Annotated in this window: 63 protein-coding genes and 2 tRNA genes; 50 read left to right on the forward strand and 15 right to left on the reverse strand. The window is 34.7% G+C overall.

From position 1 onward, the window contains the following. Nucleotides 1-12 precede the first annotated feature (12 nt). The 9 genes from ACVWNY_RS18955 to ACVWNY_RS18995 are packed head-to-tail and all read left to right on the forward strand — an operon-like array spanning nt 13 to nt 7467. Nucleotides 13-2655, forward strand: a complete 2643-nt coding sequence (locus ACVWNY_RS18955) for a phage tail tip lysozyme (RefSeq protein WP_461211772.1) — start codon at nt 13-15, stop codon at nt 2653-2655. After that, on the forward strand, nt 2648-3211 hold the full coding sequence (locus ACVWNY_RS18960) for a hypothetical protein (protein ID WP_454072576.1): 564 nt from the start codon (nt 2648-2650) through the stop codon (nt 3209-3211). The genes ACVWNY_RS18955 and ACVWNY_RS18960 overlap by 8 nt, the downstream gene beginning before the upstream one ends. Continuing rightward, nucleotides 3211-3405, forward strand: coding sequence for a hypothetical protein (locus tag ACVWNY_RS18965; protein WP_454072577.1), 195 nt, complete (start codon nt 3211-3213; stop codon nt 3403-3405). The genes ACVWNY_RS18960 and ACVWNY_RS18965 overlap by 1 nt, the downstream gene beginning before the upstream one ends. Continuing rightward, nucleotides 3398-3907: a hypothetical protein gene (locus tag ACVWNY_RS18970; protein ID WP_454072578.1), complete on the forward strand. Its 510-nt coding sequence runs from the start codon at nt 3398-3400 to the stop codon at nt 3905-3907. The genes ACVWNY_RS18965 and ACVWNY_RS18970 overlap by 8 nt, the downstream gene beginning before the upstream one ends. After that, on the forward strand, nt 3897-5177 hold the full coding sequence (locus ACVWNY_RS18975; protein ID WP_454072579.1) for a hypothetical protein: 1281 nt from the start codon (nt 3897-3899) through the stop codon (nt 5175-5177). The genes ACVWNY_RS18970 and ACVWNY_RS18975 overlap by 11 nt, the downstream gene beginning before the upstream one ends. A 44-nt stretch (nt 5178-5221) precedes the next feature. Beyond that, a complete protein-coding gene (locus ACVWNY_RS18980; protein WP_454072580.1) occupies nt 5222-5728 on the forward strand; it encodes a phage holin family protein in 507 nt (168 codons plus the stop codon). Beyond that, the gene (locus tag ACVWNY_RS18985) at nt 5729-5878 is read left to right on the forward strand and encodes a hypothetical protein (protein WP_454072581.1); all 150 of its coding nucleotides are present in this window, start codon (nt 5729-5731) and stop codon (nt 5876-5878) included. Further along, nucleotides 5847-6560: a peptidoglycan amidohydrolase family protein gene (locus ACVWNY_RS18990; RefSeq protein WP_454072582.1), complete on the forward strand. Its 714-nt coding sequence runs from the start codon at nt 5847-5849 to the stop codon at nt 6558-6560. Before ACVWNY_RS18985 ends, ACVWNY_RS18990 begins: the two co-directional genes overlap by 32 nt. Nucleotides 6561-6573: 13 nt before the next feature. Next, entirely contained in the window at nt 6574-7467 is an 894-nt protein-coding gene (locus tag ACVWNY_RS18995) for a hypothetical protein (protein ID WP_454072583.1), read from the forward strand. Between the two features lie 15 nt (nt 7468-7482). Here ACVWNY_RS18995 and ACVWNY_RS19000 read toward each other — a convergent pair whose 3' ends face one another. The 14 genes from ACVWNY_RS19000 to ACVWNY_RS19065 all read right to left on the reverse strand — a co-directional run bounded on the left by ACVWNY_RS19000 (nt 7483) and on the right by ACVWNY_RS19065 (nt 14199). Next, entirely contained in the window at nt 7483-7686 is a 204-nt protein-coding gene (locus ACVWNY_RS19000) for a hypothetical protein (protein ID WP_454072584.1), read from the reverse strand. Nucleotides 7687-8085: 399 nt separating this feature from the next. Continuing rightward, entirely contained in the window at nt 8086-8301 is a 216-nt protein-coding gene (locus tag ACVWNY_RS19005; protein WP_454072585.1) for a hypothetical protein, read from the reverse strand. 159 nt (nt 8302-8460) lie between these two features. Continuing rightward, entirely contained in the window at nt 8461-8592 is a 132-nt protein-coding gene (locus ACVWNY_RS19010; RefSeq protein ID WP_454072131.1) for a hypothetical protein, read from the reverse strand. A gap of 94 nt (nt 8593-8686) precedes the next feature. Next, nucleotides 8687-8944: a hypothetical protein gene (locus ACVWNY_RS19015; protein ID WP_454072586.1), complete on the reverse strand. Its 258-nt coding sequence runs from the start codon at nt 8942-8944 to the stop codon at nt 8687-8689. Continuing rightward, on the reverse strand, nt 8874-9131 hold the full coding sequence (locus tag ACVWNY_RS19020) for a hypothetical protein (RefSeq protein WP_461211775.1): 258 nt from the start codon (nt 9129-9131) through the stop codon (nt 8874-8876). Before ACVWNY_RS19020 ends, ACVWNY_RS19015 begins: the two co-directional genes overlap by 71 nt. Further along, the gene (locus ACVWNY_RS19025; RefSeq protein ID WP_454072587.1) at nt 9118-9450 is read right to left on the reverse strand and encodes a DUF5960 family protein; all 333 of its coding nucleotides are present in this window, start codon (nt 9448-9450) and stop codon (nt 9118-9120) included. Before ACVWNY_RS19025 ends, ACVWNY_RS19020 begins: the two co-directional genes overlap by 14 nt. 240 nt (nt 9451-9690) lie before the next feature. Beyond that, the gene (locus ACVWNY_RS19030) at nt 9691-10869 is read right to left on the reverse strand and encodes a tyrosine-type recombinase/integrase (RefSeq protein WP_454072588.1); all 1179 of its coding nucleotides are present in this window, start codon (nt 10867-10869) and stop codon (nt 9691-9693) included. A gap of 378 nt (nt 10870-11247) precedes the next feature. Continuing rightward, nucleotides 11248-11670, reverse strand: a complete 423-nt coding sequence (locus ACVWNY_RS19035; protein ID WP_454072589.1) for a hypothetical protein — start codon at nt 11668-11670, stop codon at nt 11248-11250. Nucleotides 11671-11672: 2 nt separating this feature from the next. Continuing rightward, nucleotides 11673-12137, reverse strand: coding sequence for a hypothetical protein (locus ACVWNY_RS19040; protein ID WP_454072590.1), 465 nt, complete (start codon nt 12135-12137; stop codon nt 11673-11675). A gap of 23 nt (nt 12138-12160) precedes the next feature. After that, nucleotides 12161-12298, reverse strand: coding sequence for a hypothetical protein (locus tag ACVWNY_RS19045; RefSeq protein WP_454072591.1), 138 nt, complete (start codon nt 12296-12298; stop codon nt 12161-12163). A gap of 92 nt (nt 12299-12390) precedes the next feature. Then, nucleotides 12391-12801 (reverse strand): hypothetical protein, encoded by a 411-nt coding sequence (locus ACVWNY_RS19050; protein ID WP_454072592.1) that lies wholly within the window; start codon nt 12799-12801, stop codon nt 12391-12393. Nucleotides 12802-12898: 97 nt separating this feature from the next. Further along, nucleotides 12899-13372, reverse strand: coding sequence for a lipoprotein (locus tag ACVWNY_RS19055; protein ID WP_461211773.1), 474 nt, complete (start codon nt 13370-13372; stop codon nt 12899-12901). 14 nt (nt 13373-13386) lie between these two features. Continuing rightward, on the reverse strand, nt 13387-13857 hold the full coding sequence (locus tag ACVWNY_RS19060) for an ImmA/IrrE family metallo-endopeptidase (protein ID WP_454072594.1): 471 nt from the start codon (nt 13855-13857) through the stop codon (nt 13387-13389). Nucleotides 13858-13866: 9 nt separating this feature from the next. Continuing rightward, on the reverse strand, nt 13867-14199 hold the full coding sequence (locus ACVWNY_RS19065; protein WP_454072595.1) for a helix-turn-helix domain-containing protein: 333 nt from the start codon (nt 14197-14199) through the stop codon (nt 13867-13869). 162 nt (nt 14200-14361) lie between these two features. Between ACVWNY_RS19065 and ACVWNY_RS19070 the strand changes: the two genes are divergently transcribed. From ACVWNY_RS19070 to ACVWNY_RS19155, 18 genes are all read left to right on the forward strand, one after another. Then, entirely contained in the window at nt 14362-14592 is a 231-nt protein-coding gene (locus ACVWNY_RS19070; RefSeq protein WP_454072596.1) for a helix-turn-helix transcriptional regulator, read from the forward strand. Then, a complete protein-coding gene (locus ACVWNY_RS19075) occupies nt 14592-14846 on the forward strand; it encodes a hypothetical protein (RefSeq protein ID WP_454072597.1) in 255 nt (84 codons plus the stop codon). The genes ACVWNY_RS19070 and ACVWNY_RS19075 overlap by 1 nt, the downstream gene beginning before the upstream one ends. 237 nt (nt 14847-15083) lie before the next feature. Then, entirely contained in the window at nt 15084-15236 is a 153-nt protein-coding gene (locus tag ACVWNY_RS19080) for a hypothetical protein (RefSeq protein ID WP_454072598.1), read from the forward strand. A 71-nt stretch (nt 15237-15307) separates the two neighbouring features. Then, entirely contained in the window at nt 15308-15868 is a 561-nt protein-coding gene (locus ACVWNY_RS19085) for a hypothetical protein (protein ID WP_454072599.1), read from the forward strand. Continuing rightward, a complete protein-coding gene (locus ACVWNY_RS19090) occupies nt 15861-16133 on the forward strand; it encodes a helix-turn-helix domain-containing protein (RefSeq protein ID WP_454072600.1) in 273 nt (90 codons plus the stop codon). Before ACVWNY_RS19085 ends, ACVWNY_RS19090 begins: the two co-directional genes overlap by 8 nt. Next, entirely contained in the window at nt 16133-16321 is a 189-nt protein-coding gene (locus ACVWNY_RS19095) for a hypothetical protein (RefSeq protein WP_454072601.1), read from the forward strand. The genes ACVWNY_RS19090 and ACVWNY_RS19095 overlap by 1 nt, the downstream gene beginning before the upstream one ends. A gap of 158 nt (nt 16322-16479) precedes the next feature. After that, nucleotides 16480-17421 carry a YqaJ viral recombinase family nuclease gene (locus tag ACVWNY_RS19100; protein ID WP_454072602.1) on the forward strand — a complete coding sequence of 314 codons (942 nt, stop codon included), beginning with the start codon at nt 16480-16482 and terminating at the stop codon, nt 17419-17421. 1 nt (nt 17422) lies between these two features. Beyond that, complete coding sequence (locus ACVWNY_RS19105) at nt 17423-18265, forward strand: recombinase RecT (protein WP_454072603.1); 843 nt, start codon at nt 17423-17425, stop codon at nt 18263-18265. Between the two features lie 40 nt (nt 18266-18305). Continuing rightward, a complete protein-coding gene (locus ACVWNY_RS19110; protein ID WP_454072604.1) occupies nt 18306-19241 on the forward strand; it encodes a Lin1244/Lin1753 domain-containing protein in 936 nt (311 codons plus the stop codon). Further along, a complete protein-coding gene (locus ACVWNY_RS19115) occupies nt 19228-19521 on the forward strand; it encodes a hypothetical protein (RefSeq protein WP_454072605.1) in 294 nt (97 codons plus the stop codon). The genes ACVWNY_RS19110 and ACVWNY_RS19115 overlap by 14 nt, the downstream gene beginning before the upstream one ends. Continuing rightward, complete coding sequence (locus ACVWNY_RS19120; protein WP_454072606.1) at nt 19518-19805, forward strand: hypothetical protein; 288 nt, start codon at nt 19518-19520, stop codon at nt 19803-19805. The genes ACVWNY_RS19115 and ACVWNY_RS19120 overlap by 4 nt, the downstream gene beginning before the upstream one ends. Before the next feature lie 23 nt (nt 19806-19828). Further along, entirely contained in the window at nt 19829-20824 is a 996-nt protein-coding gene (locus ACVWNY_RS19125) for a tyrosine-type recombinase/integrase (protein WP_454072607.1), read from the forward strand. Nucleotides 20825-20868: 44 nt separating this feature from the next. Further along, nucleotides 20869-21507 carry a Gabija anti-defense Gad2 family protein gene (locus tag ACVWNY_RS19130; RefSeq protein WP_454072608.1) on the forward strand — a complete coding sequence of 213 codons (639 nt, stop codon included), beginning with the start codon at nt 20869-20871 and terminating at the stop codon, nt 21505-21507. Between the two features lie 37 nt (nt 21508-21544). Next, nucleotides 21545-21892 (forward strand): hypothetical protein, encoded by a 348-nt coding sequence (locus ACVWNY_RS19135; protein WP_454071706.1) that lies wholly within the window; start codon nt 21545-21547, stop codon nt 21890-21892. Nucleotides 21893-21968: 76 nt separating this feature from the next. Further along, the gene (locus ACVWNY_RS19140) at nt 21969-22175 is read left to right on the forward strand and encodes a hypothetical protein (protein WP_454071707.1); all 207 of its coding nucleotides are present in this window, start codon (nt 21969-21971) and stop codon (nt 22173-22175) included. Between the two features lie 42 nt (nt 22176-22217). Then, nucleotides 22218-22547 carry a hypothetical protein gene (locus tag ACVWNY_RS19145; RefSeq protein ID WP_438720190.1) on the forward strand — a complete coding sequence of 110 codons (330 nt, stop codon included), beginning with the start codon at nt 22218-22220 and terminating at the stop codon, nt 22545-22547. A 22-nt stretch (nt 22548-22569) separates the two neighbouring features. After that, nucleotides 22570-22794, forward strand: coding sequence for a hypothetical protein (locus ACVWNY_RS19150; protein WP_438720188.1), 225 nt, complete (start codon nt 22570-22572; stop codon nt 22792-22794). Nucleotides 22795-22974: 180 nt separating this feature from the next. After that, complete coding sequence (locus ACVWNY_RS19155) at nt 22975-23142, forward strand: hypothetical protein (protein ID WP_454072552.1); 168 nt, start codon at nt 22975-22977, stop codon at nt 23140-23142. On the opposite strand, the gene ACVWNY_RS19160 is transcribed toward ACVWNY_RS19155, so the two are convergent. Then, nucleotides 23139-23759 carry a hypothetical protein gene (locus tag ACVWNY_RS19160; protein ID WP_454072553.1) on the reverse strand — a complete coding sequence of 207 codons (621 nt, stop codon included), beginning with the start codon at nt 23757-23759 and terminating at the stop codon, nt 23139-23141. The genes ACVWNY_RS19155 and ACVWNY_RS19160 overlap by 4 nt on opposite strands. 566 nt (nt 23760-24325) lie before the next feature. On the opposite strand from ACVWNY_RS19160, the gene ACVWNY_RS19165 reads away from it, so the two are divergent. The 23 genes from ACVWNY_RS19165 to ACVWNY_RS19275 form a co-directional block, all read left to right on the forward strand. After that, nucleotides 24326-24712, forward strand: coding sequence for a YopX family protein (locus ACVWNY_RS19165; RefSeq protein ID WP_454072554.1), 387 nt, complete (start codon nt 24326-24328; stop codon nt 24710-24712). Beyond that, nucleotides 24709-24990 (forward strand): hypothetical protein, encoded by a 282-nt coding sequence (locus tag ACVWNY_RS19170; protein WP_454072555.1) that lies wholly within the window; start codon nt 24709-24711, stop codon nt 24988-24990. The genes ACVWNY_RS19165 and ACVWNY_RS19170 overlap by 4 nt, the downstream gene beginning before the upstream one ends. A 710-nt stretch (nt 24991-25700) precedes the next feature. Next, nucleotides 25701-26885, forward strand: a complete 1185-nt coding sequence (locus tag ACVWNY_RS19175) for an RtcB family protein (protein WP_454072556.1) — start codon at nt 25701-25703, stop codon at nt 26883-26885. 147 nt (nt 26886-27032) lie between these two features. After that, nucleotides 27033-27449 (forward strand): ArpU family phage packaging/lysis transcriptional regulator, encoded by a 417-nt coding sequence (locus ACVWNY_RS19180; RefSeq protein ID WP_461211774.1) that lies wholly within the window; start codon nt 27033-27035, stop codon nt 27447-27449. A gap of 353 nt (nt 27450-27802) precedes the next feature. Next, nucleotides 27803-27882: transfer RNA gene (locus ACVWNY_RS19185), tRNA-OTHER, on the forward strand. 98 nt (nt 27883-27980) lie between these two features. Further along, a tRNA-Cys gene (locus ACVWNY_RS19190) sits at nt 27981-28051 on the forward strand. A gap of 22 nt (nt 28052-28073) precedes the next feature. Then, nucleotides 28074-28502, forward strand: a complete 429-nt coding sequence (locus ACVWNY_RS19195; RefSeq protein ID WP_454072558.1) for a helix-turn-helix domain-containing protein — start codon at nt 28074-28076, stop codon at nt 28500-28502. Further along, nucleotides 28499-29851, forward strand: coding sequence for a PBSX family phage terminase large subunit (locus ACVWNY_RS19200; RefSeq protein ID WP_454072559.1), 1353 nt, complete (start codon nt 28499-28501; stop codon nt 29849-29851). The genes ACVWNY_RS19195 and ACVWNY_RS19200 overlap by 4 nt, the downstream gene beginning before the upstream one ends. 16 nt (nt 29852-29867) lie before the next feature. Further along, nucleotides 29868-30995 (forward strand): hypothetical protein, encoded by a 1128-nt coding sequence (locus tag ACVWNY_RS19205; protein ID WP_454072560.1) that lies wholly within the window; start codon nt 29868-29870, stop codon nt 30993-30995. Nucleotides 30996-31027: 32 nt separating this feature from the next. Further along, nucleotides 31028-31456 carry a hypothetical protein gene (locus ACVWNY_RS19210; RefSeq protein ID WP_454072561.1) on the forward strand — a complete coding sequence of 143 codons (429 nt, stop codon included), beginning with the start codon at nt 31028-31030 and terminating at the stop codon, nt 31454-31456. Beyond that, nucleotides 31449-31709 carry a hypothetical protein gene (locus ACVWNY_RS19215; RefSeq protein ID WP_454072562.1) on the forward strand — a complete coding sequence of 87 codons (261 nt, stop codon included), beginning with the start codon at nt 31449-31451 and terminating at the stop codon, nt 31707-31709. Before ACVWNY_RS19210 ends, ACVWNY_RS19215 begins: the two co-directional genes overlap by 8 nt. A 2-nt stretch (nt 31710-31711) precedes the next feature. Continuing rightward, nucleotides 31712-32257, forward strand: a complete 546-nt coding sequence (locus ACVWNY_RS19220) for a hypothetical protein (protein WP_454072563.1) — start codon at nt 31712-31714, stop codon at nt 32255-32257. Then, complete coding sequence (locus ACVWNY_RS19225; RefSeq protein ID WP_454072564.1) at nt 32250-33149, forward strand: head maturation protease, ClpP-related; 900 nt, start codon at nt 32250-32252, stop codon at nt 33147-33149. Before ACVWNY_RS19220 ends, ACVWNY_RS19225 begins: the two co-directional genes overlap by 8 nt. 12 nt (nt 33150-33161) lie before the next feature. Further along, entirely contained in the window at nt 33162-34442 is a 1281-nt protein-coding gene (locus ACVWNY_RS19230; RefSeq protein WP_454072565.1) for a hypothetical protein, read from the forward strand. 17 nt (nt 34443-34459) lie between these two features. Then, a complete protein-coding gene (locus tag ACVWNY_RS19235; protein ID WP_454072566.1) occupies nt 34460-35113 on the forward strand; it encodes a hypothetical protein in 654 nt (217 codons plus the stop codon). Then, the gene (locus tag ACVWNY_RS19240) at nt 35110-35301 is read left to right on the forward strand and encodes a hypothetical protein (protein WP_454072567.1); all 192 of its coding nucleotides are present in this window, start codon (nt 35110-35112) and stop codon (nt 35299-35301) included. Before ACVWNY_RS19235 ends, ACVWNY_RS19240 begins: the two co-directional genes overlap by 4 nt. A 12-nt stretch (nt 35302-35313) precedes the next feature. Then, entirely contained in the window at nt 35314-35496 is a 183-nt protein-coding gene (locus tag ACVWNY_RS19245) for a hypothetical protein (RefSeq protein ID WP_454072568.1), read from the forward strand. After that, complete coding sequence (locus ACVWNY_RS19250) at nt 35496-36800, forward strand: hypothetical protein (RefSeq protein ID WP_454072569.1); 1305 nt, start codon at nt 35496-35498, stop codon at nt 36798-36800. Before ACVWNY_RS19245 ends, ACVWNY_RS19250 begins: the two co-directional genes overlap by 1 nt. A gap of 52 nt (nt 36801-36852) precedes the next feature. Beyond that, nucleotides 36853-37656, forward strand: a complete 804-nt coding sequence (locus ACVWNY_RS19255) for a hypothetical protein (protein WP_454072570.1) — start codon at nt 36853-36855, stop codon at nt 37654-37656. Further along, a complete protein-coding gene (locus ACVWNY_RS19260; protein ID WP_454072571.1) occupies nt 37643-38047 on the forward strand; it encodes a hypothetical protein in 405 nt (134 codons plus the stop codon). Before ACVWNY_RS19255 ends, ACVWNY_RS19260 begins: the two co-directional genes overlap by 14 nt. Nucleotides 38048-38059: 12 nt before the next feature. Beyond that, nucleotides 38060-38539 carry a hypothetical protein gene (locus ACVWNY_RS19265; protein ID WP_454072572.1) on the forward strand — a complete coding sequence of 160 codons (480 nt, stop codon included), beginning with the start codon at nt 38060-38062 and terminating at the stop codon, nt 38537-38539. Between the two features lie 39 nt (nt 38540-38578). Then, nucleotides 38579-43420 (forward strand): tape measure protein, encoded by a 4842-nt coding sequence (locus tag ACVWNY_RS19270; protein ID WP_454072573.1) that lies wholly within the window; start codon nt 38579-38581, stop codon nt 43418-43420. Further along, a partial coding sequence (locus tag ACVWNY_RS19275; protein WP_454072574.1) for a hypothetical protein occupies nt 43420-44486 on the forward strand: 1067 nt, incomplete at its 3' end. The genes ACVWNY_RS19270 and ACVWNY_RS19275, both read left to right, overlap by 1 nt.

Genomic DNA, 44486 nt, shown 5'->3' on the forward strand with positions numbered 1-44486 from the left:
ATGAGCGTTAACATGTCTACAGCCGTTGCTTATATGCGAAGTCTCATGTCCAAGGGAGTCACTTATTCAATGGGAGGAAGTCGAAGCGGTGCTGATGGCACAGCAGATTGTAGTGGAGCTGTTATGGCGTCTCTTAATGCTGCGGGAGCTAATGCACCTTTAACTAACACTGATGGAATGTTTAGTATTCTTCCAACTTTGGGATTTGAAGAAGTTGGTGAACCACATCAATTTGGCGACATTTTTATTCATGGCCAAAGAGGTGCATCGGGTGGAGCTGCTGGTCATACTGGAATATTTTTAGATGGGGATGCTGTAATCCATTGTAATTACGGATCGAACGGTGTTTCTATTGATAGTTATGGAGCTGTTTATGCTGGCTCAGGCTATCCTCCTAGAGCTTATTTCAGAAGTCCTAATCAAGCTGGCGGTGAGCAAGGAGTTCCTGGTGATGCGGCATCTGAAACAAATACTGCTGCTAACATGGATAATGGTGGAGAAATTGAGTCATATAGTTATATTGGAAATCGACTTTGTGTTTCTGGTTGGCATTTCACAAGCTTAAACAATCCCGTTAATGGCTCTGATGTCGTAACCGGAGGAGGAGGAAATTCCGGCGAGAGTTATCAAACTAACTGGAATGATGTACAATCACGAGCACAATTATTCATTTATGTGTGTTTAGATTTAGGAATACCAAAAGATACGGCGCTTGCTTTAGCTGCTAATGCCTTTGCTGAAAGTTCTTTAAGACCATCCGCAGCTGAACCAAACGGCATGGGAAAAGGTTATTTGCAATGGTCTTATGCTTCTAATTGGGGCGACGTGCCTAACCATATGACGGATACCTATGAAGATGCCAAGTATCAGATTAACTTTGCAATGTCTGTACCAGGTCAGTGGATGAATAAGTCTGGTTATATTACTTGGGATCAATTTTGGAAGAGCGAAGCAACCGCCGAACATATGACAGAAGCATTTCTTGTCTGTTGGGAAAGACCTAAATACATTGTCAATCGATGGACTCCTTTTATACAAGCTGTTGATATTAATGCTTTAGATTACTCAACATCGACAACAAAAATACAAACTTTATCCGAAAACATTCAAACATATTCAAGTAATGATGGATCAAGAGAAGTTATGCAAATATTTGATGCAATTACAGATGAATTATTAAAGACTGTCGATGTTGAACTGATGGAAAGACCAGATATAAAAGAAAAAAATCAATCTGTTGCTGGCGTGGAATGGAGCGGTATTGACCTATGTGTTGAGTTTGAACACACGAATCCATTTTACGTTAATTTTATGCGCATTTTGCCAAGTGGGATGACTAAGACATTGAACTTGAGCGCTATTTTCTTTCCTCATAGTTCCTCAAGAAAAAATGTTGGTAGAGACTATAGTCATAATAAATCTTTTAAAATCATTTTAACTGATAGAAATGGAAAGCAGTCTTTCATTAATGATATTATCGGAGGTTTTTCATGGACAAACAAACCTATGGAAATACCAAGTTGCTCAATTACTATTCCAACATATGAACTGTGCAAAGTTGATGGTAATATGGACATCAAAATTATCGTATTTGATAAGATGTTTGATGGAATTATTAAAAAAATTGATACTGAGACAGGACAGATTGATATTGATCATAAGATATCCGAGTGGAAATTTAGACAGATTCCTGAAAACTATGGTATTAAAAATTATTCGTTTCCAGAAGTTTTTTCTCAGTCTCCATTTTTATACTCAACTTTTTGGTATATAAACTGCGATGAGGTAGCACAAAAGGCTGAGATAAATTATGTATTTAGCAAACAAGATCACTTAGAAGCATTAGATAAAGCTTGCGAACTTTCCCCGGATATTTATTGGCGTGTAGGTTTTAAATATGATAGATATCTAGAAATTGGCGCTTTTGGAGAAGAAAAAAACTACATTTTATCTAAATCAGGCCAAACCAAGCGACACATTAATATTATTGGGGATGTAAATATATCAAAAGAGTTTGATGATGTTTTCAATGCTTTGACTGTTTACGGCGAGAAATCAGATAGTTCACAAGCTAGTCTAACATTAAGAGAAGCTTATTTAGATCAAGAGAATGGTGAAAAAATCGCTATTGATGGATTTCCTATTGTTATCCTTCCCTACACTGTAAATAATGAGCAAAAAGATTATTATACAGATATTACTAAAATCGCCTCTAATAATTCAGTAGAGTACACGATTATTGATGAGTTTGGTGTGAATTTAGAACAAGGTAAGATTATTGAGCAAACTAAGAGTTTTAATGATCTAGCACCTTTTGAGCTAGATGGGGAATCTGTAAGCGATGAGGATCGGGCTAAACAATCAAAAATTTGTTTAGATGCTGGAGTGAAATTATTGAAAACAGAAGGTCGCAGAAAAGAAATCATTGAGGTTCCTGTCGGATGGTTGCCACCAGATATTAATGTAATGGACAAAATTTATTTCGATTACGATAATTCAGTTGTCTTATTTGAAAATTGCAGTCGCTATTGCAGAAAGGTTTATGAATCGTCTGAGTTGTTCTATATCAACGAGATAGAAACAACTTTTGATGAAGAAAACCTTGCTGAAACAAATGTTTTAAAGCTTTCAAAAGAGGTGTATAGAAATGTCTGATGTAAACAAGGCACTGGATAAAATTGTGGCCAGACAGGATACCATGATAAAAAACGAGCTGCAAAGACAGCAGCAAAGAAGAAATACTGTATCAGACGCGAAAGCAGACTTTTTAACAATGTTGAGAAGTCCCACGCGTTTGTATACAGGTTTTTTTATATCCAAAGATATTAATTATTTAATGCGTTATGCCTTTAGCTTGCATGTTCGACCGTTTGTATCTACTTATGTCGATAATCAAGGAAATGTTTCTATTATTGAACATTCTATGGATCCTTCCTCAATAAAAATTGCTATTAATCAAATTGATATTACCGATGCGATTAAGTTGGAATACGGATCATTTGTAGATGGTTTCGGCTATTTTCCGTTAGAAGATGGTAAGTATTTCGACATATTTAATATTGTTGATTATTTGTATCCATGGCAACAAGCAGTAATCCTATCAAAAGGGAGAAAGGAAATAGAAATCTCTCAAAACAATAATACGTTGTGTGAATGTGATATCAGCTATCAAGTGAAATTCAATCATATTAATCGAGGTGGTCCAATGTAATGAAATCAAATGAGAAACTTGAAAAACATTTGGAAAGAAATCCAACGGATGCCCAAAGTGTTATCGCCTTGATGAAAAGAAATAGCAAGGCTATCCACAAAGAGCGGAAATTAAATGCCGTTCGTAAAAAAGAAAGACTAGATGCAATTAATCGAAAAAAACTAATTGAAAAAGGAAGGGCTGAAAATGAATAAACCAATTAATTATTTAGCACAAACAGGAGCTTTAGAAGATTTAATTTGGTCAATTATGAATGATGCCGAATCTGAGGCTCATATTGACAGATATATTCAGTCTTTATTCCGAGACAAAGAGAACTCCGAAGATGATCAAGAACAAGATGAGATTGCTTTAAAAATTATGGACATGAACCAATATAAAAATGATATAAGAGCTGTCCGATATGACAAATCGTATGTAGCTTTGTCAATTGCTTCAGAAGTAGCCAAGTCAAAACAAGACGATAAATTCTCTTGTTTATTTAAACATCAATTATTGAGCATGGCGGAAATGAGAGATGCCAAAGATGCAATCTCAAATGAAGCTTTACAAGAAAAAATAAATGAAATTTATAATCGAACCGCTAATAACGCTGCTTATGCAATATCTAATTATCTTGGATTGGAAGTTGAGAGTTGTATTGCATGCTTATTTGAAAAAAATAAAATTATCGGAGGAAATAAAAATGTTATTTGATGTGAGAGCAATATGTAATCCAGATGATTCACCGTATAGTAATTGGTTGGTACCAACAAGTGATATTGAGAAAATAGAACATCCAACTCCTAATAATGCCTATATTGATCCAAAGGGTATTGTTTATGTTTTAGACCATGAACTAGAAAAATTAATCCCTATTAACGAAGCTAGTTCTTATACTTTGCCAGTTGCAACAACAAAAACTTTAGGCGGAATACTAGTAGGTAACAATCTGGTGATTGATAAAAAAGGCAAGCTTGATGTTGTTTTACCAATAGCGACAGATACAGATTTAGGAGCGGTTAAGGTCGGTCAAAACTTGGTCGTTTCTGAAGATGGTGTTTTAAGCGCTCGCCCCGCGATTAGCTCTTTTGTTAATGAGAATGATGTATTGGTCATTTTATTTTCGACATCTCCGACTTCCGGATTGTATAAATTGGATTTAACCAATAAAGCGACCGATGTAACAACTTCATACGATTTAGATAACAAGGAATTTTATTATGAACTGCAAGACAAAACTGCACTATACGGTATTCGTGTTTGGAGAGATAAAGTATCATTTTATGAAAACGTGGTTAAATCGAATAAATCAAATGTATCCTTACCTATTGCAACAGCAGATGTTATAGGTGGGGTCAAAGTTGGTGGCGGTCTTATCGCTGATGTTAATGGTGTTTTATCAGCAAAAAACAGCTTTAATGTATATGTTGACCAAAACGGAATTATTCAGATGGTACTTGATCGTATCCCAAATGGTGGAGAATTTCAAACACGTATTACGGAAATGGAAACTAATAAAATAACTACTCGTGCAATGCCAAATAGAACGGCTAATTATGCTATGGGTAAAAACACTAGCCTTTATAAAGTGGAACTTTTGCAAAACAACGTTAATGTTTATACCACAATGGTTTCAACTTGGTTGTATAGTCCTTTAGACACAGACGTAACGAAACAAGAATCAAGTTTTGTCACATCTTCAAATGGTAATATGGCTTATTTTGAAACATCAAAACAACTAAATTTGGTTGTCTTTAATTTAGATTTAACAATTAAAGGTAATTTTAATGGAAATGATGATGTATTCCCAGCTGGAACAATTAATGAAGAATATAGACCAGCTGAAGACAAGCTTGTAACTTTACACAATGACACAATGAACGCACAAGCCTACATTAAATCTAATGGCGGAATTACTATTTCATGTCAAAATCCAACGCCGCAAGCACTTTCTGTACAAACAAATTACACTTATTTTGTATAAGTCACTTTAAAGGTGAGCTATTTTTTTGGAAAAGAGGAGGATTCATGGAAGAAATTTTAGATTTGTTAAGAAATCAACTATCAAAAATGACAGCAGATGGTAGTTGGTTAGCAGGGATTGTAGGTGGTGGTTTGTCCTTAACTATTCCGAAGTGGGTAACTAGTAAAGAAATTACAGTTGAGCATGGTGTGCTTGTTGGCATTCTACTATTAGTATTTGTGATGGAATGGGTAGTAGGGAGACGGTTAGCAAAAATTTCTACTGCCAAATTAAAGCAAAGTTCGATAATGAATGATTCGTTAATCAGAGACTTTATTATTATCACTATTTGTGTAGCTGCATATGGATTTGATTATCTTTTAGGAACTGGCGCAGTGATCTTTTGCCTATTTACAATTGCTTTTATTTATCACAATTTTTATAGTCTGATGGCTAATATTGCAGTTTTAGGATGGGAAAAGTATTTTCCGGTTTGGCTATTAAGATGGTTGCAAGATGAAATTGAAGCAAAGAAAGAAAAGTATTTCCCAAACAATAAGGAGGATAAATAAATGAATATGGAAATTCTCAAAGAATTATATAAACCATCAACTGAAAAAAATGTTGGTTTACAGGATCAGCCTATCATTGATAAAGAGGAAGATTTTTTAGAAGAGGAGGCAAAAAATAATGGATATGCAGAAGGGAATAAACGTAGTTAAGCAGTTCGTAAATAACTGCACCTATTCGATGTACGGTTCAAGATATTATACAGATGGCACTTGCGATTGTAGTGGCTCTGTATATCGCATTTTACGTGAAGCTGGCGGCTCAAATTTTGGTTACATTCCATCAACAGAGACTTTACATGCTTACTTATTACAAAATGGTTTTGAATTAATCGCTGAGAATACTGATTTTAATATGCAAGCCTATGACGTAATCATTTGGGGAAAGCGTGGCTATTCAGCTGGAGCAAATGGGCACACGGGTGTTGCGTTAGATAATCAAAATTGGATTGAGTGTACAGGCTGGAAGATGACGACAATTATTTCAAATCATGATCAACGGTGGGCCATGGCGGGTTCGCCGTATTTTTATGCCTACAGATTAAAAAAAGGAAATACTGTTTCAAAAGATGAACAAGAAAAAAATGAAATTAAGGAGTTGGAAATTATGAGCAATATGAATTTTTTATTTACAGCAGAGGGAGAAGGGGCAACTTTCTTCTTTGATGGACAAGACACTATCATGTTTAGTGATTCAGCACAATTAGATATGGTTGTGGGGAACTACGAAGCTGCTACTGGTAAGAAGCTTGTTTCAGTTAAGAAATTTAATAAAACACAATTTAAAATCTGGACTTCAATGTATCCAGTTCGTGAAGTTAAAAAAACTTGGTAAAGGATGATGAAATATGAGTTGTAATTGTGGAAACTCTAGTGGATTTTCAAGTAGTTGCAACAGTTGTAATACTGTTGCGGATATTGATATTAAAACACCTTTAGAAACCATTCAAAATGGTGACGATAACTTTTGTATGAATGGAATTAGTGACGAATTATGTGGAAATTTACAAAAAGACAAAGGTATACATCCTAGAACCGTAAAGAATGAAGATGACGAAGATGTTGAACAAGCAAATAATGATTGTACTGACTTGCATGCTTTAAATCAATATTATAACGGAGATCTATGGAACAAACTAAAAGACCTAGACTTTTGTAATTTGAAAGAATTTAGATGTTGGCTTTTTGAATTAATAAATCATTATTTCAATTTAACTAAAGGGCTAGTATGTGCGATTTGTGGTCTATGGTCGAAAGTTCATGAGCTAGAAGCAAATCAGTTTCAACTAGTGTCATGTCAGGAAACAGGAAGTGGTATTTTTGAAGGAACATCTTTCTCAGGGTCATACATGATAGATGGAAAAGCAAAGACAAGAGCATTAACAACTTATCAATTGCGTATACAAATCAAATCCCCGACTAAGCTTGTTATTCCTGCAGGAACCCAAATTCCCATACAATTTGTTGGAAAAACTGTTAATGATACAAAGTTACCGTGTTTAGATAACATCGTTGAAAATTTCACACAAATCGTTTGGCATAATTATGATATAAAATCTGAAAACGAAGTTCCTTATACATGGACAGCACCTTGTTATATTGGTACTCCTGGTCGCGGTGGTGGTAGGAACTTTAATGGTAATGTATACATTATCGCTAAAGAACAGGATGTTGTTTTTGAAGCAAATGTACCGTATCAGACAGCAATGACATGGGCATTTGAACCTATTGTTGTTAACTAAATGTTTTAAGAGCCACTAATCAAGTGGCTCTGATTCATTTAAAAGGCATTGCTTACGCTCAAAAATGAGGTTTTCAAGTTCTTCTAAGTCTTCTATAGTTGCTTTATTTCTAATGAAAGAACGTGCTGAAGAGCGTGAGGATAAATATGATCGTCGTTTTTTGTTCTTTTCGTAATACTTTTTTTGTGCGTTTTGTTGAGCGGTGCTTAATTTAGTCATGTTTATTTCTTCCTTCCGTAAAAATAAGAAACATCATACCCAGAATTGTAATGGTATTTAACCAACGTGGTTGCATATCCAGAATCGTTAGAATTAGAGAAATCAGCATAAGAATAAGCATTGGGATATAAAAATATTTTCTTTTCATAATGTTCATGCTAAAATAATGATATAGAGAGGGGAACTTAATCCCCTCAGTGTTAGTCGTCTGATTTTTTGTTTTCTATGATTTTCTTTAGTAGCCACACACTACTAAAGAATTTGAAAACAATATCGACGGCTTTTTCTATATCGTTTAGCATCTGTTCACCTCCTCCTTAACTATACTTATATTATAGTACACGCACTATAATATGTCAAGCCTTTTCAGCAAAAAAAGCCCATAAAATCGGGCTTTTTCTAATCTTTTTTTTCCTTTAAGTTTGATTCACAATCTTTGATTAAGTTTTTTAATTCTTCTAATTCTTCCAGCGTAGCATGGTTTCTTATGTAGCTTTTAGCAGTCCTAAATGCACTCATTTTACTTCTTCTTTTTCGCAAATCTTCATCAGCGCTGACTTTTTCTCTATATTTCTTGTCAGCTCTTTCTTGACTAGAACCTTTATAATTTGTCATATAAAACACCTCAGATAAATAAATTGATTAAACTTAATAGAATAGAGACAATCATTAGAACAATAGTAATCTTTAATAACCGGTTAGTTTTATTATCCATTTTAAATTCCTCCTATTTTTGATATAATAAAAGGGAAGGGAGGGCTTGCGCCCTTTTCCCTATTTGCTTAGTAGCTTGATAACTAGGTCAATCAGCTTTTCTACTACTTGTAGTACCGCAATTACTAAAAGTAGTTTAGCCGTTTGATACTCTAGTTTATCAGGCTTCTTTTTTTGCTTTTTCTTCTTCACATTTTACCACCTCCTCCTTAACTATCTTTATTATAGCGCATTGCGCTATAAATGTCAATAGATTATACACAAAAAAAGCCCGAAAAATCGGACTTTATCTTACACTATTTAGCATTTCTATCTCCATCATAATTTTAGTTTTTCCCATGACAGCATATTTGCTGATTACGAATTGTTTTCTTCTATTATAATGTCCTACAACTGCAACCTCCATTTCGTTATCAACATCCGCTAAAAAATTAAGGGCATGTTTTGCGATCAAACAATTAGTATCATCGATTTTACAAAACACCAGAAAAGGGGTCGTCTTCAGTATTTTGATTTTTGACACTTTTCCTCTCAATGTTTCCATTAATATCGCCTCCATATTTCTGAATATAAAAATCTCCATCGATTTTTCCATATGCCAAACGTACATAGAATTCTAAAGCATCATACCCAAGTTCATCTTCAAGAGATTCATTAACTACACCATCAATCCGTTTCTTTAATTCTTCTAAATCGATGTATTTCAACTCATATTTTTTAATTAAATTCATCAGCATCATAGCTCCATTTTGTGTAGTAATATTTAAAATTTGTTGTGCCGGTTGGGGAATTGTAATCTCTCGGATTCTCAATTACTAAATCAAAATGGAAATACAAATCGATTCCCCTGTTATTACTTCTAGCAGGTACTAAAAAATAGTTTTCTTTTTGATGAAACATCCATAGCAGCAATTCATCTCCCAATAAATAAAAAGGAATTCTTTTTTTTAAGAATTTTTTCAAATCAGCTTTCAAATTGTTTGTAGAATCATCAGCATACGGAAAAAAAGCTTTAACGTGGATGTTGTCATTTTCAAATGGATAAACCATAAAACCACCTCAAGCACATTATACGAACATACGTTCTATTAGTCTATTGTTTTACTCTGATTTTGAAAAGTTTGTGGCAATTTCGTGGTAAAAGAAAACAAAAACAGCTATAAACCCATATGTAAAAAGGTTTATAGCTGTTTGATTAGAGCCACCTGACGGCTCTAAAGAATTTTTTATAGTTAAAAAACATATCATTCATGACGTGTTAGGTTCACTTAATACATAAAAAAATAGTAGCTATAGAATATCTTTCGTGGTATTTTTGTGGGATTCAGGTATTAAATCTTTCAGGTATTCATTTGTTTTCTTTCGGTTTTTAATTCTATTTTCTAGTGTTGCCGATGCGTATTCGATAGACTGGGTAATTTCTTTATGACCGATTTGAGAGAGTATGTATACCAAATCTGTTTCTGCTAAAATTAACGAATCAATCCGACCATGACGGAAAGAATGGGTTGATAGTTGTGGAATACCAACAGATAAACATAAGTCTTTCAAATATTTATTGACAGCGGAATTTGAAATTGGCCAAGTATCTTTATCATTACAGAATATGAGATGTCTTGGGTTAATTAATCTTCCTGAAAGCATTGCCTCATTTTGTTTAATTTTGTATTTTTTTAGTTCGTCTAATAAGAATGTGGGAACATCTACGTTACGATTACCAGCTTCTGACTTTGTCGATCCAAATCGTTTAATACTAGCATCATATTTAAAAGCTTTATTTATCATTATTGTTTCATCTTCATAGTTAATATCTTTCCACTTTAGTGCAGCTATTTCTTGATATCTACAGCCTGTATAAATTTGAGTTAATACAAAATATTTACTTGCTGAATCTTCTTTCTGCAACAAGTGGGATAATAATTTTTTTGTTTCATCAGTACTGACTGTTTTTTTAGATTTATGAAGTGGCTTTTGCCCATCAAGACGGATGTTCTTTGTGGGATTAGAATGAACATATCGCATATCTAATGCTTCAATAAACATCGACTTAACAATATTGTGTCTATTAGTTACAGTTTCTAAAGCTAAACCTCGTTCATTTACATTGCCTGGGGTTGCTAACCAATTTATCCATTGTTGATATTTCAACTTTGAAACACCTCGTAAAGTTTGATTATCTCCAAAAAAGTCAGCAAGGTTTTTCCTAGTTACTCTAATTTTCTGCATTCTTCCTTCAGTTACTTTTCCTTTTTTAAAAGTTTCACTCCAAGTATCATAAAAATCTAGCAACTTTATTTCTTTAACAACTTCGCCTTCACTAACTTTAGCTAAAAAGTCATATTCTTTTTCTTTTACGGCTTTTTTAGTCGGAGCAGTAAAAGTTTTTTCTCTCCAATTATTTGTTATAGGGTCTTTATAGCGAGTTCTAGTTCGCCATTTTCCATTAGGAAGTTTAATAGGGTCTGCCATAAAAATATTCCTTTCTGATTATTTTCTTAAAAATCAGATAATTTGTGTAATTAACTTTACTTATGCACAATTTACTGTTGATAAGTCTGATTTACTGTGTATAAATCAAACGTATGTTCTTTTTTGTTGATAAAAGAAAAGCCCGAAGGCTATATTTGTGATATAATTGGATGGGGTCAAAATAATCCAATTAGAGGTGGTTTTATGGATAAAAAAACAGAATTTTTTGTCAATACTCTTTCGCATGATGAGCTTATGGCACTTGATGCATGTTTATCACTTTTTTTTAACAGCGAACTTTCAAAAAGGGAAGCTTATGTGGATTCGCTACAAAACTTCCCAAATACTAAAGAGGAACTGTTGCAAAAATTAGATATTCTATTTACTCTTCGAAGGAGTGACTTTCTTAACAATATCACCAACTTTAACGGGATCAGGTGTTAATCCTCCTGTGATATCTTCACTTGTTACATCAAGTTTTTCATGAACTGAAATAATTTTTGATCCAGAGCCACTTATTGTAGCCATTAGTCCTGTTTCTCTTTTTTCATCATAGGTTTTTGTACGACATATTGAAAAGTGATCGTAAATTGTATGAGCGTAAATAAATCCTTTTTTAAGTGTATAACTTCCTATTGGAGCTTGTGTGTCAGGATCAAGCACTTCAAATTCTCCATCTTGAAGAATTTCGAACTTCTCGTTGACTTGTACGCCTTCTTCTTTACCACCGGTTATAATAAAAGTATAGTCATTTACTATTTTAGCTATTTTGAAAACATTCTCTGTATTATTCAATGTCATTTTTAGTGTTCCTCCTTGGTATCATTAGTGATTTTGCCTTCAAACTCATATACTCTTTCAGCCTTTTTAATTGTCTGGTCAATTGTCAGGTCATCTGAATACATCCAAATTGTCTTTAAAACAAAATTTAACTTGTCCAAATTTTGACTAATTCTTTCATTTTCTTCAAGCAAACTTCTATTTTCTTTTCTGTATTCATTTAATGATTCATTAAGACCATTAATATTGGCTTTAGCCAGTTTATTTTTTTCGGATAGTTCTCTAATTTTTGAGTTTTTGACTTTAAATGAAAAATATACCCATAAACAGAAAAAGATAAAAATAAGAATTAAACCAAGAGAAAAGGTGATCAAAGTTATGATGAGATATTTAAGTTCATAATTCTCTATATATAATATGAAACATGTATATAGAGAAAAAACAAAAAGAGAAAATGCTGCAGTTCTCAACCAATGAATGTGTTTCACATAGAAAAACTCCTTTCAATTATTTATATTCCCCAAGCCGGAATCGAACCGGCGACGCCAGGTGGGGTAGGAAAAGCTAAATTTCTATTTGTTGTGTTTTGTTTCGCAATTTTTACCGCCACCACAGCCGCAATCAGAATTTCTTCTGTTACGAATTGCAAATATGACAGCTACTGCTATGACCGCAGCAATGATCCAGGTAGCCATAATTTTCACCTTCTTCCATTTGACATAAAAATGTCGATATTAAACTTTATTTATTTTCATTCATATAAGCTCTATAGTCGGATTCGTTTAGAAGCTTCACTTCCCATGATTTTGGCGAAGAACTATCATAGAATGATACAGTGTCACCATCTTTTAAGATAAAATGACGATTACTGCCAATCTCTTTCAAGGTTTTAGCTGTCTTATCAGATTCACCATCAATATCTGTAATTACAAGCACAGTAACATCGCCTTCTTCATCACTATCGCTCGGTCCATATTTTAAATCAGTTAGAACGGCATAATAAGAGCCTGGTTGAATATCTGTACCAACTAAATAATCACCTTTAGCAGTTATATCGACAGACTTTGCACTATCGTTTTTAATTTCACTTGTATTAACTGTATTACCATTGCTACTATTATCTTGGTTGTTCTCAGAATTACATCCAGACAATAATAAAACGCAAGTTATAGTAAAAAACAAACCCAGGATCTTTTTCATAAGCTATGAAACACCTCCATATAAATCTTCTATATCAAATGAAAACCACTTATTGCTTTTTCATATAAGTTCTAAAGTCGGATTCGTTTAACAGCTTTACCTTCCAAGAAGCGGGAGAATAGTTATCCTCAAAGCTTACTTGATCACCATCTTTTAAAATGAAACGATATCTATCTCCAACTTCATATAACATTTCTGCAGTATAGTCAGCTTTTCCATCAATTTCAGTATTAGCTTGAACATACACGTATCCTTCTTCTTCTGCATCGTCAGGTCCGTACTCAATATCTGCAAGAACTGCATAGTATGAGCCCGGCTTAATATCTTTACCAACTAAGTAGTTTCCATTAGAAATAATATCTATGGAAACCGCTGAGTCAGTTGTATTTTGATCGCTTTTTTTTGATACCTGTTTATCTGAATTACTATTAGATGAGGTATCATTCGCAGTATCTTTCTGACTACATCCTGAAAAAGTTATAATACCTAAAACAACCATTGACAAGCGTATAATCTTTTTCATTTCTATTCCTTCTTTCATTTATTAAAATAGTCAAAAACTCCTATAACTCCGTTTGGTTGAAAGAAAATCAAATAATTTTTATATCCCATTCCCGTTGGGAAATTAACTGCGTAAGTGTTAATTGCTCTATCCAAGGTTTCTCTTGTAACCCCTATAAATTCCGCAGCCTCAGCTTTTGTATAGATTCTTTCTTTATATGCATTAATAAAATCTTGAGGAGTAACACTCAGAACGCTACCAATGTTTCTAGCTGTTTCTTCCTGCTTACGTTCTTCTGGAGTCTCTTGCTTAGTAATATCTCCAACAGTAGTTAAATGATGACCTATTTCTTCACCAACAGTGGATTTTAATTCGAAATGAGTTTGATTTGGATTTAGATAGATGACATTATTTATATAAAGTCCCTTTTGTCCTTTTGGCATTATTTTTTCAAACTTATAGTCTATTTCTGGATATTCGCACATTAGTTTTTCTACATCATCCATTACAAGCACCTACTTATCACTGTGATCTCTTTGCTTTATATATTCAATGAAGTTCATTATTTCCTTCATGCCTTCTTCAGATACATTTTCGTCAATATGAGTAGCAATTGTTTTTTGCTGTGGAGACAAGTTTGGTTGTTTTTTTTGTTCTCTTCCATGTAGATAGTCTAAAGTTACATCGAAATAGTCTGCGATTTTATTTTGAATTTCTACATCTGGAGTGCGTTTTCCCTGTTCATATGAAGCATATGTTGTTTTTGCAACTCCCAAATATTTTGCCATATCTAATTGAGTTAGATGTGACTTTTCTTTTCTTAATTCTTTGAGCCTTTTACCAAACATACATAATGACCTCCTTTGTGCTGATTATACTATTACAAATTGCGTACTTAAAGAATAAAGGGAAAAGTACAAAAAAAAGAGTATTTATGGTTTACAAAGTACGCAATATGTATTATTATAAAAGTACGCAATACGTAGTATAAATTAGGTGGTGATTTAGAAATGAAAGAATTGTTAAAGAAGATAAGAGAAGAGAAAGGCTTTACTCAAGAATCTTTAGCTAAACGTTTAGGTATTGCTAAAACAACATATTCCTCATATGAACAAGGACATAGGCAACCGTCTGTCAATAATGCAAAAAAAATTGCTTCTGTATTAGATGTTCCATGGTCAATTTTTTTTGATCAAGATGTACTCGAATCGTATGTTAAAAATCACAAGGAGGTGGTCTGATGAAATTTTTAGAAATAAATGGTTCCGTAAAAGGAATTGTTGTATCTGAGAATGATAAAACACTACTTATCAGAAAAGGATACTTAGCATGGTCTGGGGAGACACAAGTGTTCCTTGCAACTGAAAAAGCAGTGTACGTTGAAAAACAAATGTTTGATCAATATTGGATCAAATTATTTGAAGGGTCTTATGTTGTCGAAACCATCAATATCGACTTGAGCACAGTTCTTATTAGGGAATTTTTTAACATGTAAAGTTATCCCTTCTGCATCTTCATAAAATTCAACACGTAATACTAAATATCTTGGAAATTTTAAATCAGTAGTTGAAATAATATCGCCTCTCCTAGGGACAACAGGTAATTCAATACTCTTTAAATTTCCACCCTTTTCACGTAAATAGAACAGCATTTTTAACACCACCTTTCAAACTGATTATATCAGAATAAAAAGGTGTAAATGAGATAAGGAGGTGATCACCTGAATCACGAAATGACACGAGAAACTAAAATCAACATCATCATCGACGCTCGACCAAACATGAAACACATCATTCAATGCGCGACTGATGAACAACTTGACCGTATGGTTGAAGAAGTTCAAAAAGAATTAAGTCGTGAATTGGAAGAAGCAGTTTTCAATTAATATCTTGAATACATTTTAGGCTTTGAACAGGTTGATTGAAATACCCAAAAATAAGAAAAGGAGATGTTGCTATGGTTACGAAATCAACATCTAGGAAGATTCCTCTAGAAATAAATCAATTTCTTGAGAGAACAGGAATTACCAAACGTGAATTAGCAAAAGAACTTCATGTTACATCACAAAGCATTACTGATTGGACTAAGCCAGATGGAAAAGCTAAAAACGTAACTGTTGATAATGCAGTGAGACTGTCCGAAATAGCCAATGATTCAAACTTAACTCAAACAATTGGTTATTACTATCTGGGTCTTCCAAAATCTATGGAAGGCGGAGACTACAGTTTAGATCTATCGAAATTGGATGATCTAAGGGAACTGGAAGAAGATGAGCGAGATGATCTTCAAGACGACAAAGAGCTTCGAAGAATTTTATGCAAAAGAACACCGGTAAATGAATCAAATTACAATTTAGTTTTGGAACTTGCTAGAGAACAAGCCGAAGCTTGTATTGTCAATAATCAATATTTATTTGCACTATGCGAACTTTTAAATATGAGTGTGATGGATTTAACAGAAATGTATATGCCTAGATGGCAAAAAGAAGGTTATTTCGGAGGTGATTGTAATGCGTAATGTAGACAACGAAATGAAAAGTTTAGCTAAAACTATCAGATGGAATTTGTATCTTCTTTTAGGAAGTAAAAATATGACGATTGTTGAGTTATCGAAAAAAAGCGGAGTTTCAGAAACAACTATTAGTCGAATTAAGAACGATCGTAATGGTTCTCAAACACCAAAATCTGAAACAGTTGTTAGATTAGCAGCAGCTTTAGATGTCGACCCTCAAGTGCTTTTTAGTCAACAATCAAACGAGTTACTAATGCAGGAGGCCAAATAATGAAAAAAATATATTTGTTACGATGGTCCGGACTTTTGTTAGCTGCATTCATGGGCGGCGCTTGGTTAAGTGGAAATATGCCTGTATGGTTAAAAATCACTGGTTCAATCATTGCGGTTGGAATATGGCTTATTTACACAGAGGTATCATACGACACAAAAAAAAGACTCACTAGCCGGGAAGCATAAATGAGTCTCAGAGGTTATACGTCTAACCTCATTATAACAAAAGAAAAGAGGTTTTAAAATGTTTAATTATGATCTTGCATTAGCTGATGAAGAAAGTAATGTGTTTTTGAATACTCACCAGTGGGATAGTGACTATGAGACTGATGAGGAGGATGAAGATGAGTAAGTCAACTTTAACCATGACCCATGAAGAATGGCTGGAGGATCGTCAAAGAGGTATTGGAGGATCGGATGTAGCTACAATTCTTGGGTTGAATAAGTGGAAATCACCGTATCAGTTATGGATGGAAAAAACCGGACAAACTGAACTGAATCATGAAGAAAGTGAGGCAGCCTATTTTGGTACGCAACTTGAAGAGTTTGTAGCAAAAGAATTTGAGCGGCGTACTGGAAAAAAGGTCCGACGTAGAAATCAGGTCTTTGAACACCCAATGCATCCATTTCTTCGAGCGAATATTGATCGGGATGTTGTCGGAGAAAAAGCGATTTTAGAATGCAAAACAGCTAGTGCTTATCTAAATAAGGATTGGGAAGGCGACGATATTCCTATGAGTTATCTGTGCCAAGTTCAACATTATATGAATGTTTTGAATCGAGACTCTGCCTATATTGCTGTGTTAATTGGTGGTCAGAAGTTTATCTGGAAAAAAGTAACTCGTGATCAGGAATTGATTGATATTATCACCGAGCGTCTGGTTGAGTTCTGGGAAGAAAATATTATTAATGGTGTTGAGCCAGAAGTGGATGGTTCCAAAGCAACAACCGATTTTATAAAGGAACGTTATGCAGATGTTGGTGAAGAGCAAATCACTTTGCCATCTGAATTTGATGATTTGGTTAAGGAAAGAATTCAACTAAAACAAACTAAAAAGTTGATTGATGAACAAATCAGTAAAGTTGAAAATACTATCAAACAAAAGCTTGGTTCTAACCACGCTTCAGTTGGCGTAAGTCCTAATTTTGTAATTACACTCAAAGGCTATGAATCACGACGACTTGATAAGAAAAAACTTGCTGCCAAGTATCCAACAGTAGCGATCGATGAAGAAATATACAACGTCAGTAAGTCTCAGCGCTTAATAGAAAAGGAGATTGGATAGAATGGCAACGAATGACACTCTAAAGAACCAACTAACTGAAAACAATCAAGTGAAACCTAGTCAACTAGGGTTAAAGGCTTTAATGAATACACCTACCATGAAGAAAAAATTTGAGGAAGTATTAAAAGATAAGTCAGATGGCTTTATGGCTAGTGTCTTAAATTTAGTAAGTAATGACTCTTATCTATCCAATGCTGAACCTATGACCATAGTAACCAGTGCAATGGTAGCTGCATCCCTTGACTTACCCGTGGATAAAAATTTAGGCTACGCATGGATTATTCCATATAAAGGCAAAGCACAATTTCAACTAGGATATAAGGGTTATATTCAGTTAGCACAAAGATCAGGGCAATATAAAGCTTTGAACGTTATTGAAGTTTATGAAGGTGAATTAGCTGAATGGAATCGTTTGACTGAAACGTTTGAGTTTGATCCTAATGGTAAGCAATCAGATAAAATCATTGGTTATGTCGGCTACTTTGAATTATTAAATGGTTTTAAAAAGACTGTTTATTGGACTAAGCAAGAAATCGAAGCCCATAAGCGTAAATTTAGTAAGTCTGATTTTGGTTGGAAAAAAGATTATGATGCGATGGCCAAAAAAACTGTTTTAAGAAATATGCTTTCAAAATGGGGAATTTTGTCTATTGATATGCAAACAGCAACGATTAAGGATGAAAGAGTTATGGATGATTTTTCTGATGAGGGAACTATATTGGAAGAGACTGAAGTTATAGAGGATGCTCCCGAACGAAAAGAAGCAGAAAAAATTGATGAAGAACAAACTGAATTGTTCGATGATAAGAAGCCACCATTAAAGGATGAAGATTATCCATTTTAGTTTAAGGGAGGAAACTCCCTTTTTATGAGGAGGTGCAATATTGGCAAGGCCTACAAAAAGCGGTCTTGATTATTTCCCTCTGGACGTCCATATATTTGAGGATGAAAAAATAGAAGCAATTGCTGGAGAATTTGGTATCAAAGGTGAGCTAGCGGTCATCAAACTGTTATGCGCGGTGTACGAAAAAGGATACTTCGTTGTATGGAATGATCTGACTAAAGCTAAACTTTTGAAAAGACTACCAGGAACCAGCAAGGATTTGTTAGAGCAAGTTGTCAACCGCTTGGTTACATGGGGATTTTTTAATGAATCGCTGTTTAACTCGGCTAAGGTCCTGACCAGTGAGACAATCCAAGCAACCTATTTTGAGGCGACAAAAAGAAGGAAATCTCAAAAACCTACACAGTACGTCATTAATGACAACATTAATACACAAACAACAGGAGTTAATGATGACATTAATGCACAAAGTAAAGTAAATAAAAGTAAAGTAAATAAAAGTAAATACGTTTCTGATAATAGTGTAGATCATATATCAAGAAATAAAGCAGCCGAATATTGGTTAAATCAAGTCAACCCAGATGAAGCACCAGTTATTCTTAAGTCGATAGATTATTGGGAAAAAGACTTTAACAACGCCGAAATTGTCATTATGGCCATAGATGAAATGTTGAAGAATGAGGCTCGTAGTTACAATTATCTCAATAAAGTTTTGAAAAGCTGGGAGTCTAAGAAGCTAGATACAACTGAAAAAGTTAGAAAGCATCTTGATGGTCATTTCTCTAAAGGAAACTTCAACAAAACTAACAACAGCCAATGGACCAATAAAAATTTGTGGGATTATTGGTGGGCAGAACGCATGGCAGGAAATCCGTCAGTAAAGAGTTTAGCCCGTAAGAAAAGTTTCACTGATGAAGAGCAGATGCGGTTAATAAAAATAATTAATGATAAGGGGTATGGTGATGAAATATCTTGAACAAATAACTTTTTTGGGTAATATCGCAGAATCTGAAGATCAAAAAGAAATTTTACGAAAATATTTTTCACGTTTGAAAAAATTGTTGCAAGTACAATCAAATAACGATGATAAAAATAATGCTGAAAAAGTTAATAAACTTTATTGCTCAATGATTCGTGTTTATATCATTGGTTTTATAGACAAGACAATTGATTATTTTAGTAATAGTCCAGAATATTATAGCCAGATTATTGATAGATATATTCAAGAGTATCAGCATATGGCGGTGGCAGAATGATAACTGAAGTTGAAACTAATAAATACCGACATGGCGCTTTGCATACTGTTGAACCAAAAAAGCGTGTAAAGAAAAAAGGAAAAATTGAAGTCGGTAAAAAGTACATTTGCAAACCGAGAAAAGACTGTAAGTGGACTCATCCGTTTTTCGGCATTGTTGAGCAGATTTACAAAAATAGTGCGCTAGTAATTATTACAGCAACTGATGAAGTTGACGATTATCTTACAGTCGAACATAAAGGAAAAACAGTTGTCCCATTGAAAAACATGGTTGAACTTGATTAGCCTTTTTAAGAGGAGGAACCATCATGGAAGCGACAGAGAGATTTATCGATGCCGTCGTTCGAAACATGGATTCTGAGTTGGATGTTAGTCAGCTAAAAAAATTAAAAGTTGTTTTGACTATGAATTTAAACAAGTATCGGATTGAAGAGTCGAAAAATGAAGTCATTATATACGATGAAACCTCAGATTTAGCAGCTTATAAACAATATTTTGTTAGCAAAAAGCTGCAGGGATTATCTACAGGGACCCTCAATTTATATAAGACTACGATTGACCGGTTTATGAGGGTTGTGAGAAAACCTTTTGCTGAAATTAAAACTCAAGACATTAGGATGTATATTGCCAGACGCAGTATGCAGGATAATCTTTCTTCAGCGACACTGGATCGTGAACGTGGTGCAATATGCCGATTCTTTAAGTGGCTTTTTGAAGAAGAATATATCACTAAAAATCCTGATTTGAGAGTTGAAAGTATCAAGGTTGAAAAAAGACTCAAAAAAGCTTTTACTAATGTGGAAATTGAGTTAATGAGAAATGCTGCAGAGACGCTTAAAGAAAAACTGGTAATAGAATTATTGCTATCCACTGGTTGTAGAGTGTCAGAATTAGTTTCTTTACGAATTAGTAACTATGACCGATTGGCAGGCAGTATTACTGTTATCGGAAAAGGAAATAAAGAGCGGCGAGTTTATGTCAATGCTAAAGCTAAAGTGGCAATTGATAACTATCTTGCTAAGGCTAATCATCAAATTGGTCCTATTTTAATGGGTTCTAAGCAAAAGCAAATGACCTCTAGCGGTATTCAACGCTTAATTAAAAGGATTGCTGTTAAAGCCGGTGTGAATCATGCTCACCCTCATAAGTTTAGAAGAACTGCTGCAACTTTAGCGTTAAGGCGAGGAATGGAAATAGATAGCGTAAAAACCTTCCTCGGCCACAATGATATCAATACGACATTGGAATATATAGATACGTCATTAACCGATTTTAAGATGACGCATGAAAAATATTTAGGATAATCCGCAAAAGGAAGATTTTGCGGAATTGGAAAGGAAATAAGAAGATGAATGTATTTAAAAAATCAGACATTTATAATTTCAGACAACTTTTCTTTTTAGATAAGTTTTTGATAGGACATAAAGGATTTATTTCTGGAGGTTGCTTTAAAAATATTTTTAATTCAGAGAGAGTAAATGATATTGATATATTTTTTAGAAATCAAAGTGATTTTGAATCTTCTAAAATCTATTTTCAAGATTTAATAAAAAAAGACCCTAACAATTGGCGAAAATCATACCAAAATGAAAAAGTATGGGCTGTCTATTCAATCAAAGATAAAATACGGATTGAATTGATTAAGAGCGTTTTTGGAAAACCAGAAGAAATATTGAAAGGGTTCGATTTCACAATTACTAAAATCGCATACTATTCTGATTATGAAAAGATCGATGAAAATGATTATTTAGCACAATTTGAAATTATGTACCATGAAGATTATTTTGAGCACTTACACACTAAACGTTTAGTTTTAGATGATGAAATACAATTTCCAATATCAACATTTAATCGCAGCTATAAATATCAAAAATATGGTTATGGAATGTGTCGGGAGAGCAAAATAAGGTTACTTCAAGCAATTTATAATCTGCCAGAGTTAGATGCAGAACAACTCGGATTATCTTTATATGATGGGAAAGATTAGTCCGCTAACGAAACAAATAGCGGAATGAGGTGAGGTCATGACAGTGACGAAAAAATATGTTTTGTATGCCTGGACTGAAGGTTTATGTGGATTTTATTGTGGGTATTGGTCACAATATTGGGGAATGGAACAGTACCCAATATTGATTGATTCGCTAGAAGATAACTCGACTTATATATCAAAAAAGCTTAAAACATATTCTTCCTATGGACGTGCTTTGAACGGTGCTAAAGCTTGCATTGGAAATATAGGAATGGATTGGTTTGTAAAAATAGTAAGCGTGGAAGATATCAACACAGAATTTATGATTAAACGGTTAAATAAAAGACGTGTACCTGTTTATGATCCACATGGTAATCCAATACCTGAAAGTTTAAATTGGTAAGTCAGCAAACGAAAGATTTAGCGGAATTATTTAACCAAAATGGCTGTTTTGGTCAAATAGAACGGAGGAGCAATGAATGAAAATTGAAATCAAACATGTAGAAGAATTATTGAGCAGAAGTAAAGGTGACATTTTTCCAGAAGATTTTATTGCTGAAAATGAAATTGAAGAAGGCTCAGAAGAAGAAGAATTTATCTATGAGAATTTTAATACTATCAAGCATTATGTGATTTTCCGACTTGAAACAAGACTGGCTTTTATGAAAAATGCACTTAAAGAATAGTCAATAAACGACGGAGATTGCTGAATTCATAGGAGATAAGCGATGAGAAAAATAAAAAAAACACCTCATTCTTTATATGCAAGTGTTAGTTATAACGGTATAGATTATTCGATAAAACTTCATGGACGAAGTAGAAAGCGAGTAATAGTGTTCTATTGGTATGTTGATGCTACAGGGGGCTATTTGCCAAACCTGGAAACATCAAAAATTTATGATGAAACTTTTCAAGAATCAAAAAAAGCGAGAGAGATAGCTAATAATTTTTTTATTGACCCTAAATTATTAGAAAATATTCTAACTAAACGTTATGACTCAGATTACATTTTAGAGAATGCTAGTGCAGTTGAAGAATACAAAAAATCAATTCAGTAATTCGAAGAAACGAGGGATAAAAATGAGTTATCCAAATTTTGATAAAGAAAATTCAATTTGCGCCAACTGTAGGAAAAACTTATTTGATGAAGAAGGATTTACAAGCCAATCCTTTGTAACAATTCGAGACAATTTTTTAATTATGAATTTTTTTCAATTTGAAGATGGTAGCGACAATATGTTTTGTGACAATGACTGTCTAGCGAATTATCTTTCTAGCGAAGAAATAGACATAGAAAGAAATTGAAAACAATTCGATTCATATTAAAACAATTGGTTCAAATCATTAAAATTATTAAAGAGGGTTTTACGAATCCTAATAAAGAAAAATATGTATTTTTTGATGAAAAAGCTAAGGACAATCTTGATCGGAAGTTAGATGAATTCCGCTAACCACCAAGATTACGGAGTTTGAAAGGAGATAAAAATGACAGATGAAAATTTAAGTGAAAAAGAAAAGCCCAGGGTCATGAATACAGACCCAGAGCATAAATGCGCTATTTGTAACAGAAAAGCATCATTAGAACTCGAGGACGGAAATTTTATTTGCGATAATTGTGCTCAAATTCAACATGAGTTGAGCCAAGAAATTTAAAGTCTATTCCAAATATCAACAAAGCTTTGAGCATCTATCTCAAGTTCTAGGATATCGTCACTCTGTAAGGGCGGAGCTTCAATCAGTTGGCCATTTTGAAAATTAAAAATAGCAAAATTTGATTCAAGCTCCATTTCAAAGTCACGATCGGAAATTTGCATCAAGGTTAGAATTGAAGCAATATTCCTTTTAGTGATTTTACTGTCAGCACTTTTTTTCTTGTAGTAGTTTTTAACATAATATTTTCTACCATTTATTTCTAAACCTAGTTCTGGAGAGCTACCTACAAACAAATCATCAGTTAATTTCCAGAAAGACTTTCCAACGGGGAAATAAGAAACATTGTTTTTCTTAATAAATTTAATGTAGGTATTGATTGCGTTGGTGTAGTTCTTAATTTTCTTATCATTTACTGTCAATAATAAGTTTTTAAGATTATCGATGGGTAGCTGGTTCTCATGAATTCGTTTGATTTCATCTCTAAGTGGTTTCCAGTAGTCCAGAGCAGGATGATAATCGGGAGAATTTTTGATTTCTCTTACTGCATTAATTTTGGCACTGGTGCTGACCTTTGAAGAATAATTTAAAAATTGAGTTAGTGAGACATTGATAGACATAAAGCGCACCTCCTTATCATTTATTTCAGTGGACTACTCACTGATAAGTAGATTATATCATCAGAATAAGTAAAATTTATTCGTCAGAAAAATAAAAATTGTACAACTTACGTAGAAAATTCACAGTTAATTTATAGTTATTGTTGCTGGGTATAACAGTTTCCATACCACAAAATGGACATATAGCAGTTTGGTCATAAGTATCATTTTTCCACTTAGTAATATCTTGATAACTAAAAAGACTAAGACAATAAAAGCATCCGCACAAATCAGACTGCCCTAGCAAATGCCTATTATTAAATGCTAACTCAGAAAGTTTAAAACTATAAGGCGAATCCATAAATATCACATCCATTTTTTTGATGATTATAGCAGAAATAAAAAAGTGTAGTCCACAAACTCAGCCTTTTGCGGAAAGGAAATAAAAATGGAAACATTTATGAATTTTATATTATTCGGAATGGCGTTAATCGTTTTTATATTCGCTATTCTAGCTACAATTTGGTTTGGATTTCAATTATACGATGAAATTCGAGACAGATTCTTTTAAGTAAAGGAGCGATTCAATGCGAGAAATTAAATTTAGAGCGTGGCAAAAATCTACTCAGTCAATTAGGCAGGTTTTAGTAATAGACTATCTTAACAACATGATCGATCTGGTAGGTGGAGAGATTGAACAGTATTTTGAAGATGTCGAGTTAATGCAGTATACAGGACTCAAAGACAAGAACGATACTGAGATTTATGAAGGGGATACTGTTAGATATGTGGATGGCGAGTGTAGTTATACAGGAGTTGTCGAGGTTGATTGTTACACATTCTACATTAATGGAGTAGGACCATTAGATTCGTTTGACTTTTTGGATGTTTCAAATACTTTTGATGGCACAACTTCATTAACAATCATCGGAAACATCTACGAAAATTCAGTGTTGTTGGAGGTTGAGAAATGAAATATAGAAAGAAACCAGTAGTTGTAGAGGTTATAAAATTTAATGCTGAGAAATGGATTTACGAAAGACATTCTGCTTATCCAATGGTGGATACTAGAGACACCAGTTTAGGCGAAAGCTCGTTAGGTAGACTATTTACTTATCAGCCAGTGATTCATACCTTGGAAGGCGATATGGCAGTGAGTGACGGTGATTATATAGTTGAAGGTGTACAAGGAGAATATTATGCGATTAAACCTGATATTTTCGAAGAAACCTACACCAAAGCGGTTGAATAATTCCGCTAACGTCGGCTTTTACAGAAAAAGACCGATGACGAGAGTTAAGTCATCGGTCAACGAGCCTAGCAACAAGAAAAGTTTGAATTTGTAAGCAAATGAAAAGGATTGGTAGGCTCGTGTATATGATAACACAAAAAAAGACCGTTGGTGCAAGTGGAGACCAACGGTCAGCCATAGTACATCTGATGAAAGACGTATGGCTACTTGTATTTTAACATAAAAAAGACCGCCAAGATAGGTAGCGGTCAGTGAGTCTAATTATATAAAAGTAAAAAGCTTTGGGAGAATCTTACATTAGAAATTAATTAGGCTCGAATTAGATTATACAATAAAAAAAGATAGCCGACCACTGGCTACCTAGGAATAATTACACTGGTCTGTTTTCCGCCAGACTTAAATATTTTAGCAAATAAAAATACCAGCCACAAGTTGTGACTGGCGTGGAACAAAATGAAATTGGTTAATTAGTAAATTTAATTTACCATAAAACGCTTACAAAGTAAAGTTGTAATTATTCCGCTAACGTATTCTTTTAAGGAAAGGAGATAATTAATTGATACTAAAAATTATTGTCGGAGTTGTGTTTTGGTTCATGACCTATATGCTGGGTTATTTCGTAGGGAAAGAAGAAGTAAGAAAAGAAAACAAATAATTATCAAATTGTAATAAGAAATAGCGAAAGTCGGCTTTGCAGAAAGGAGAATTTAATGATAATAAGAGGTAAATATAACACAGCTAAAGTTTTTACCGAAAATGTGGAAGATACTGCAAAATTACAAATTAATGAAATGATGAATCATGACTTTGTTAGCGGAGAACAAATTAGAATCATGCCAGATGTGCATGCTGGTAAAGGATCAACAATTGGAACCACGATGACAATCAACAATGGGAAAGTTGTACCCAATCTTGTGGGTGTAGATATTGGTTGTGGTATCTCGGTTTACGAGGTCGAAAGTACAGAGAATTTTAATTGGGAGAAATTAGATAAGGTAATAAATAATTATGTACCTTCAGGAAAAAATGTAAGGAATAGTGTTTTAAACGCTAATAAAATAAATTTTAATGAACTTTCTTTTCCCCTTCATAATGAGAATAGAGTACAACTATCTCGAGGCACTTTGGGAGGAGGAAATCACTTTATTGAGATTTCTAAATCTAGTGACAAATATTTTTTATTGATACATTCTGGTTCGAGAAATTTAGGAGTACAAGTCGCGAAGTATCATCAAGATAAAGCTATTGCATATCATAAGTCTAATACATTTGATCGTAAAGAATTGATAGAAAAGTTAAAGGCTCAAGGACGAGAAAGAGAGATTGAATCTGAATTAGCCAAAATTAAACCAGTAGCTTTCAATAAAGAATTAGCTTATTTAGAAGGTGATCTGCTTTCTGATTATTTTAATGATATGAGGATAGCTCAAAATTTTGCAATAAATAATCGATCTTCAATGGCACAAGTAATTATTGAAGAGATGGGCTGGAAATGTATTGATTCTTTCGACTCGATTCATAATTATATCGATATTGAAAATAAAGTTTTACGAAAAGGGGCCACCGATGCTAGAAAAGGTGTCCGTTTAGTAATACCTTTGAATATGCGTGATGGTGCAATTATAGCAAAAGGTAAAGGTAATCCCGACTGGAATTATTCAGCTCCGCATGGTGCAGGTAGAGTGATGTCTAGGAAGAGAGCAAAAGAACTGGTTAATCTAAAGGAATTTAAAGATTCTATGAAAGGAATATATTCAACTTCCGTAGTTGAGTCCACTCTGGATGAATCACCTTTTGCATATAAAGAAGCTCAAGAGATTGTTGATAACATCCATGATACAGTTGAAATTTTGGATGTGATAAAACCAGTATACAATTTTAAAGCGAAAGAATAACAAGGTGCCATTTAACCTATTACGGTGTATCGGTTGTGAGAAATAACTGTTTTTTGTATAAAAGTTGTGAAAAATAAAAAAAGCCAGGATTTCTCCCAGCTACAATATATTCAACAAATTTATTATAGCATAGGAGTGGCGTATTTGATGGCTTTAATACCAGAAATTGATAAAAGAAAAACCAAAATGAACGCTAGAAAAGTCTTAGCACAGTATCGTAAGTGGGAACGGATTGCTGGAAAGTCATCTATAGATATCAAATCACCACTTATTAGTGATATGCCCAGAACTCTTGGTGTATCAGTTAATAAATCGCAAGATGGAATTGTTGAACGTGTGGACGCTGAGATTAATAGAGACGCAATATTAAGAGCCTTAGCAGCTTTATCTTGGAGAAGTAGACAAATACTCTCTATGACTTACTGCGAACCTGAGAAAGCTTCTGTGTATGAACTAAGTGTGGTCATGGGATACAGTGAGATTGCTATAAAAAAATATAGAGCCGTGGCATTGATGGAATTTGCGGAAGCATACAAACATGGACAGCTATTGATAAGAAAATAAATTATACTTTTTGTATACTTTTTATTCGAAAAAGGGTGTTATCATAGTATTATGGAAATTTCCAATAAGGCAGCTAAACCAAATTTAAAAACAGAAAGCGAGGAAATTCTGTTTCTAAATAATTCAAATTCTACACATTGCTGTCTTAGGTGTCACTGTGGCGGAAAGGGTAGACGCAATAAAGAATACTAAGGGCCCACGAAAGTGGCTTATATTCATGCAAGGTTCGAATCCTTGCCAGTGGCTTAGAGATTGAGACTGTGCTCCGAGCCGAAAGGTACTGAACTTCTTCAGTTTGCGCAGTCAGAAGAGGTCAATCTCGATTAGCATGCTAGAAGGTAGCTCCTTCAAGTTGACGTGTAACTTAAAGGTAAAGTGCAGGCTCGTTAACTCGTTAACCTGTAATATGCCGGTTCGAGTCCGGTCACGTTAATTAGCAACTGAGACTAAGATTTCATGACTTGGAGCGGCAATTGCCGGTAGGTTGCTTAATACATAAGCAAGATCGCTTAGGCGGTCTTTTTTTGTTTTGCGAGAATAGCCAAGAGGAAAGGCAGAGGTCTGCAAAACCTTTATCATGGGTTCGAATCCCATTTCTTGCTTACTTATTTTGGAGGTGAGGTCATGGCAAAGTATACTGAATGGATAACCAAAGAAGGATTGATTAGAATTGAAGGCTGGGCTCGTGATGGCCTTTCAGACGAACAAGTGGCAAATAATATCGGTATTAGTCGATCAACTTTAAACGACTGGAAGAAAAGATTTCCGGACATTTCGGACACCTTAAAAAAGGGTAAGGATGTAGCCGATAGAGAGGTCGAGAATGCCCTGTTCAAAAGAGCTGTTGGTTTTTCCTATACAGAGGTTACTCAAGAATTAATGGATTCGGGAGAACTAAAGGTAACCAAGAAGGTAATTAAACAAGTATCACCTGACACTGGAGCGGCTGCTTTTTGGTTGAAAAACCGTAAACCTGATGTTTGGCGGGATAAGCAGGAGGTTGAGCATACAGGGAAAGATGGTGAACCTATGACGTTCAAGATCGAGTTATGAGTCTGGGTTTCAATAGTTCGAAAGATGTGATTAGTAAGCATAAGCCGTTGTTTGATCGGATAGCAGGCAAGAATGACATTGATACTTTTATTCTTTCCGGCGGTCGTGCAAGTTTCAAGTCCTACGATATTTGCCTAGCGATCATTATGGATATTTTGATTCATGCCGAAAAAGGGCAACAAGCAAATGCTGTTGTTTTCATGCAGAAAAAAGAAGAAATACGCGATGGTGTGCACAAACAGTTTGAAACGGTAACGGAAGATTTAGGTATTGAAAACTTATTTAAAGTTAGGTATCAGCCACTGGAAATTAGGTTCTTACAGAATAACTCTGTTATTAAGTTTTATGGATTAAACAAGCAAGAAGGTAAAAAAGCAAACGCAATTGATAATATCGCTTGGCTTTGGTTTGAAGAGTTTGATCAGTTTGACAGCCAAGAAAGTGTTGACCCTACACTTGATACTTTCATGCGGCATGCAATCAAGGATGAACGGATTAAGACAGTTTATAGTTTCAACCCACCGAGAAGTCGCCATCACTGGGTATTTGAGTACTTAAAGAGATTAAAGGCTGAGAGAATTCATACGACTTATCTTGATGACGATACAGGAAAAGACTTACTACCAACACAAATGCTCGAAAAGATAGAGGCAACAAAGGAAACAGATCCATCCTGGTATAGCTGGAACTATCTTGGCATTGTACCAAAAGATGTTGAGTCGGACTTCCCAAGTCTTATTGATGCCGTTCATGAGCTAGATCTTAATGAGAACGATTATATATTTATAGGAATTGATGCTGCTACAAGAGGGCAAGATGGGACTAGGGCGTGTGCTGTAGCCTACAACAAGATTTCCTTCGAAATCAAACTGTTAGGATTTGAATCTTTCGATGACGTTTGGATAGATGGATATACATCTCAAAAGGTTGGGTCTGATATAGCTAACTTTGCTCGTTCAATCAATGCCAATGCTGTATATGTCGATCCGATGCAAGGACAACATATTATTGATTATTTGATTGTGAATGTACCTGAAATCATCACTGAGCCTGTTAACTTTGGTTCTAAGGTTTCTGATTACGCAAAAGGAAAAGCGGTTCTAGCGATTAATAGGCGTGCAGAAATGTACATTAACGCTAGTGACCAACTGAAATCAAAGCGGGTAATAGCTTATTGTGATAAGTCAGAACTTGAACGACAGCTTAATGCAACGGAATTCGAAATGGACGCAAAGAAAATTAAAGTCATTCCGAAAGAAATCATTAAGCAACGAATAGGAAAATCTCCAGATGAAGCAGACAGTTTTGTTTTAGCTGTCCAAGCTGTATATGAAACTATGGATCTTTAATAAAGGAGGTGATAATTTGATAAGTACTCGTGAATGTTCGCAGTGCCATAGACGAGGCTGTCATGGTGAATGTGAAAATTATATCCTTGATATGATAGAACATGAAGCTGACCGAGATGAATTCGATCGATTGTTTAAAGAAATACCAAAGTTTAGATATGTTCTTAACGAAAAAGTTAATTCTATTTTTGGAACTGATTTAGAAGTTGCTACAGAATCGAATGTAGCAGAAGACGAGACAGAGAAATTCAGTACATTTCTTTATAGAACAAACCTAAACGGAAACACCAACTTATATGAAATAAAGAAGGCGCTCAAAGAAAAGGAAATTTTCGGAGAGGGCTATTTATTTTTCGATGAAATCGACGTTTATTCTCTGGCAAAGTCTGAAATTACTGCTTATCAGAAGGATGATAAAGATCCAGTCATTGATGAAATTAAGTATTACACAGTAGGAGAAGTCCTTATTCCTGATGAACTTAAATTTAGCGATGTGGGCTTTATTAAGGAAGATGAAGGATACATTATTTCCCCTGATAACATAATCAAATTTAAATCAGATAGTTATGCGCTAAATTCTGACTTGAAGCAGCTACAGATTTTATTAGAAATCAATCGAAAAATTTACGATAGTACGACGAAACGAGATTATGGTGACATCTTTTTACTTACGAATGCAAAAAAAGTAAATCCTGTTTCAGTGGTAGCTAAAAGAGTGAAGGACTCCGTAAACGAAGCAATCGAAAAGATGAGAGAGCATGTAGCTAATCTCATAAAGAAAAATAAAGTGGAGGATTCAAATGTTGTTATCCTTGACGAATCCTATAAAGAAGTAAAGCAGATATCGCCAGTTACTACTGTTAAGGACTACCAATTTATCTGGGAAAATCAGGATGACATTATCACCTCTGTTTTCAATTTTCCGATGTTGCTTGTGGGTTTAGGTGATGAAGCAGGAAATGTCAGTAAAGAGGCGTTACTTAAAGAAGCGAGAGCGAACACTCTTACACCTATTAAGGCTGATACGGCCAATGCTTTGAGTAAAATTGCTAGAAAACTGTTCGGAGAAGGCTTTTATCTTAGATTCCAAGATTACAGTGAGGTAAATGCCGGATATGAAGAAGATGACAATAAAGAAGTATAAAAATGACAAAATACTTAAAGGAGAATGAATAGATGTTAGCACTAAAAACAAAAGAAGGATTCGCCGTGCCTATTCAAGAATTTGATAAGGTTCAAAAAAAGAATTTACATGCTGTGAAGTATGAAAAGAAACAAATCAAGGATATTGATAAAATTTCAACTTTTTATCCAGAGATTCGCTTTAAAAATGTTTCTCGTACAAACTCTGATGAATCATTGGACATTATCATTGATGCCGGTGTGGTTAATGAGATTCACACAGGCTTTTTACCTAAACGTTATTATAAGGCACTAAGAGTTAAAAAGGAAAAAGGACTTCTAAGTTCCAAATGGAGCTATGTGGATAACATTCAAGTTTCAGAGGCTGATATTATTTCACAATTTAATCAAACCGTACCGATTGATGAGATTGAAGCCATCTTAGAAGTAATTACAAAGAAAGGGGTAAAATATTTTGGCTAAATACACTAAAGGAGAACTCCATGCTAATGGAGAGACGTTAACATTTACAACACCAGAAGAGGCGAGAAGCTTCCGATTAGCAAGCGGGATGAAATTCTTTAAATCTACTGATGGCACAAAAGAATTCGGTTTCAGCGATGAATCTTCAATGTTTGCGGTTTTAACAATTGACACCACGGCTGTACAGCTTGCAGACAAACCAAATTGTGATAACTATGGTAAGTGTCCTGAAGTTCCAGAAAGCGAGGGATAAAGATGGAATTTTCAAAAATGACAAATGAACAACTCAAAACTTTTTTGGATGAACATAATATTGATTATAGGGACGCAAAAATTAAAGCAGATTATTTACAACTTGCAGAACAAGTGGAAATCGAACAATTGGATGAACCAGAAGAAAATCGGAACAAGCTTGTAGACAAGGTCAAATCGGCTATTAAGATCGAACAAACTGAAACAAAAACTGTGGATACAGTCTCTTACTTGAAAGACAGGGATTACAGCCAGCTTACCGTTGGGGAACGCGCGATGATTCGTGAACAGTCTCCAGAGTATGAGAGTCAAAATGATGGCGTTGAAGTAACAATCTCCAATCGTTTAGCAACTGAGGGCCGTATTGTTAAACTTGCCGACCGAAGCTATTCTAAGTTATTAAAAGGTGTTCAGTATAAACTCTCCAAAGCAGACTTTGATGTATTAAAAGATGTACAAGTCAGAGTGAAAACTGAAGCAACAAAAAACAAATGCTGCGGTCAAGCACAATATGAATCTGTTAGTTTGTTGGAGTTAGCCAATGGTTAATTTACGGCTATCAGGAGTGGTCGGCTATGAAATAACAGCAAATGGAATAGCAGATTTTCTTAATAAGAATGACGACAAAGACATCACAATATTTTTGAACTCTCCTGGCGGAATAGTAACTGAAGGTCTTGAAGTCTACAATTTACTTCGAGCTTCTGGTCGAAATATTACTACTGTTCTGACTGGAATGGCTGCAAGTATGGGATCAATAATTTTTTTAGCTGGTGATAAGCGAATCGCAATGACCGGTTCCCTATACATGGTACACAAGCCAAGTGGCTTAGTATGGGGGGATGCAGATGAAATGCGGAAAGAAATCGAAGTCTTGGATAAAATGCAAGATAGTGCTGAAGCAATTTATAGAGAGCGTACAGGCATCGAAAATTTCCATGAGTATATGGATAAAGAAAGCTGGTTCGATACTAGTGAAATGAAAGAGTTAGGTATTTCCAATTCTGAAGATAGCATAACATTCAAATTAGACACTAATACACAAGGAAACAAGGATTCATTGAATCTGGAAAGCGAGGAAGAAATGGCAAAAATTGATGATTTAAAAGCCGAAAAGGCACAACTTGAAACTGAAAAGGCGCAACTAGAGGAACAACTACAGGAAGCTCAGCTAGAGGCAGAAATCGCAATGATGAAAACTGATGTTGCAAAATTAAAGGCGGAAGCAACGGTGACTCCTGAACCTGAACCTTATCTAGAAGAAGTCACGGAAGAATTATCTCCTGAAGAGGACGAAGAAGACGAAAAAACTGTTGATCCTGAACCGGAAGAAACTCAAGTAGTTGAGGAAGAAACTGCAGCAATTGATACCACTAAAACAGTAGCAATGAAACAAAAAAATAAAATTCCTGCTTTTATGCAAGCAGAGTCTAAATATTAGAAGGAGAATAAAATGAAACCAATTCAAATGTTTAATGACGTACAACAAGATAACGTTATGGTTGTTCCATCAGGAACAGAAAACTTATCGATTGATAAGTTAATTGTAGGTGGAAAGCTAGGTAACAATCTAGCCCAAGCTCTTTTTACATCTATTATCGAATCTGATGCGGGTTTTGCTGCATTGTTAAATACCCCTTTATCTCGACAATTAAAAGCAATGCGCGATGCTTCTGTTGGGGGTGAAAATGTTCCAATTTATGGGCAAGATACAGATGGCAATCTTACTTTGAAAAATATTCCTCGTATGTCTTTTTCTGCAATGACTTCGAATCCCGACGATTGCTGTGTCATCGCTGGTGATTTACAAGTTTGTCAAGATGAAACAGTCTTGAAAGCAATTTGTATTGAGAAGTGCGAAAAAGAATTGAATAGAATGGTTGCCGCAGTTAGTGGAGCAAGTACAACATCGGCTGTTTATGCAGCTTATAAACAGATGCTTGTTGGGGCAGGAGTTCCTAAAAGTGCATTGCCAACATTGGCGGAATTTGAACAATTAAGCCTTATTGGTCAATTTATTACGCTAAACATGTTGACCTTCTTGAATGGTTTGTTGCAAGTAGAACAAAACGGTAACATTATCAAACGTTTTAGTGGATTATCCCAAGTTTACGCTCGACCAGATGTATTACCAATTAGCGGAACTGCCGGTGTCATTGAAGCATTCGACCAAGTGCTATGTCGTATGAATATCATTGGTGCAGATTTCTTTGCTGGGGGTTTCTTCCTAGCATCACGAACAGCTTATACAGCTATCCAACGGGAAGTCGTTCCTAAACGAGATGGGAACTATCCCGCTGGATGGACAGTAACTGATACAACTGAAACTGTAAATGGTTACTCAATGCCTAAAAAGAATTATTACTTTAATGGTCTACCAATCATCGAATCTAAGTTGGTTTATATTGATGCTGATACTCTCGATGGAGATATTTACTTAGTACCTCCAACTGTAGGAGTATTTTCTGGTGTACCTTTAGATATGCCTGCTACATTCATTCTAAAAGAGTGGGAAGATCCTAAATCGCCATTTGTACATTTTGAACGGACATCTACTAACTATCCAGATTGCTGGACTTCATGCGATCGGTTAACAAACTTTGGCGCGGTAGTTTCAACGGAAGCAAATGCACTACTTAAAATTACTGGCGTTTCTGCTGGTTGCGATCCTGAAATGTACCAGGGAATTGAAGGACTGATTAACATTAATTCTTACGCTCCTTTTATCGCTTAAAAAAGGGGGAGAGATTTATGCTGGATCTTTACTTACAACAAGTAAATGATTGCTGTTCCTGTTTTGAATGTATCGAGGAAGAGGAAAAGAAGTCGGCTATTCTAACTGCTTTAGAAACGTGGGGAACTCTTACGTGTGGCAACTGGATTAATGAACACCAGTTGTCTATACGGGTTCCACTACATAAAAAGTGTGGCGGCTGTTGTCCTGAGGTCTATTCTATAAATTTAATTGAGGAATGGGTTCAAGTTGATACGATCAAAGTTACTTTAAGAACATGGGAAGGAATAAAAGTAGATAAAACTAATTTAAACTTCTATTTTGATGAACATACTCATGAATTATTGATTGATTTAACAGACATGCTGGATTGTTGTAATCGATGTACCAAATACGATTTAATCATTGATTACACTGTAGGCACTGATGAAATCCCTCCAGAATTGTGTGAGTGGTTTTGTGCTATTGCACGAGTTTATATCACTCTGAAAGATATCAATTGCGCAAGTTGTGGTTCTCAATCAACCGATGATATTGCTTATGTAGAAGTTGATGGTAACGACTTGGGTGCAGTATTTAAAAGAATGGCAGTTAAATATTTCGAATTAGTAATAAATAAATATAGCCTTTGCGAATATAGGGCTTTATGCGATTGGACAGTGGTTAGATGATTAAGATTGAATACTTAGGTGAGAAATCCAATGGTGCAGTCTGTGGAACGTGTGGTGGCTCTGCTAGTGTGCCTGATTTAAAAGTTAAAAAAATTTTTAATCGGGTGTGGAAAGTAGGGATTCCTCAAGAGATACCCATTTCTGATTTTCCAAAATACATGGCCACTGGATTATTTAAAAAAGTATAGGAGTGTGAATCTATGTCAAAAGAATCAAAATTGACTTATAGCGAAACTTTAGAAGCCAGAGCACAACGAGGGGAAATGACCCATCAGAAAGAAGCTGCTCTTAAAATTTTAAAGGATAAAGAGCAAAAAGAAAAAATTGCCTTAACTGAAAAGAAAGCTTCACAAAACAAGGCGAATAAAGGAGGAAATAAATAGTGAGTTATTCTGATAAATGTAGACCTACTTTTAATTCTGTGTCATATGGAAAAATTGAAACAGACTCAACTGCATGGTTCACACGGTTACGTGATCCTCAGCAGTGTAATATCTTCGGTTTTAGATACTCTGAAACTACTGAAGGAACATCAAGCTTCTCTCGTCAGTTCAGTGATCGACCAGATGAGATTATCTGTGGATTAGAAAAATGTGATATGACTGGAACACTTTTTGTCATTCCAAATGTTGTGAATGAGGGTGGAACGGTAACGACAAAAGTTCGAACTGAAATTCAAAAAGATGGAGAGCCTTTCCAGTACGGATACGCACGCTATCTAATTTTTGGAAACAAAGGAGATAAATTTGATCTATCTGTTATGGTGAAAGGAAGCCAGAATGGTAATAAATATTCAATTACTTTAAACAATAATGGCTGGAATGCTGTTGTTATCGAATTATTTAACCCAGATGAATTTATTGGTACTGGGTGGATTGGTGAAAATGTTGGCTTTTATGTAGATATTGAGCCTAAGCAATCTACCGAATTTAGACTTTCTACATTTGAATTATTTGAAAATGCATATGACTTAATCAAAGATATGACTATCGGCTTTACTTGTGTCACAGATTTTTCAGGTGATCCTACATTAACTATTACTAGTGATATCTGTACGATTCCGTCATACGATGATACGGCTACAACTATTGAACGAAGTATTACTGCAAATAATATGATTGGTGAATTAGGAGATTTTGGACCTTTATTTAAAAGAATCAATACATCTCAATTCGCTGTCAAACGGAACGGTAAGTTCACAGCGGTTGAAAAGGAACTGAATGGTGTTACTTACGCTGCTGTTGAGATTCCTGATTTAGCAGCTATTCAGTGTCCACACTTAGTAGTGCAACCGCAAAATTGCGAGTATGATTTGTTGTATCATCTACAAGTTGATGGTGCAGTTAATAAAGTAACTATTCCTGAAGACATGTATTTCATTGAAAATACAACAATTTATATGAAGAAAACTTATGTGGGCAAAAAGTTTGTCATTGCATATCCTCGTATGGAAAATGGTACCGCATGGGAAATCACCACTAAAGAATTAAATCAGAGTAAGTATTACATGGAAATGATTACTCCAATTGGAAATGAAGAGTACATGTTGAAAGCTGATAATGTTCTTGTCACTGGTCTACCTATGACTTGGACTCGTGAAGCAGGAACAATGACAATTCCTTATTCGATGGTCAAAGGTATTGATGGTACTTTCGGTACCTTCGTCAAGTTGGATAATAGTAAATAAATGGAGATAAAAAGGAGTGGGATTATTTCTCACTCCTTTTTTTGTATGAGTCATGGAAGAATACAACAGAATCGAAAAGCAGAATCTTACAATTGATGATTTAATACAATGCTTGTTTACAAATTTTCCCTATGCTCCACCTTTTATCAGAATTAATAAAGATGGAGTGTACTCTTTGGTTGGTCAATCAGATTTGTCAACGGACAGGATACAAGTTTATAGCAATGGATTTAAAGGGAAACTAACCGCGTTAAATCATTTTGTCACTATTAATGAACTAATTAGGACCATGAAAATATTAGATAGTATTGATGATAGTCCCGAAATAGATGTTCATGATCCAGAAATTATTGAATTTATAGAAAATATGTTTAAGTCAACACTTGCTGTATTTTTTGACACCGACTTTTTGATAATAAATGAGGTATACAATCATGAATTCTTTTACGAGTTTATCATGAATAATAAAGAATTAATCAATGAAGCTATATACAACATTACTCGTGATGAGGTTCCTAGCAATAGTTTAAGTCCAAAAGAACTTGATGAGAGCTTTGAAGGTGAACAATTTATTGACCCTTATATTAGTTTGGCTTATGACATAGCAAAAAACTACAAGATAAGACCGTCAGAAGTTGTGAACAACTGGACCACAAGCGAGTTGATAGTAACGTTTACTAAAATGGCTAATGAAAATGCAATGAATGCGTATGTATCTTATAAGGCGAGTAGACCAAATGCTCCAAAGGACAATAGTCAGCCGAAGAAACAAATTTATTTCTTTGAAACGCTTGAAGAAGCCAGTAAAGAAAATGAAGAGGCCCTTCAACATGAGGAGAGTGATGAAGATGACTGATCCGTTTGGTGGTAGCGTCTTCGGTCAAATGTGGGAAGCGGTTAATGATCACGTAGAAGAACGAGCCGACGAGGCTCTAAAAATCATGAAGGGTGTTATTCATAGAGATTCCGGAGCACTATCTGACGCAGCAGAAAAGGAGAAAGTCGCTGATGCTAATTTTCTTGTGGGCATTAATGAAAACAAGCTTGTTAATGATCCTAGAAATATAGAAGGTGCGAATTACGTTACTTATTACTATTACGGAACTAAGGCACACACTATTCGAGCAAAAAAAGGAAAGATGCTGAAGTTCACCAAAAACGGTCAAACGTTTTACAGGAAAAGCGTTAAACATCCTGGAACGAAACCGCATAACTTTATTCAAGACACACTAGATAAAATGAGATAGGAGAAATAAAAAATGGCTAAAAAAACAGCGAAACAACTAAGACAAGAATTGGCTTTGTTAGAAAAAGCAGAACAAAACGATTCGAAGCAAGAAGAATTACATACTCTAACTATCTTGAAGGATGATGATCTTGTTGATATTGAAGCTTTGCCAAAAACTAAATTAACTGCTTTTGATAAGGCTAAAATTATGTCTAGTTTGAGTCAATTAAGTGAAATCAAAGATGAAGTTGAAAAAATCACCAATGATAAAGAAATGAACCAGGAAGACTGGTTTATGTTAATTATTGTGTTTGATGAAATTACAACCGACACACTTGGTATTGTTTACAACCAAAAAAATATTTCTATTCCGTCATTGCCTAACTTGGATTTATTAAGAATTTTTATTTTAGACAATGAAAATTGGATTGGTGAAAAAGTAAATCTGTTCATTAAACAGTTAGACCTAATGTCTGAAAAAGTTAAAGACGAAGAAGAATCAGAGAAGTAGTATTTTTATCTAATTCTATCGGGAAGGAGGTAAAATATTATGGCTGCATCCGGTGTAGGTCAGTTTTCAATCAACGTAAAATCCAACCTTAAGGATTTTTATGGTGAATTAAATAAGTCGTATAAAACCATGAAAGAACTGACTGATAGGAAACATAAGCTTGAGGTGGATAGCAGACAGTTAGATTCTTTAAGGGATAAATCTCAAAGAATCGCTGCTGAGATGAAAGAATTACGTCAACAAAAGACTGAAATCAAATTAGGCACAAGAGAAGTTGATAATGCTGAACAAGAAATTGAAAATATAAACAAAAAGATTTCCAGCCTGAATCGACAAAAATTAACTGTTGAAGCTGACATTCAACCAATAAGAACTGCTAACACAGAGTTGTATAAGGTGAATGGAGAAATTGATCGGATCAATTCAAAAAAAATTGATATTAATGTCAGTGAATCCATTAAGCAAGTGGGATCAACCGTTTCTAGTATGGGCGATGGCATTTTAAAAGCGTTCAATCCTTTAACCTCTAAACTAAATCAGATGTTTGGATTTGGATTGATCAATAGTTTAGCTGATAAAGCTGTGAACTTGATATCTGGATCGGTTGATGGAGCGATTAGCCGAATGGATACATTGAATAACTTTGAAAAAGTTATGTCTAACATGAATATCGGCAGTGAAGATGCGAATAAATCTAAAAATACTCTGATTGAAGGTTTAGATGGACTTCCGACGGCTCTAGATGCTGGGGTAAGTGCAGTACAGAGATTCACTTCCAAGAATAAAGATATTCAAAAATCTACCGATTTGTTCCTAGCAGTTAATAATGCCTTATTGGCTGGTGGTACAAGTGCAGATACCCAATCACAGGCACTGGAACAACTTTCTCAAGCATATTCTAAAGGTAAGTTTGAGATGGATGAGTGGAAAACATTAACCAATGCCATGCCGGCTCAGATTGATCAGGTTGCTCAATCATTTGGGAAAAGCTCATCCGAATTGTATGAATCGTTAAAAGATGGTTCCACTTCAATGGATAAGTTTATGGATCGAATCATTCAGCTAAATACAGAAGGCGCAAATGGATTCAAGAGCTTTTCTGAGCAGGCAAGAAATGCTGTTGGTGGTGTAGAAACAGGAATTTCACGAATGAAAAGCGCTGTGACTCGTGGTATTACATCAATTCTTACGTCTATTGATGAAATGGCTAAAGCAAGAGGATTAGGTGGCATTTCAGACATTCTTTACAACATTGGTAAAGCCTTTGAAAATGGCATGAACAACGTTGCTAAATTTATCGCCGAAAATCAAGATACTATTTTTTCTTTCTTTGAGAAGATCGGCAATTTTCTAACCAACATAGATTACGCTGGCTTTTTTAATGGGCTCGGTTCTGGATTATCTGGATTGTGGAAGGATGCTAAGGCAGTATTCAATATTTTCAAACCGCTATTTAATTTACTTGGTAGTGATGGTACTGCCGAGGGAATAGGTAAGTTGATTCCTAGAATTTTTGAGCTTGGTATTGCTTTAAAAGCGGCAGGTACAGCGACAAAATTATTCGGTGGATTTACTTCTATTGTTGGGAAAATCAGCGAATTTAAGTTACCAAGTTTTAATATTTTTGGTGGCAGTGGAGAAACACCAATGAAAAATGTTGGTGTTGAGGATTTGAAGGGCTTAGGTTTGAAGATGCTTACTGTAGCTGGTATCGCCGGAAATATATATTTAGCTGCTAAAGCCTTACAACAAGTGAATGAAGTCGGTGATTTAAACAAAATTGGTAGCAAAATGGCTTCAATTGCAGTAGCTGTTAGTGGTATGAGCGCTATTGTTATTGCTTTAGATAAAATATCTACTAAGCTAGGTGCAAATATGTTAGCAGGTATCGGCTCAGTCATTGGTATTGCTGCAGGAGTTGCCGCAATGGCAGTTGCATTGCAACAAGTGGATAAGATTAATAATAATTTCGGCCAGATTCAAGTGAAGATTGCTCAAATTGCGTTGGTAATTGGAGAAATGAGTATTGTTATTGGTATCTTAGGAGCTTTGACTGCTAGCGGAATCGGAACTGCAATAGTTGCTGCTGGTTTTTCAGCGGTAGTTGCAATAAGCGCTGGTTTAGTAATTGCTGCCAATGCAATTCGAGAAGTTGATAAAAAAGTTCCCAAAAACATCAAGTCCGTTCTTAAAAAGATCCAAAGTATTGGTGAAGTTTTAAAAGAGATGAGTGGACTAGCAATCGGTAGCTGGTGGACAGCGTTGATGAATGCTGGCAAGGCGTTAAATGTTAAAGCGCTAAGCTCAGTAGCAAAAAATATTATAAAAGTGACAGAATCACTTCAAAAATTAAGTGATATGGAAATTGATTTAGACGAAAGTAAAATTGCTGAGTTAATAGTTAGTCTTGAAGCCTTTATGTTTATACTAACTAGAAATCAGGATTTTGTTTCGTTAATAGATAAAGCAGCAAATATTTGGGTAAAAGGAAAACAGTATGACAGCTTAAATGATGTAGTTACTAACTTAAAAAATATTTCAGAAAAGCTTCAAGAAATATCTCGTGAAAATTATGATATCGATGGTGAGACGGTAGCTAACTTAATTGTTCAAATTGAAGCATTCTTACTCATTTTAAACAGGGGTGAAAACTTTGTCAGTTTAGTAGACAAATTAGCTAATGTTTGGGTAAAAGGAAACATTTATACAGACCTTGTGGGTATTTTGGACAATATCAAAGCTATTGCAGATAAAATGAATGGAATGGCTAACGCTGGACTTGAAATAGATTCGGAATACTTCAAGAAACCAATTGATGAGATTGAAAAATTAATTACTTTCTTAAAGGGTAAAGATGACTTTTGGGATAACCTTACAATGGTTTTAAATCTTTGGTCAAAAAATAAGAAGTATACCGAATTTATGGAGTTTCTAGATTCTACAAAAATACTTGGCGAAAAGTTAACTGAGATGTCTGATAGCAGTGTAGATATAGACATAGCTAATATTAAGAATATTATCGAGTCTGTTGAAATCATCAATTCAGCATTACAGGAGACATTTGCTGATTTTTCTGGCGATAATTCTGGAACAAATCAAGCTTTCGCTGACAACATGTCTTCGATGAAGGATTCCATTTTCGCGTTATCTGGTATAGCTACATCAGCACAAGCTATAAACGGTATTGAGCTAAATGTTGACTCTTTAGACAATACGTTAAAAGGAATTAAAAAAGTAGTCAAACTACTTTCTAGTAAGTCATTTACCAGTGAAGATCTAATTACATCAGAAAAAATGACGGATATCAAGTCAGCAATAGATACTTTAATTGATATTCCAAGTAAATTTTCCGGATTTACATTGCCGGATAATATTGATGAGATTTCAACAAACATGGAAAAATTAGTTGAAGTATTAAAGAAACTTCAATTCGATGAAGACTTTACCAAAGGTGTTTTATCAGTTGATGATATTGGCAATGTAAATAATACTGTTGATTTGATTGTGGGAATGGTTGGGAAATTACAGCAACTGAGTGGTGATCTAAACATTGGCATGATTGGTGACAATATCAATGAAATAAAAACCAAGTTGGGAATGTTGGGATTCAAGGACAAAGAGTTTCTAGATAATCTGTTGAAAGAAAATGAAGTTAACAAAATTAACAGGACTGTCGATTTATTTATTAATTTGATAGCTAGACTTGCTGAACTCAATCAACCAATAGATTTATCGATGATTAACACTAATGTTTACAATATGAAGTCAGCTATCTTTGCTATGTCTTTTCTTGATGAAGATAACGAAAAATTATCTAATTTACTCGATGAAGATCAAGTTAATAGAATAAATAAGACAGTTGAAATGTTTTCTAACCTATTGGCAACTTTACCACAGCTAAATGCATCACTTAACTTGCCGGATTTTGCCGAAAATATAAATGATCTAAAAACTAAAATAGGTATGCTATCTTTTGGGGATAAATCCTTCTTAGAAGGATATTTGAAAGAGGGCGAATTTGAAAAAATTAACAGTGGTATTGGTTGGTTGATTCAAATAAGAGATAACCTAAATAATTTTGGATCAACAGGAATGAATAACGATGCTATTACTGCAAATGTAACCATCATTAAAAACGCCATAACTAGTATTTCTGATTTGGCCAAAGACAGTATTCTAGAAAACCTAAATGGAATTAGTGAAGCACTTAGTACCCTGATAAGTAATTTGACTACAGCATTTCCACCTCAATTTGCCGATTTAGGAACACTGTTAGCAACAAATCTAAATGACGCATTTAATAAAAAGCTAAACTTTAGTAAGGCAGTCGATGAAAAACTGAAAGCAATATCAACGGGAGAAGCTACTTCTGCGGGTGATCGATTAGCTAAGGCTTTGAATGATACTTTTAGCAACAGACTCAACCTAACTGATGTTATTACTAAATCTATTCAAAATGCTTTGAACAAGGAGTACACAGCTAAAGTTAAAGTTGAAACCACGTCAACAAACAGTCGTTCTACCAGTACAGCTTCAAGTAGTTTTATTGGACCAAGACAAAACAATAGTGCTAGTGGAGGACTTATCTCAAACGGAGATCCTTATTCACAACTTGTAGACTCTCCGGAGAGGCCTTTACTAATGAATGGTGAATATGTCATACCTGAACCAGTGGTTAAAGCTGTTGGTGTTCCATTGTTAGACAGTCTTAGAAACGGTGTTGTTTCGAGAACGCTCAAAAACATGGGACAAAGTATTTCAAGAACCACTTCAACTGTTTATAACAACTACAATAATTACGACAGTCGAGATCAAAGTGTAAATGTTTATCCGCAAGTAGTACCTGATCTTGTTGCTATCACAAATAGGAGGTTGCGTTAATGAAAAGATTAGTACAATTCAATGAATTAGTTTTTAATCATACTGCTTTCGTTGCGCAACAACCTGAAATAGCAACAGAATTTAGGATAAGCAAATTCCCATATGCGAATCGGCATGGCGATTATAGTCCTGAACGCAGGACCGGTAGAAAAGTAAATTCCAAAATGTTTTCGATTACCTTTGATGTGAAAAAATCAATTTTTAATTGTGAGGAACGAGAATATATCGAGCAGTTTGTCCAAGCAAATTTGTACAAAATTGGTCGTTTATGGGCAGTCCAAGGTGATTTATTATTATGGGCTGTCGCTAAAGCTGAATCAGTCTCAGAAGGCTTTGAGGATACAAAAGGGACGCTTACTTTTACTGCTACGATGTATCTTCCTGATGGCTTTTGGTATATTGCTGACCCGACTGCGACATACTTAGAAGAGTATCACGAATGCGATGTCCTTGAGTGCTTTGAGGTCTTAGACAGGCCCATTTGTGAATGCTGTTGGTGCAACATCGCTTTAGCTGATGAGCGAATGTGTTTTAAATGTTCTGGGCAAAAATTATGTGAAACACCAAAAGATGAACTGTCTTACAAAATAGGTAATTGTGGAAACAATATCAAAATTAATTATTCTTGCGATTGCCAAGAACCTAATAAAGTTGTCAAATCTCCTTACGGACAAACAACTGCTTCCGCTGATTTTCAAGCGAATACATTATATGAAACTGATGATATTGTGATTGAGATATGTGGAAAATTTAAAAATCTAATGATTGATTTTAATGGCGAGTTCTCTCAAATCATAGGCGAATATGATGGCAAAACTATTATTAGTGGCGGAGTAGTCCAAAATGGTTGCGATTATATAGATATTGATAAATTTCATGGGATATGTGGACCTGGAACATGTCCATCTGATGATTGTGATCCTGAATCTTTTGCCTTAAAAAGTAATCAAGGAGCAAGCGGCATTGTTCATTGGATGGTTAATACTGGTAAAAATGTCATTCGCTTTTACGGATTCAGTGATGAAGAAACTCAAGAAATCTCTATATATGTTAGGGGGATTGCGCT

It is taken from the genome of Enterococcus sp. JNUCC 77, assembly GCF_054819945.1.

Excerpts from the sequence above, each read along its gene's own strand:
- ACVWNY_RS18975 (WP_454072579.1), top strand. The coding sequence starts at position 3,897 with ATGTTATTTGATGTGAGAGCAATATGTAATCCAGATGATTCACCGTAT.
- ACVWNY_RS19175 (WP_454072556.1), top strand. The coding sequence starts at position 25,701 with ATGATAATAAGAGGTAAATATAACACAGCTAAAGTTTTTACCGAAAAT.
- ACVWNY_RS18980 (WP_454072580.1), top strand. The coding sequence starts at position 5,222 with ATGGAAGAAATTTTAGATTTGTTAAGAAATCAACTATCAAAAATGACA.
- ACVWNY_RS19065 (WP_454072595.1), bottom strand. The coding sequence starts at position 14,199 with ATGTTTGGTAAAAGGCTCAAAGAATTAAGAAAAGAAAAGTCACATCTA.
- ACVWNY_RS19170 (WP_454072555.1), top strand. The coding sequence starts at position 24,709 with ATGAAATATAGAAAGAAACCAGTAGTTGTAGAGGTTATAAAATTTAAT.
- ACVWNY_RS19220 (WP_454072563.1), top strand. The coding sequence starts at position 31,712 with ATGGAATTTTCAAAAATGACAAATGAACAACTCAAAACTTTTTTGGAT.
- ACVWNY_RS19240 (WP_454072567.1), top strand. The coding sequence starts at position 35,110 with ATGATTAAGATTGAATACTTAGGTGAGAAATCCAATGGTGCAGTCTGT.
- ACVWNY_RS18965 (WP_454072577.1), top strand. The coding sequence starts at position 3,211 with ATGAAATCAAATGAGAAACTTGAAAAACATTTGGAAAGAAATCCAACG.
- ACVWNY_RS19140 (WP_454071707.1), top strand. The coding sequence starts at position 21,969 with ATGAAAATTGAAATCAAACATGTAGAAGAATTATTGAGCAGAAGTAAA.
- ACVWNY_RS19230 (WP_454072565.1), top strand. The coding sequence starts at position 33,162 with ATGAAACCAATTCAAATGTTTAATGACGTACAACAAGATAACGTTATG.
- ACVWNY_RS19195 (WP_454072558.1), top strand. The coding sequence starts at position 28,074 with ATGGCAAAGTATACTGAATGGATAACCAAAGAAGGATTGATTAGAATT.
- ACVWNY_RS19085 (WP_454072599.1), top strand. The coding sequence starts at position 15,308 with ATGGTTACGAAATCAACATCTAGGAAGATTCCTCTAGAAATAAATCAA.
- ACVWNY_RS19125 (WP_454072607.1), top strand. The coding sequence starts at position 19,829 with ATGGAAGCGACAGAGAGATTTATCGATGCCGTCGTTCGAAACATGGAT.
- ACVWNY_RS19105 (WP_454072603.1), top strand. The coding sequence starts at position 17,423 with ATGGCAACGAATGACACTCTAAAGAACCAACTAACTGAAAACAATCAA.
- ACVWNY_RS18985 (WP_454072581.1), top strand. The coding sequence starts at position 5,729 with ATGAATATGGAAATTCTCAAAGAATTATATAAACCATCAACTGAAAAA.
- ACVWNY_RS18995 (WP_454072583.1), top strand. The coding sequence starts at position 6,574 with ATGAGTTGTAATTGTGGAAACTCTAGTGGATTTTCAAGTAGTTGCAAC.
- ACVWNY_RS19130 (WP_454072608.1), top strand. The coding sequence starts at position 20,869 with ATGAATGTATTTAAAAAATCAGACATTTATAATTTCAGACAACTTTTC.
- ACVWNY_RS19150 (WP_438720188.1), top strand. The coding sequence starts at position 22,570 with ATGAGTTATCCAAATTTTGATAAAGAAAATTCAATTTGCGCCAACTGT.
- ACVWNY_RS19225 (WP_454072564.1), top strand. The coding sequence starts at position 32,250 with ATGGTTAATTTACGGCTATCAGGAGTGGTCGGCTATGAAATAACAGCA.
- ACVWNY_RS19075 (WP_454072597.1), top strand. The coding sequence starts at position 14,592 with ATGAAATTTTTAGAAATAAATGGTTCCGTAAAAGGAATTGTTGTATCT.
- ACVWNY_RS19235 (WP_454072566.1), top strand. The coding sequence starts at position 34,460 with ATGCTGGATCTTTACTTACAACAAGTAAATGATTGCTGTTCCTGTTTT.
- ACVWNY_RS19165 (WP_454072554.1), top strand. The coding sequence starts at position 24,326 with ATGCGAGAAATTAAATTTAGAGCGTGGCAAAAATCTACTCAGTCAATT.
- ACVWNY_RS19055 (WP_461211773.1), bottom strand. The coding sequence starts at position 13,372 with ATGAAAAAGATTATACGCTTGTCAATGGTTGTTTTAGGTATTATAACT.
- ACVWNY_RS19035 (WP_454072589.1), bottom strand. The coding sequence starts at position 11,670 with ATGACATTGAATAATACAGAGAATGTTTTCAAAATAGCTAAAATAGTA.
- ACVWNY_RS19080 (WP_454072598.1), top strand. The coding sequence starts at position 15,084 with ATGACACGAGAAACTAAAATCAACATCATCATCGACGCTCGACCAAAC.
- ACVWNY_RS19270 (WP_454072573.1), top strand. The coding sequence starts at position 38,579 with ATGGCTGCATCCGGTGTAGGTCAGTTTTCAATCAACGTAAAATCCAAC.
- ACVWNY_RS18955 (WP_461211772.1), top strand. The coding sequence starts at position 13 with ATGTCTACAGCCGTTGCTTATATGCGAAGTCTCATGTCCAAGGGAGTC.
- ACVWNY_RS19145 (WP_438720190.1), top strand. The coding sequence starts at position 22,218 with ATGAGAAAAATAAAAAAAACACCTCATTCTTTATATGCAAGTGTTAGT.
- ACVWNY_RS19260 (WP_454072571.1), top strand. The coding sequence starts at position 37,643 with ATGAAGATGACTGATCCGTTTGGTGGTAGCGTCTTCGGTCAAATGTGG.
- ACVWNY_RS19025 (WP_454072587.1), bottom strand. The coding sequence starts at position 9,450 with ATGGTTTATCCATTTGAAAATGACAACATCCACGTTAAAGCTTTTTTT.
- ACVWNY_RS19245 (WP_454072568.1), top strand. The coding sequence starts at position 35,314 with ATGTCAAAAGAATCAAAATTGACTTATAGCGAAACTTTAGAAGCCAGA.
- ACVWNY_RS19180 (WP_461211774.1), top strand. The coding sequence starts at position 27,033 with ATGGCTTTAATACCAGAAATTGATAAAAGAAAAACCAAAATGAACGCT.
- ACVWNY_RS19020 (WP_461211775.1), bottom strand. The coding sequence starts at position 9,131 with ATGAATTTAATTAAAAAATATGAGTTGAAATACATCGATTTAGAAGAA.
- ACVWNY_RS19015 (WP_454072586.1), bottom strand. The coding sequence starts at position 8,944 with ATGGAAACATTGAGAGGAAAAGTGTCAAAAATCAAAATACTGAAGACG.
- ACVWNY_RS19135 (WP_454071706.1), top strand. The coding sequence starts at position 21,545 with ATGACAGTGACGAAAAAATATGTTTTGTATGCCTGGACTGAAGGTTTA.
- ACVWNY_RS19115 (WP_454072605.1), top strand. The coding sequence starts at position 19,228 with ATGAAATATCTTGAACAAATAACTTTTTTGGGTAATATCGCAGAATCT.
- ACVWNY_RS19155 (WP_454072552.1), top strand. The coding sequence starts at position 22,975 with ATGACAGATGAAAATTTAAGTGAAAAAGAAAAGCCCAGGGTCATGAAT.
- ACVWNY_RS18960 (WP_454072576.1), top strand. The coding sequence starts at position 2,648 with ATGTCTGATGTAAACAAGGCACTGGATAAAATTGTGGCCAGACAGGAT.
- ACVWNY_RS19070 (WP_454072596.1), top strand. The coding sequence starts at position 14,362 with ATGAAAGAATTGTTAAAGAAGATAAGAGAAGAGAAAGGCTTTACTCAA.
- ACVWNY_RS19060 (WP_454072594.1), bottom strand. The coding sequence starts at position 13,857 with ATGGATGATGTAGAAAAACTAATGTGCGAATATCCAGAAATAGACTAT.
- ACVWNY_RS19255 (WP_454072570.1), top strand. The coding sequence starts at position 36,853 with ATGGAAGAATACAACAGAATCGAAAAGCAGAATCTTACAATTGATGAT.
- ACVWNY_RS19000 (WP_454072584.1), bottom strand. The coding sequence starts at position 7,686 with ATGACTAAATTAAGCACCGCTCAACAAAACGCACAAAAAAAGTATTAC.
- ACVWNY_RS19090 (WP_454072600.1), top strand. The coding sequence starts at position 15,861 with ATGCGTAATGTAGACAACGAAATGAAAAGTTTAGCTAAAACTATCAGA.
- ACVWNY_RS19200 (WP_454072559.1), top strand. The coding sequence starts at position 28,499 with ATGAGTCTGGGTTTCAATAGTTCGAAAGATGTGATTAGTAAGCATAAG.
- ACVWNY_RS19030 (WP_454072588.1), bottom strand. The coding sequence starts at position 10,869 with ATGGCAGACCCTATTAAACTTCCTAATGGAAAATGGCGAACTAGAACT.
- ACVWNY_RS19160 (WP_454072553.1), bottom strand. The coding sequence starts at position 23,759 with ATGTCTATCAATGTCTCACTAACTCAATTTTTAAATTATTCTTCAAAG.
- ACVWNY_RS19005 (WP_454072585.1), bottom strand. The coding sequence starts at position 8,301 with ATGACAAATTATAAAGGTTCTAGTCAAGAAAGAGCTGACAAGAAATAT.
- ACVWNY_RS19095 (WP_454072601.1), top strand. The coding sequence starts at position 16,133 with ATGAAAAAAATATATTTGTTACGATGGTCCGGACTTTTGTTAGCTGCA.
- ACVWNY_RS18990 (WP_454072582.1), top strand. The coding sequence starts at position 5,847 with ATGGATATGCAGAAGGGAATAAACGTAGTTAAGCAGTTCGTAAATAAC.
- ACVWNY_RS19210 (WP_454072561.1), top strand. The coding sequence starts at position 31,028 with ATGTTAGCACTAAAAACAAAAGAAGGATTCGCCGTGCCTATTCAAGAA.
- ACVWNY_RS19120 (WP_454072606.1), top strand. The coding sequence starts at position 19,518 with ATGATAACTGAAGTTGAAACTAATAAATACCGACATGGCGCTTTGCAT.
- ACVWNY_RS19100 (WP_454072602.1), top strand. The coding sequence starts at position 16,480 with ATGAGTAAGTCAACTTTAACCATGACCCATGAAGAATGGCTGGAGGAT.
- ACVWNY_RS19265 (WP_454072572.1), top strand. The coding sequence starts at position 38,060 with ATGGCTAAAAAAACAGCGAAACAACTAAGACAAGAATTGGCTTTGTTA.
- ACVWNY_RS18970 (WP_454072578.1), top strand. The coding sequence starts at position 3,398 with ATGAATAAACCAATTAATTATTTAGCACAAACAGGAGCTTTAGAAGAT.